The 57,042-nt window shown below is 69.6% G+C and carries 51 protein-coding genes and 1 pseudogene (1 of these 52 only partly in view); 28 read left to right on the top strand and 24 right to left on the bottom strand.

Annotation, left to right across the window (positions count from 1 at the left end):
- The 3 genes from ASG80_RS23440 to ASG80_RS06570 all read right to left on the bottom strand — a co-directional run.
- Positions 1 to 929, bottom strand: partial view of a hypothetical protein gene (locus ASG80_RS23440; RefSeq protein ID WP_156401692.1) — the 5' portion only. It extends 784 nt beyond the left edge of the window; the window shows 929 of its 1,713 coding nt (coding positions 1–929); the start codon lies at positions 927 to 929; the stop codon falls past the left edge of the window.
- Positions 930 to 983: 54 nt separating this feature from the next.
- The gene (locus ASG80_RS06575; protein WP_056729383.1) at positions 984 to 1,952 is read right to left on the bottom strand and encodes a 1,4-dihydroxy-2-naphthoate polyprenyltransferase; all 969 of its coding nucleotides are present in this window, start codon (positions 1,950 to 1,952) and stop codon (positions 984 to 986) included.
- Positions 1,953 to 2,053: 101 nt separating this feature from the next.
- Entirely contained in the window at positions 2,054 to 2,506 is a 453-nt protein-coding gene (locus ASG80_RS06570; protein ID WP_056729382.1) for a MarR family winged helix-turn-helix transcriptional regulator, read from the bottom strand.
- Positions 2,507 to 2,595: 89 nt separating this feature from the next.
- Between ASG80_RS06570 and ASG80_RS06565 the strand changes: the two genes are divergently transcribed.
- Complete coding sequence (locus tag ASG80_RS06565) at positions 2,596 to 4,080, top strand: MFS transporter (protein ID WP_056729381.1); 1,485 nt, start codon at positions 2,596 to 2,598, stop codon at positions 4,078 to 4,080.
- Positions 4,081 to 4,084: 4 nt separating this feature from the next.
- On the opposite strand, the gene ASG80_RS06560 is transcribed toward ASG80_RS06565, so the two are convergent.
- Genes ASG80_RS06560 through ASG80_RS06550 form a run of 3 tightly spaced genes read right to left on the bottom strand, consistent with a single transcriptional unit; the run spans position 4,085 to position 6,496 of the window.
- A complete protein-coding gene (locus ASG80_RS06560) occupies positions 4,085 to 5,248 on the bottom strand; it encodes an AMP-binding protein (RefSeq protein ID WP_235508212.1) in 1,164 nt (387 codons plus the stop codon).
- A 25-nt stretch (positions 5,249 to 5,273) separates the two neighbouring features.
- Complete coding sequence (locus ASG80_RS06555) at positions 5,274 to 6,233, bottom strand: 1,4-dihydroxy-2-naphthoyl-CoA synthase (protein ID WP_056729379.1); 960 nt, start codon at positions 6,231 to 6,233, stop codon at positions 5,274 to 5,276.
- Positions 6,234 to 6,280: 47 nt separating this feature from the next.
- Positions 6,281 to 6,496: a hypothetical protein gene (locus ASG80_RS06550; protein WP_156401691.1), complete on the bottom strand. Its 216-nt coding sequence runs from the start codon at positions 6,494 to 6,496 to the stop codon at positions 6,281 to 6,283.
- A gap of 198 nt (positions 6,497 to 6,694) precedes the next feature.
- Here ASG80_RS06550 and ASG80_RS06545 point away from each other — a divergent pair, with 198 nt between their 5' ends.
- Both ASG80_RS06545 and ASG80_RS06540 read left to right on the top strand, forming a co-directional pair.
- The gene (locus tag ASG80_RS06545; protein WP_056729377.1) at positions 6,695 to 7,738 is read left to right on the top strand and encodes an o-succinylbenzoate synthase; all 1,044 of its coding nucleotides are present in this window, start codon (positions 6,695 to 6,697) and stop codon (positions 7,736 to 7,738) included.
- Positions 7,739 to 7,866: 128 nt separating this feature from the next.
- Positions 7,867 to 8,298, top strand: coding sequence for a hypothetical protein (locus tag ASG80_RS06540; protein WP_156401690.1), 432 nt, complete (start codon positions 7,867 to 7,869; stop codon positions 8,296 to 8,298).
- Positions 8,299 to 8,416: 118 nt separating this feature from the next.
- Here the strand turns inward: ASG80_RS06540 and pulA are convergent, their stop codons facing one another.
- The gene (gene pulA / locus ASG80_RS06535) at positions 8,417 to 14,455 is read right to left on the bottom strand and encodes a pullulanase-type alpha-1,6-glucosidase (protein WP_082589822.1); all 6,039 of its coding nucleotides are present in this window, start codon (positions 14,453 to 14,455) and stop codon (positions 8,417 to 8,419) included.
- Between the two features lie 430 nt (positions 14,456 to 14,885).
- On the opposite strand from pulA, the gene ASG80_RS06530 reads away from it, so the two are divergent.
- Genes ASG80_RS06530 through ASG80_RS06490 form a run of 9 tightly spaced genes read left to right on the top strand, consistent with a single transcriptional unit; the run spans position 14,886 to position 24,727 of the window.
- On the top strand, positions 14,886 to 16,235 hold the full coding sequence (locus tag ASG80_RS06530) for an adenylate/guanylate cyclase domain-containing protein (RefSeq protein WP_056729375.1): 1,350 nt from the start codon (positions 14,886 to 14,888) through the stop codon (positions 16,233 to 16,235).
- Positions 16,232 to 16,957 carry an ABC transporter ATP-binding protein gene (locus ASG80_RS06525; RefSeq protein ID WP_056729374.1) on the top strand — a complete coding sequence of 242 codons (726 nt, stop codon included), beginning with the start codon at positions 16,232 to 16,234 and terminating at the stop codon, positions 16,955 to 16,957. The genes ASG80_RS06530 and ASG80_RS06525 overlap by 4 nt, the downstream gene beginning before the upstream one ends.
- Positions 16,958 to 16,960: 3 nt before the next feature.
- Positions 16,961 to 19,348, top strand: coding sequence for an ABC transporter permease (locus ASG80_RS06520; protein ID WP_056729373.1), 2,388 nt, complete (start codon positions 16,961 to 16,963; stop codon positions 19,346 to 19,348).
- Between the two features lie 2 nt (positions 19,349 to 19,350).
- Positions 19,351 to 20,958: a histidine kinase gene (locus tag ASG80_RS06515; protein WP_056729372.1), complete on the top strand. Its 1,608-nt coding sequence runs from the start codon at positions 19,351 to 19,353 to the stop codon at positions 20,956 to 20,958.
- Positions 20,959 to 20,975: 17 nt separating this feature from the next.
- Positions 20,976 to 21,632, top strand: a complete 657-nt coding sequence (locus ASG80_RS06510; protein ID WP_200952513.1) for a response regulator transcription factor — start codon at positions 20,976 to 20,978, stop codon at positions 21,630 to 21,632.
- Between the two features lie 31 nt (positions 21,633 to 21,663).
- Positions 21,664 to 22,008, top strand: coding sequence for a response regulator transcription factor (locus ASG80_RS06505; RefSeq protein ID WP_200952512.1), 345 nt, complete (start codon positions 21,664 to 21,666; stop codon positions 22,006 to 22,008).
- Positions 22,009 to 22,020: 12 nt separating this feature from the next.
- On the top strand, positions 22,021 to 23,040 hold the full coding sequence (locus ASG80_RS06500; protein WP_082589820.1) for a cyclic nucleotide-binding domain-containing protein: 1,020 nt from the start codon (positions 22,021 to 22,023) through the stop codon (positions 23,038 to 23,040).
- A complete protein-coding gene (locus ASG80_RS06495; protein ID WP_056729368.1) occupies positions 23,037 to 23,840 on the top strand; it encodes an MBL fold metallo-hydrolase in 804 nt (267 codons plus the stop codon). Before ASG80_RS06500 ends, ASG80_RS06495 begins: the two co-directional genes overlap by 4 nt.
- 11 nt (positions 23,841 to 23,851) lie before the next feature.
- Complete coding sequence (locus tag ASG80_RS06490) at positions 23,852 to 24,727, top strand: alpha/beta fold hydrolase (protein WP_156401689.1); 876 nt, start codon at positions 23,852 to 23,854, stop codon at positions 24,725 to 24,727.
- Positions 24,728 to 24,798: 71 nt separating this feature from the next.
- Here the strand turns inward: ASG80_RS06490 and ASG80_RS06485 are convergent, their stop codons facing one another.
- The 7 genes from ASG80_RS06485 to ASG80_RS06455 form a co-directional block, all read right to left on the bottom strand.
- Complete coding sequence (locus ASG80_RS06485) at positions 24,799 to 25,254, bottom strand: hypothetical protein (protein WP_056729366.1); 456 nt, start codon at positions 25,252 to 25,254, stop codon at positions 24,799 to 24,801.
- 186 nt (positions 25,255 to 25,440) lie between these two features.
- The gene (ccsB, locus tag ASG80_RS06480; RefSeq protein WP_056729424.1) at positions 25,441 to 26,541 is read right to left on the bottom strand and encodes a c-type cytochrome biogenesis protein CcsB; all 1,101 of its coding nucleotides are present in this window, start codon (positions 26,539 to 26,541) and stop codon (positions 25,441 to 25,443) included.
- Between the two features lie 51 nt (positions 26,542 to 26,592).
- Positions 26,593 to 28,275 (bottom strand): cytochrome c biogenesis protein ResB, encoded by a 1,683-nt coding sequence (locus tag ASG80_RS06475; RefSeq protein WP_056729423.1) that lies wholly within the window; start codon positions 28,273 to 28,275, stop codon positions 26,593 to 26,595.
- Positions 28,276 to 28,285: 10 nt separating this feature from the next.
- Positions 28,286 to 29,041, bottom strand: a complete 756-nt coding sequence (locus ASG80_RS06470; protein WP_056729365.1) for a cytochrome c biogenesis CcdA family protein — start codon at positions 29,039 to 29,041, stop codon at positions 28,286 to 28,288.
- Between the two features lie 15 nt (positions 29,042 to 29,056).
- Positions 29,057 to 29,650: a TlpA disulfide reductase family protein gene (locus ASG80_RS06465; protein ID WP_056729364.1), complete on the bottom strand. Its 594-nt coding sequence runs from the start codon at positions 29,648 to 29,650 to the stop codon at positions 29,057 to 29,059.
- Complete coding sequence (locus ASG80_RS06460) at positions 29,650 to 30,294, bottom strand: histidine phosphatase family protein (protein WP_056729363.1); 645 nt, start codon at positions 30,292 to 30,294, stop codon at positions 29,650 to 29,652. The genes ASG80_RS06465 and ASG80_RS06460 overlap by 1 nt, the downstream gene beginning before the upstream one ends.
- A 57-nt stretch (positions 30,295 to 30,351) precedes the next feature.
- Positions 30,352 to 31,308, bottom strand: coding sequence for a Dyp-type peroxidase (locus ASG80_RS06455; RefSeq protein WP_056729362.1), 957 nt, complete (start codon positions 31,306 to 31,308; stop codon positions 30,352 to 30,354).
- 91 nt (positions 31,309 to 31,399) lie between these two features.
- Between ASG80_RS06455 and aspS the strand changes: the two genes are divergently transcribed.
- Positions 31,400 to 32,743 (top strand): aspartate--tRNA(Asn) ligase, encoded by a 1,344-nt coding sequence (gene aspS, locus ASG80_RS06450; protein WP_056729361.1) that lies wholly within the window; start codon positions 31,400 to 31,402, stop codon positions 32,741 to 32,743.
- Positions 32,744 to 32,786: 43 nt separating this feature from the next.
- A complete protein-coding gene (locus tag ASG80_RS06445; RefSeq protein ID WP_056729360.1) occupies positions 32,787 to 33,689 on the top strand; it encodes a formylglycine-generating enzyme family protein in 903 nt (300 codons plus the stop codon).
- A 61-nt stretch (positions 33,690 to 33,750) separates the two neighbouring features.
- Here ASG80_RS06445 and ASG80_RS06440 read toward each other — a convergent pair whose 3' ends face one another.
- From ASG80_RS06440 to ASG80_RS22825, 3 genes are all read right to left on the bottom strand, one after another.
- Positions 33,751 to 35,307, bottom strand: coding sequence for an FAD-dependent oxidoreductase (locus ASG80_RS06440; RefSeq protein ID WP_056729359.1), 1,557 nt, complete (start codon positions 35,305 to 35,307; stop codon positions 33,751 to 33,753).
- Positions 35,308 to 35,379: 72 nt separating this feature from the next.
- Entirely contained in the window at positions 35,380 to 35,649 is a 270-nt protein-coding gene (locus ASG80_RS06435; RefSeq protein WP_056729358.1) for a glutaredoxin family protein, read from the bottom strand.
- Positions 35,650 to 35,787: 138 nt separating this feature from the next.
- Positions 35,788 to 35,886, bottom strand: coding sequence for a 30S ribosomal protein bS22 (locus tag ASG80_RS22825; RefSeq protein ID WP_003792170.1), 99 nt, complete (start codon positions 35,884 to 35,886; stop codon positions 35,788 to 35,790).
- A gap of 131 nt (positions 35,887 to 36,017) precedes the next feature.
- Between ASG80_RS22825 and ASG80_RS06430 the strand changes: the two genes are divergently transcribed.
- Together ASG80_RS06430 and ASG80_RS06425 are read left to right on the top strand one after the other, a co-directional pair.
- Positions 36,018 to 36,527, top strand: coding sequence for a GNAT family N-acetyltransferase (locus ASG80_RS06430; protein ID WP_056729357.1), 510 nt, complete (start codon positions 36,018 to 36,020; stop codon positions 36,525 to 36,527).
- A 25-nt stretch (positions 36,528 to 36,552) separates the two neighbouring features.
- A complete protein-coding gene (locus ASG80_RS06425; RefSeq protein ID WP_056729356.1) occupies positions 36,553 to 37,041 on the top strand; it encodes a DUF1772 domain-containing protein in 489 nt (162 codons plus the stop codon).
- Positions 37,042 to 37,090: 49 nt separating this feature from the next.
- Here the strand turns inward: ASG80_RS06425 and ASG80_RS06420 are convergent, their stop codons facing one another.
- A complete protein-coding gene (locus ASG80_RS06420) occupies positions 37,091 to 37,531 on the bottom strand; it encodes a helix-turn-helix transcriptional regulator (protein ID WP_056729355.1) in 441 nt (146 codons plus the stop codon).
- A gap of 73 nt (positions 37,532 to 37,604) precedes the next feature.
- Between ASG80_RS06420 and ASG80_RS06415 the strand changes: the two genes are divergently transcribed.
- From ASG80_RS06415 to ASG80_RS06395, 5 genes are all read left to right on the top strand, one after another.
- Entirely contained in the window at positions 37,605 to 39,047 is a 1,443-nt protein-coding gene (locus ASG80_RS06415; RefSeq protein WP_056729354.1) for a TrkH family potassium uptake protein, read from the top strand.
- Positions 39,040 to 39,708, top strand: coding sequence for a TrkA family potassium uptake protein (locus tag ASG80_RS06410; RefSeq protein ID WP_056729353.1), 669 nt, complete (start codon positions 39,040 to 39,042; stop codon positions 39,706 to 39,708). Before ASG80_RS06415 ends, ASG80_RS06410 begins: the two co-directional genes overlap by 8 nt.
- 65 nt (positions 39,709 to 39,773) lie before the next feature.
- On the top strand, positions 39,774 to 40,706 hold the full coding sequence (locus ASG80_RS06405; protein ID WP_200952511.1) for an ABC transporter ATP-binding protein: 933 nt from the start codon (positions 39,774 to 39,776) through the stop codon (positions 40,704 to 40,706).
- Positions 40,703 to 42,325: an ABC transporter permease gene (locus tag ASG80_RS06400; RefSeq protein ID WP_056729352.1), complete on the top strand. Its 1,623-nt coding sequence runs from the start codon at positions 40,703 to 40,705 to the stop codon at positions 42,323 to 42,325. Before ASG80_RS06405 ends, ASG80_RS06400 begins: the two co-directional genes overlap by 4 nt.
- Positions 42,326 to 42,337: 12 nt before the next feature.
- Positions 42,338 to 42,805 (top strand): GbsR/MarR family transcriptional regulator, encoded by a 468-nt coding sequence (locus tag ASG80_RS06395; protein ID WP_056729351.1) that lies wholly within the window; start codon positions 42,338 to 42,340, stop codon positions 42,803 to 42,805.
- On the opposite strand, the gene ASG80_RS06390 is transcribed toward ASG80_RS06395, so the two are convergent.
- Positions 42,806 to 43,201, bottom strand: coding sequence for a hypothetical protein (locus ASG80_RS06390; RefSeq protein ID WP_056729350.1), 396 nt, complete (start codon positions 43,199 to 43,201; stop codon positions 42,806 to 42,808).
- 74 nt (positions 43,202 to 43,275) lie between these two features.
- Between ASG80_RS06390 and ASG80_RS23435 the strand changes: the two genes are divergently transcribed.
- From ASG80_RS23435 to ASG80_RS06360, 7 genes are read left to right on the top strand one after another with little or no spacing between them, the layout of a single operon-like run.
- Positions 43,276 to 43,467 carry a hypothetical protein gene (locus ASG80_RS23435; protein WP_235508210.1) on the top strand — a complete coding sequence of 64 codons (192 nt, stop codon included), beginning with the start codon at positions 43,276 to 43,278 and terminating at the stop codon, positions 43,465 to 43,467.
- On the top strand, positions 43,464 to 43,553 hold the full coding sequence (gene kdpF / locus ASG80_RS23430; RefSeq protein WP_056729349.1) for a K(+)-transporting ATPase subunit F: 90 nt from the start codon (positions 43,464 to 43,466) through the stop codon (positions 43,551 to 43,553). The genes ASG80_RS23435 and kdpF overlap by 4 nt, the downstream gene beginning before the upstream one ends.
- A complete protein-coding gene (kdpA, locus tag ASG80_RS06380; RefSeq protein WP_056729348.1) occupies positions 43,553 to 45,226 on the top strand; it encodes a potassium-transporting ATPase subunit KdpA in 1,674 nt (557 codons plus the stop codon). The genes kdpF and kdpA overlap by 1 nt, the downstream gene beginning before the upstream one ends.
- 48 nt (positions 45,227 to 45,274) lie before the next feature.
- Positions 45,275 to 47,392: a potassium-transporting ATPase subunit KdpB gene (gene kdpB, locus ASG80_RS06375; protein ID WP_235508216.1), complete on the top strand. Its 2,118-nt coding sequence runs from the start codon at positions 45,275 to 45,277 to the stop codon at positions 47,390 to 47,392.
- A 27-nt stretch (positions 47,393 to 47,419) separates the two neighbouring features.
- On the top strand, positions 47,420 to 48,025 hold the full coding sequence (gene kdpC, locus ASG80_RS06370) for a potassium-transporting ATPase subunit KdpC (protein ID WP_056729346.1): 606 nt from the start codon (positions 47,420 to 47,422) through the stop codon (positions 48,023 to 48,025).
- 10 nt (positions 48,026 to 48,035) lie between these two features.
- Entirely contained in the window at positions 48,036 to 50,525 is a 2,490-nt protein-coding gene (locus tag ASG80_RS06365; RefSeq protein WP_056729345.1) for an ATP-binding protein, read from the top strand.
- Positions 50,522 to 51,226: a response regulator gene (locus tag ASG80_RS06360; RefSeq protein WP_056729344.1), complete on the top strand. Its 705-nt coding sequence runs from the start codon at positions 50,522 to 50,524 to the stop codon at positions 51,224 to 51,226. The genes ASG80_RS06365 and ASG80_RS06360 overlap by 4 nt, the downstream gene beginning before the upstream one ends.
- Before the next feature lie 154 nt (positions 51,227 to 51,380).
- Here ASG80_RS06360 and ASG80_RS06355 read toward each other — a convergent pair whose 3' ends face one another.
- The 5 genes and pseudogenes from ASG80_RS06355 to ASG80_RS24395 all read right to left on the bottom strand — a co-directional run.
- A complete protein-coding gene (locus tag ASG80_RS06355; RefSeq protein ID WP_235508209.1) occupies positions 51,381 to 53,633 on the bottom strand; it encodes an arylsulfatase in 2,253 nt (750 codons plus the stop codon).
- A 359-nt stretch (positions 53,634 to 53,992) separates the two neighbouring features.
- Positions 53,993 to 54,814, bottom strand: coding sequence for a hypothetical protein (locus tag ASG80_RS06350; RefSeq protein WP_056729342.1), 822 nt, complete (start codon positions 54,812 to 54,814; stop codon positions 53,993 to 53,995).
- A gap of 252 nt (positions 54,815 to 55,066) precedes the next feature.
- Positions 55,067 to 56,374: an ISL3 family transposase gene (locus tag ASG80_RS06345; protein ID WP_056729421.1), complete on the bottom strand. Its 1,308-nt coding sequence runs from the start codon at positions 56,372 to 56,374 to the stop codon at positions 55,067 to 55,069.
- Positions 56,375 to 56,498: 124 nt separating this feature from the next.
- Positions 56,499 to 56,702, bottom strand: a pseudogene (locus ASG80_RS24400) (dihydrofolate reductase family protein); the annotation flags it as partial.
- A 1-nt stretch (position 56,703) separates the two neighbouring features.
- Positions 56,704 to 57,042: dihydrofolate reductase family protein (locus tag ASG80_RS24395; protein ID WP_369816230.1), on the bottom strand; the 339-nt coding region annotated here is incomplete at both ends.

The raw sequence follows: 57,042 nt of genomic DNA, 5'->3' as shown, positions 1-57,042 counted from the left end.
ACCCACCGCCCGAGCTCCGCTGCATCGCCCGGAGCGGCCTGGAGCACGTCGCTGCCGGGAATATCCCATGCAACACCCGAGAGACGCCGGTACGGGACTGGCCGCCGAACGTCGAGGTTCACGTGCGTCCCGTCGCTGCCGGGCGTAAGCCCAACGGCATCCGCCAACGAGGAGTCGACCAAAGGTCTTTGCCCGATGTCCTCCGCGAATGTTATCCAGGTGGGCGCACGAGCTGTTTCTGACTCGAGGTCAGCCAAGACAGCTGAGAACTGCACGGCAGGCGCATAGGAAAGTGGCAGGCGCACCGCATCGAAGCCTGTTGGGCGGGCTGATCGCTGCTCCTCCGTCCACCTGAACCTGATATCCCAACCCGATGTGACGAACCGCGCGTTGTATCCGTCCTTCTCCGTTCCTTCGACAGGAGACAGCGGCGAACCTTCCGCCCGCAGGGCGCCTTCGATAAGCGCCAAATACCCTGGAGCCGGAGCTCCGAGTTGCAACCGACGTGCTGTGGTGAGCGTGTAAGCAGCCGATTCCTCGATGCCCGGCAAGCGAAGTAGCGCGTTGTACTTCCCTCTGAAGCCATCCGAGGATGGTGGCGTCGGAAGCGCGGTCCATTGGTCAACCTGTAGTGAATGGAGCTCATCAGAGAGATCTTCGGTCGAGCCATTCTCCTGACGCACGATGGCCGAGAGATCGCGTTCCTCGATGAGGTACGCCTTGCATCGCGTGTGGATCTCGGTATCCTGCGCCAGAGACAGGAATGCGACTGCTCCGCCCCACGTCTTCGAGGTGCCGGCGAAATATCTCTCATAGGGGACATCGACCCATTGATGCCGAAGGCGTCGCCGGTCCGAATCGGGCAGGTAATCACGAAATCGGGTCTCGTCCATGTTCGAGCCGTAACACACGTACCACAGCGAGGTCACGCCCTCAGAGTAAGACGACCCGTGCCCTTTACGTGGTAGGCAGCGAGACGGAATCTAGAGCGCGAACGCGAGCCCGAGCCCGACGCCGTAGGCGAGCGCCGTGAAGCTCGCGAGTTGCAGCGCGAGCAGGAGCTCCCGCGCCGTCCTCGACCACAGCACGATGACGCACGCCGGCAGCGCGAGCAGCAACGCGAACAGCACCAGCCAGGCCGTCGGGTACAGCAGGGCGAAGAACACGGCGATCGCGAACGGCACGAGCATGAACACCGCGAACAGGATGCGGCCCGCGAGCGGTCCGACGAGCACCGCGAGCGTGCGCTTGCCGGCCGCTTTATCCTGCGCGACGTCGCGGAGGTTGTTGGCCATGAGCACCGCGCAGGCGAGCAGGCCCACGCCGACACCGCCGAGCCACGCCTCGAGGTTCACGGTGAGCGCCTGCACGTACGCCGACCCGGCGGTGGCCACGAGCCCGAAGAACACGAAGACGAAGAGCTCGCCGAGTCCGTAGTAGCCGTACGGATGCTTCCCACCCGTGTAGAACCAGGCCGCGACGATGGCGGCTGCGCCGACCGCGAGCAGCCACCACTGCTGGGTCACGATCACGAGGGGGAGGCCGGCGAGTGCGGCGAGCACGAAGAAGCTGAGGGCCACCGCGAGCACGTGGCGCGGCTTCGCGGCGCCCGACCCGGTCAGCCTGGCCGGCCCGACCCGGTGGTCGTCGGTGCCGCGCACGCCGTCGGAGTAGTCGTTGGCGTAGTTCACCGCGATCTGCAGCGCCAGCGCCACGACCAGGGCGAGCAGGGCGCGGGCCGGATGCCACGGGCCGTCGGCGATCGCGACCACGCCCGCTCCCGTGCCGAGCGCGACCGGGGCGATCGCCAGCGGCAGGGTGCGCAACCGCGCCCCCGCCACCCAGTCGGCGGCGGTCGCAGGACCGCGCGCCGCGGTCGGTCCGTTCGCCGCCTTGGCAGGGTTGCCCGAGCGTCCATGCGTTCCGCGGTTCCGGACGTCGTCGGGGTTCATTCGCTGGGGTTTCGGGCGTGCCACATCGACATGCTAGTTCGCGACGCTATGACGGTGCGTTTCGAGATGCGCCCCGCGGCCGCTCCTCAACCCGCGAAGCGTCAGCGCACGTCCTTCATCGCGTCGAGGTAGCGCGCGACGATTTCGAGCTCGTCGACGGTGAACCCCTCGTGCACCCGCCGCATGCCGGCGAGGATGCTGGCGTACGGGTCGTCCTGCCCACCGCGACCCGCACCGGCCAGCATCTCGGGTCGCGCGCGCACGACCACCCGCCTGCGGTCGTTCGGATCCGTGGAGCGCTCGATGAACCCCAGCTTCTCGAGGCGGTCGAGCACGCGCGTGGTCGTGCTCGTCGGCAGCTCGGTCTGCTGGCTCACCTCCCCCGCCGTCATCGGTCCGCCGCGGGCGATGTAGCCGAGCGCCTGCATATCGACGACGTTCAGTCCGAGCGACCTGGCGATGCGCTCGTTGGTCATGACCGACGACGCGATCACGAGCTGCATCAGCCCGACGATGCGTCCGGTGACCTCGGCCTTGCTTGACATCTGCGACATGACTCCCTATTATTCCCGTTGTGGGATTATCCCACTCCGGGACTATCCCGTCTTGGAGACAATACTCAGCATACGAAAGGACGACGAGGATGACCACCATCCCGCGCCGAGGCCTCGCCATCGGTATTCTCCTGTTCGCCTCGTTCATGGACCTCCTCGACGTCACGATCGTGCAGGTCGCGTTGCCGTCGATCGGCGCCGACCTCGGGGCATCCGAGGCGCAGCTCGAGTGGATCGTGAGCGGCTACATGCTCGCGTTCGCGGTCGCGCTGATCACCGGCGGTCGATTGGGCGACCTGTTCGGGCGACGACGCGTGTTCCTCATCGGCATCGCGGGGTTCACCCTCGCGTCCGCCGCAGCCGCCGCCGCGTGGTCGGCCGAGGCGCTCGTGGCGACCCGCATCGCACAGGGGCTGTTCGCGGCGCTCATGGTGCCGCAGCTGCTCGCGTCGGTGCAGGCGCTGTTCAGTCCGCGCGAGCGTGCTCCGATGTACGGCCTCATCGGCGGCGTCACCGGGCTCGCCGCCGTGCTCGGGCCGGTGCTCGGCGGCTGGCTCATCGACGCCGACCTCTGGGGGCTCGGCTGGCGCACCGTCTTCCTCATCAACATCCCGGTGGGCATCGTCATCTTCGTGCTCGCCGCGCGATTCGTGCCCGAGACCCGATCCGAGCGGCCGCTGCGCCTCGACCTCGTGGGCGTCGTGCTGCTGAGCGCCATCGTGCTCGCGTTCATGGTGCCGCTCGTGGAGGGCCAGTCGCTCGGCTGGCCGGCCTGGCTGTGGATCCCCGTGGCGATCGGGGCGGTGCTGCTCGGGGTGTTCATCGCCTACTCGCGCCGGCGGATGCGCCGCGACGGCTCGGCCCTGCTGCCCATGCCGCTCTTCGCCGACCGCGGCTTCTCGGCCGGCATCGTGACCCAGGCCACGTTCCAAGGGTCGCTCAACGCGTTCACGCTGCCGTTCATCATCTACCTGCAGGTGGGACTCGGCTTCGACGCGCTCACCGCCGGCCTCAACCTGCTCGCCTTCAGCCTCGGCGCGCTGGTCGGCACGGGAGTCGTCATCCCGCTCGTGGCCCGTGTCGGGAAGTACCTCGTCACCCTGGGCGCGGCGCTCCTCGGCGCCGGCCTGCTGTGGGTGTTCGCGATCGTCGCCGAGACCGGTGCCGAGTTCAGCGGCTGGGCGGCGGTCTGGCCGATGCTGGTCTCGGGCGTGGGCCTCGCGCTGCTCGTCATCCCGCTCGTGGACGTCGCGCTCGCGACCGTGCCGGTCGCCGATGCGGGTGCGGCATCCGGCGCCTACAGCACGTTCCAACAGCTCGGTGCGGCAGCCGGCGTCGCGATCTCGACGACCGTGTTCTTCTCGGTCATCGGCGACGACTGGAGCCGCGAGCATCTGGTCACCGCCCTCCAGGCCTCGGTGTGGGTTGCCGTCGCCGGATTCGCGATCGCCGCGCTCGCGAGCCTCCTTCTGCCGAGCCGCGGCAAGGTGCAGGCACACCTCGAGGAGGCCCGCCGGATCGCCGAGGCCGACGCGGAGGTGCTTGCCGACGCCGCCCCGGCGCCCGTGCCCTGACCCGCTACGCCGTCCCGCCGCCGAGCACTCGCGCCTCGAGTGCTCGGCGGTCGGGCTTGCCCGACGCGAGCAGCGGCATCCGGTCGACGACCTCGAGGCGCACGGGCCGGGCGGCGGGCATGAGCCCCGCAGCGTCGGTCGCCGCGGCGAGGGTCGCGAGGGCAGCGGATGCCGCGGCGGCATCCGTGCGCGGTGCCACCACCGCAGCCCGCTCGCCCCATTCGGGATCGGGCATGCGCACGACGACGGCCTCGGCGAAGCCGGGCATCTTCCGGATCGCCCGTTCGACCTCGCCGAGCTGGACCTTCACGCCGCCGGAGATGATGACGTCGTCGGCCCTGCCGGTGATGCGCAGCGTGCCGTCGTGAGCGAGTGCGCCGCGGTCGCCCGTGCGGTACCAGCGCGTGCCGTCGGCGTCGGTCGGGAAGGCTGCGGCAGTGCGCTCGGGGTCGTCGAGGTAGCCGTCGGCGAGCATGGGACCCGACAGCTCGACGACGCCGTCGGCGATGCGCACGCGCACCCCGTCGAGCGCGCGACCGTCGTAGACGCAGCCGCCGGCGGTCTCGCTGGAGCCGTACGTGCGCGTGATGCGCGCGCCGAGCGCGTCGGCGGCGACGATGAGCGACGGCGCCGCTGCCTGGCCGCCGAGCAGGATCCGATCGAACCGGTGCAGCGCCTCGGCGACGCGAGGGTCGGTGCGCGCGGCCTCCACGAGTCGGGCGAGTTGCACGGGCACGAGCGACGTGTAGCGCGGCCGCAACCGATCGAGCCGAGCGGATGCCTCGGCGAACGCCACGGGATCGAAGCCGTCCCCGTCGAGCACCACGGGCTCGGTGCCCGCGACGATCGACCGCACGAGCACCTGCGCGCCGGCGATGTAGTGCGTCGGCAGCGCGAGGAGCCACTGCCCGGGCCCGCTGAGCGCGGCGGCGGTCGCCTCGGCGCTCGCGCGAAGGGCGGCGGCCGAGAGCAGCACGCGCTTCGGGGCATCCGTCGACCCGCTCGTCTCGACGACGAGCGCGATGTCGTCGCCGACCTCTGCCGGCGCCTCCGCGGGGGTGACGAAACCCGGCGCTTCGGCGGCGGTCGGCCACACGGCGGGCCCGCCGCCGAGCGCGCGGCGGAGGGCGAACGTGAGGCCCGCGACATCCGCCGTCGAAACCCGCATGAGCGGTTTCATCGCGCGTCCCGGCTCAGTAGTGCCACGGGTACGGGCCCCAGTCGGGATCGCGCTTCTCGAGGAACGCGTCGCGACCCTCGACGGCTTCGTCGGTGCCGTACGCGAGCCGAGTCGCCTCGCCTGCGAACACCTGCTGGCCCACCATGCCATCGTCGACGGCGTTGAACGCGAACTTCAGCATGCGGATCGCCGTCGGCGACTTCGTGAGGATCGTGCGCGCCATGCCGATCGCCTCGCGCTCGAGGTCGGCGTGCGGCACGACCCGGTTGACGGCACCCATCTCGTAGGCGCGCTCGGCCGAGTACTCCTCGGCGAGGAAGAACACCTCACGAGCGAACTTCTGCCCGATCTGGCGGGCGAAGTACGCGGAGCCGTAGCCGGCGTCGAACGAGCCGACGTCGGCATCGGTCTGCTTGAAGCGGCCGTGCTCCCGACTCGCGATGGTGAGGTCGCAGACGACGTGCAGCGAATGGCCGCCGCCCGCAGCCCAGCCAGGCACGACCGCGATGACGACCTTCGGCATGAACCGGATGAGTCGCTGCACCTCGAGGATGTGCAGGCGCCCGACCGCCGCGTGACCGCCGTGCGCGCCGGCCGCGCCATCGATGAGCCCGGTCTCGGCGTCGGAGTACTTGTATCCATCGCGGCCTCGGATGCGCTGGTCGCCGCCCGAGCAGAACGCCCAGCCGCCGTCCTTCTCACTCGGACCGTTGCCGGTGAGCAGGACCACGCCGATGCGCGGGTTCGTTCGTGCGTCCTCGAGGGCCCGGTAGAGCTCGTCGACGGTGTGCGGGCGGAACGCGTTGCGCACCTCGGGCCGGTCGAACGCGATGCGCGCGATGCGGCCGTCGAGCGAGTGGTGGTACGTGATGTCGGTGAAACCGCCGATGCCGGTTCCGCCAGGTCGGGAGGCGCCGGATGCGGCATCCGTCCACTCGCTCGCATCGAACAGCTCCGAGACCTCGCGCGACATGCCCCCAGCCTATTCCCGGGGACGGCACGGGCTCACGGCACCGCGGCTCAGGTGACGGGCGGCTCGGGCGCCGGCCCGCCGGTGAGGAACGACACGAGACCCGCGTACACCATCGAGCCGACCCAGATCGCACCGTACGTGAGCGGGATCAGCGCCGCCACCACGAGCACGAGCCCGATCACGGCGATGGTCACGTTGCGTCCGGGCGAGTCGCGTCGCACTTCCGTGGCCTCGACGCCCAGCGAGTCGAGATCATCCGGCATGCGCACCTCCAGGTCGGCCCACACTAACAGAGCGCGTCTCACGAGGGCCCGTACGCCACTGCCCGTCGTTCAGCGGCGAGACTCGCGCGGCCATGGCACGCGGCATCCGATTCCGCATGATCATCCGCGCCTTGCCGTCCCCACGGCACCCATCGGCCGGATCTTCATGCATTCTGCGACGACTCGGGCCACGACCGGATGCTGCGGGCCCGTCGATGCCACGATGGGAGGGTGACCGACGACGCCGCGCCCCTGCCGACCCTCGACGACCTGCTGTCCACGGCACGAGTGGTGGTGCTCCCCCTCGTGACGCGGTTCCGCGGGATCGACGTGCGCGAGGCGATGCTCCTCGAGGGGCCGGAGGGATGGACGGAGTTCTCGCCCTTCGTCGAGTACGACGACCACGAGGCATCCGCCTGGCTGGCCGCGGCGATCGACTTCGGCTGGAACGCGCCGCCGCCCGCGCTCCGCGACCGGATCCCCGTGAACGCCACGGTGCCGGCGGTCGACCCCGACAGCGTGCGCGCGGTGCTCGCGCGGTTCCCCGGTTGCCGCACCGCGAAGGTGAAGGTCGCGGGCGGCGACGAGACCCTCTCCGCAGATGTCGCGCGCGTGCGCGCCGTGCGCGAGGCGCTCGGCCCAGAGGGGCGCATCCGAGTCGACGCCAACGGCGGGTGGAACGTCGACGAGGCCGAGCACGCGATCCACGCGCTCGCGCCGTTCGACCTCGAGTACGTGGAGCAGCCCTGCGCCTCGATCGAGGAGCTTGCCGAGATCCGGCGGCGCACGAAGTACATGGGCATCCCGATCGCCGCCGACGAGAGCGTGCGACGGGCCGAGGACCCGCTCGCCGTGGCGGAGGCGGGCGCCGCCGACCTGCTCGTGATCAAGGCGCAACCGCTCGGCGGCATCCGGCGCGCGTTGGGCATCATCGCGGACGCCGGCCTGCCCGTCGTGGTCTCGAGTGCCCTCGACACGAGCGTCGGCCTCGCGATGGGCGCCATGCTCGCGGCGTCCGTGCCCGAGCTCGACTACGACTGCGGCCTCGGCACCGCCGCGCTGCTTGCGGCGGATGTCACGCACGCGCCGCTCGTGCCCGAAGACGGCGCGATCCCGGTTCGCCGGGTGCTGCCCGATCCGGAGCTGCTCGACCGGTACGCCGCCGATGCCGATCGGACCGACTGGTGGTTCGAGCGCCTCGGGCGGGTGCACGCCGCCCTCTCCGAGGCTTCTGCGGGTTGAGGAGCGGCGAAGCCCGTGTTCTCGAATGAGGGCCAGCACGGATGTGGCGAGATCCTGAACCCGGGCAGGGTGGGGCACGTGTGTCGGATCCCCGGCCCACGTCGAACCCGATCGAGGAGGAGAAGAACATGCTCTCAAGGAAACTGACCAACGTGGGCGCGGGGGTTGCGCTCGCTGCCGCGCTCGCTCTCGGCACGGGCGCCGCCGCGTACGCGCACGAGTGTTACAACCCGAGCCGTTCGGAGCAGGGGGACGCGAGCGCCGGCGCGAACTCGCAGGCGTGGTTCACGCTCGTCGTCGCGGACGCGATCCAAGGCGACGCCGACGGCGGCCTCATCACCCAGGAGCAGGCCGACTGCATCAAGGCGGCGTACGCCGCTACGGGAGCGCCCGCCTCGTTCACGCTCATGGCGAAAGGCGCCGTCGGCCAGGGCGGCGTCATCGCCGAGAACAACCCGAACGACTGGCATGCGATCGACGGCAAGGGCATCGACCACGCGTTCGACGCGTACGGCGACGCGATCTTCGGCAGCTTCGCCGCGTGCGGCGTGGCCTTCTGAGCTCGCGCACACGATCGAGGAGCGCGAACGCCCCGGCCGAGGTTCGGTCGGGGCGTTCGCTCGTGAGCGGGATACGGCGGTCTCGATACGGTCGCTCGCGACCTACTCGACCGGGGCGCTACCAGAGCACGATCACGATGGGCACCGACTGCGAATCGGCGTAGCCCTCGCCGCCGTCGAACGCGACCGTGAGCACGTGGATCCCGACGCCCAGCTTGGGCAGCTTCACGTCGAAGCGACCCGCGTCACCGGCCGCCACCTGGGTCGTCGCGATGGCGTCGCCGCCGTCCAGGATGGTGAGCGTGCCGACCGCGTCCGTCCCGTCGGCGGCGACCACGTGACCACCCAGCTTCATCCCTGACCCGGCCTTGGCGAAGACCTTGTTCGGCACCGCCGTCACCGAGGTGCCGATCGCCGGCGGCTCCTGCTCGTCGACGAGGACCGCCGCCGTACGAGCCGGGATCGTGAGAGCGCCGGTCGCGGCATCCCACGCCGTCGTCTTCACGACCGCATCGGAGCCGTTCGCCTGCGCCTCGGTCAGCGCGAAGTCGCGCCCGGCGAGCCCGTCGACCTGCTCGGTGATCGGCTCGGGCGAGGCGTTGAACACCACCAGCGCGCCGTCGAGCTCGGGGTCGACGTCCTCGCCCACGAGGTCGTCGATCTGCATCACGATGAGGCCCGGCGCGGCATCCGGCCCGCTGTTCGGGAAGGTCACCTTCTCGTCGATGAGCTCAGCCGAGCCGAGCTGCAGCAGGTCGACCTCTTCACGTACGCGGAGCACGTCGAGGGCGGATGCCTCGGCGGCGGCGATGTCCGCCGCACCCGGCTTGAGCGCCGGGTTCGCGAGCAGCGGCGCCATGATCGACCACTTGCCCTCGTTGTCGGCCGCCGGCGGCAGGCCCGAGCCGAAGGTCGACTCCTGGCCGGTCCAGTCGATGCGGTTGAACCAGTCGCCGGAGTTGTAGCTGTTGCGGTCGAGCGACTTCGAACGCAGCAGCTCCGTGCCGGCGTGCCAGAACGAGGGCGACTGCGAGAGCGTCACGGTCGCGAGCGACAGCGTGTTCATGCGCACGCGGTCGGCCATCGGGGTGTCCGTCGGCAGCTTGAACACCGAGAGGTCGTAGAGCGTCTCGTTGTCGTGGGCGTCGACGTAGTTGATCACCTCGTCGGGCTGGTCGGCGTAGCCGGCCGGCGACCCGCGGTAGTCGAGCTGGTCGCCGCGCACGGTCGCGCCCGTGGCATCCGTCAGCTCGTACGCGCGGAGGTTGCCCGCGAGGCCGAGCTTGACCAGGTCGGTCTGGTGCGCGAGGTCGGCGAGCGCCTCCTCGGGCGTGCCGTTGATCGGGTCGCCGTTCGCGTCGGTGCCGAGACCCGTGCCGTAGCCCTGCACGAACGTCGACGATCCGTCGACAGGGCTGCCGCCGTGCACGGCGTCGCGCAGCCGGTCGTTGAAGGTGCCGATGCCGATGCCGCCGAGCTGGCCCTGCGTGGCCTGTTCGAACAGGGCGTTGTTCGCGACCTCGCCGAAGTTCCAGCCCTCGCCGTAGAGGTACACAGCCGAACCGTCGACGCCATCCTCGGCGAGGGTCAGCTCGTCGAGGGCGCCGCGCACCGCGAGCATGTTCTGCTTCGAGTGGTGGCCCATGAGGTCGAAGCGGAAGCCGTCGACCTTGTACTCCTTGGCCCACAGCACGACTGAGTCGACCATGAGCTTCTCGGCGACCTCGTGCTCGGTGGCGACGTTCTGGCAGCACGTCGAGGTCTCGACGCTGCCGGCCTTGTTCAGGCGCTGGTAGTAGCCGGGCACGATCTTGTCGAGCACCGACTTCTCACCCTGGCCGGATGCCGCGGTGTGGTTGTACACCTCGTCGAGCACCACCTGCAGGCCCGTGGCGTGCAGCGCGCCCACCATCTCGCGGAACTCGGCGACGCGGGCGCCGCCGTTCGGGTCCACCGCGTAGGAGCCCTCGGGCGCCTGGAAGTGGAACGGGTCGTAGCCCCAGTTGAAGCCGTCGAGGTCGCGGATCGACTCGAGGCACGCCTGCTGCTCGCTCGACGCCGGGAGGTAGCTCGCGAGGTCGCACGCCGGGGTCGCCTGCGCGGCCCGGTGCTCTTCGATCGTGGCGATGTCGAACGTGGGCAGCAGGTGCACCGTGTTGATGCCCGCCTCTGCGAGCTGCTTCAGCTGGGCCGTGCCCGCCGAGTCGCGCGTGAACGCCCGGTACGTGCCGCGCTCGGCCTCGGGCACCGTCTCGTCGGTGATCGAGAAGTCACGCACGTGCAACTCGTAGATCGCCCGGTCGACGGGCCGTTCCACCACGGGCGCGGGCGTCTCGGCCCATTGCTCGGGGGCGAGCGACGGGTCGTCGAGATTCACGACGACCGACCGGGCGGAGTTCGTCGTGAGGGCTACGGAGTACGGGTCCGTCACCGAGCTCGTCTCGATCTCGCGTGTCGCCGGCGCGTAGACCTGGACCGACCAGCGGTACTCGTCGCCGACGGAGGGACCGTCGACGCTCCACGTGCCGTCGGCCGCGTCGAACTCAGCCGCGATCACCGCCGGGTCGCCGGTCGCGCCGGAGTCCCACACTTCGAGCGCTACGGACTTCGCCGTCGGCGCCCACAGCCGGATCGTCGAGTCCATGCCGGTCACGGTCGCGCCGAGCGGGGTCGAGGCGAGCGCGTCGGCGTAGAGGTCGTCGAGCACGCCGGGCACCTGCACGCCGGTGAACGCGCTGAGCGCGCCATCCGTCGACTGGGCCACCGCGAGCTGCTCGGTGAGGAGCTGCTGCACCTCGACGCGGTCGAGGCCCACCGGGTGCAGGGCGAGGTAGCCCTCGAGCGCCGGGAACTTCGCCAGCTGCGCGTCGCTGAGACCGGCTGGGTCGAGTTCGAGCGAGACCGGCTCGTCGCCGCCGATGACGGCACCGTCGGACACGTCGAGCGACGCGTCCGCCGAGTGCTCGAGCGTCCAGGTCGCCGAGTCGGCGGATGCCCCGCCGAGGTACTCCACCGGCCACGCGAGCGTGTCGGCGCTCACCCAGTGCGCCCGCGACTCGCCCGTGCCCGCGAGCGGCGGGTCGGTCACGACGATCTCGAGCACGTGCGTCGCGATCGTGTAGCGGAACTCGACGAGCTTGCCGTCGGCGGCGGTGAACGTGTAGTTCGCGCCGCCCGGCACGCCGCCGTCGCCGTAGTTCTCGTTCCACGACATGCCGTGCGCGACCTTCACCTGGTAGGCGCCGCCCGGGATCTCGTCGGTCGCGAACGTGTAGACGCCGTCCTTGTCGCCGTCCTGCATGAGCGACGCGAGGCATTCGGGCTGCCAGTCGCCGGGGCATCCGACCTCGGACTGGAAGCTGCCGGGCAGCGTCACCACGGGACCCTCGGCGGTGGAGGAGACGACCTTGGTGTCCGGGTTCCAGTAGAACGTGATGGATCCGCCGTCGTGGTGGTACCCGACGTTCGGGCCGTTCTGCTCGCCGTTCGCGCCGTAGTTGAGGTCCCAGCTGCCGTTGAGCGCGACCTTGTACTCGTAGACGCCTGCGGGAAGGTCGAACGTGCCGGCGTAGATGCCGTCGGCGCGGAGCGTGAGCTTCGCGACCTCGCAGCCGGGCGTCCAGTCGCCCGGGCAGCCCATCTCGTCGTTGTGGTTGCCGGGCACGGTGACGAGGTCGATCGGCGGTTCGGGCTCCTCCTCGACGACGAGGTTCACGGCGTTGCCGACCGACGCGTAGGTCGAGGCGGCGGCGCGGTGGCCCGCGGCATCCGTGGATACCGCGCGGTACTCGAGGAGCGTGCCGTTCGCGAGGCCCGCCGTGTCGTGGAAGACGCGGGGGCTCGTGTCCTCGGCGGTGCCGAGCGCGTGCCACTCGTCGGAGCCGGCGACGCGCCAGGCGAAGCTCGCCTCCTGCCAGGTGGCGTCGTCGACGTCGGCGGCGACCGGGGTCACGCCGGTGACGCCCGCACCGGCGACCGGGGTCGCGACCGAGATGGCGGATGCGGCGTCGGGCGCCGACACCGTGCGGTCGGCCTTCAGCACCACGGTGCCGAGCGACGGCACGGTGACGGATGCCACGCCTGCGGCATTCGCGGTGACGGGGGTGCCGTCGCCGTAGAGCACCTCGAAGACGCCGTCGTGCGTGAGCGTCGACACGTCGACGGTCTTCGCGGCGTTCGAGTTGTTCGCGGCGACGAGGTACTCGACCTTCTCGATGCGGTCGACGCGAGAGAAGGCGTAGACGCCCGCGCCGTTGTCGACGTAGCGCTCGACCTGCGCGCCAGTGGCGAGCGCCGGGTGGGCTGCGCGCAGGGCGGCGAGGTCGGCGATGTGCCCGTAGAGGGGCACATCGGTCGCGAAGTGCTCGCCCGTGCCGAAGGTGTCACCGGTAACGAGCGGCTGGTTCTGGTACTCCGCCACCTGGCTGGCGAAGAGGGTCTGGCGGGCGCTCTGGTCGCCGCCGATGCCCGCGAAGCCCTGCTCGTCGCCGTAGTAGACGACCGGCTGGCCGCGCGTGAGGAAGAGCAGGTCGTGTGCGAGCTCGTCACGTGCGAGCGGGGCATCCGTCGACTGCAGCATGTAACCGACGCGTCCCATGTCGTGGTTGCCGAGGAAGGTCGGCAGCGCTGTCGCCGACGAGTCGGGCGTCGTGTAGTAGTCGTCGCCCGCGAAGAGCGACTGCAGGTTCTTCGCCGAGTTGCCCGCCGCGAAGCTCACGGCCTGCGACTGGAAGGTGAAGTCGAGCACCGAGTTCATGTCGCTGTTGCGCACGTAGGGCGAGAGCTTCGCCGGGTCGGCGTCGTAGACCTCGCCGAACATGAAGAAGTCGGGCTTGCCGGCGGCGTGCGCGTAGTCGAGCACCTCCGTCGACCACTGCTCCCAGAACTCGAAGTTGACGTGCTTGGCAGTGTCGATGCGGAACCCGTCGATGCCGAGGTCGATCCAGTTGTCGTACACGTCGACGAAGCCGTTCACCACTGTGGGGTGCTCGGTCATGAGGTCGTCGAGGCCGACGAAGTCGCCGTACGTGACGGACTCGCCCTCCCACGTCGAGTCGCCGCGGTTGTGGTACAGCGTCGGGTCGTTGAGCCAGGCGGGCACCTTGAGGTCGGTCTCGTCGGCCTCGAGCACCGGCGTGTAGGGGAAGCTCGTGGCGGGGTCGAGGGCCGGGAAGGGCTGGCTGCCGTCGGCGTAGGTCGCCGGGTCGAAGGAATTGCCCGTGGCATCCGTGTAGGGGCTCGTCTTCTTGTCGATGTAGGCGTACTGGCCCTCGGCGTAATCGATGACGTCGGCCGTGTGGTTCGTGATGATGTCGAAGTAGACCTTGATGCCCTTGGCGTGCGCCTCGGCGATGAGCGCCTCGAGCTCGGCGTTCGTGCCGAGGTGCGGGTCGATCTGGGTGAAGTCGGTGACCCAGTAGCCGTGGTAGCCGGCGCTGGCGTTCGCGCCCTCGCCCTGGACCGCGCGGTTCTTGAAGCTCGGCGTGAGCCAGATCGCCGTGGTGCCGAGCCCGTCGATGTAGTCGAGCTGCGAACGCAGTCCCGCGAGGTCGCCGCCGTTGTAGAAGCCCTTGGCGGTGGGGTCGTAGCCGGTCGCGAGGCGGTCGCCGGTGAGGCCGCCCTCGTCGTTCGCGGAGTCGCCGTTCTCGAACCGGTCGGTCATCACGAAGTAGAAGACCTCGTCGCTGCCGGGCTGGCGCACCGGGTCGGCCACGAGTGCGGCATCGGATGCCTCGTCGTAGGCGCCGCGCAGGCCGGTCGCCTCGAGGCCGACGCGCTTCAGGGTGTCGTCGAACACGACGCGCACCGGGGTGTCCCCCGCGACCGTGAGCGGGATGTTGGCGTCACCGCCGTTGAGGCCGATCGCCCCAGCCCACGCGTTGTTCACGGCGACCTTGTACTCCCAGGTGCCTGCGGGGATCGTGAACTCCGCCGCGTAGACGCCGGGCGTGCCAGTGGCGATGAGGTCGGTCGCGTCGCAGTCGGGCTGCCAGTCGCCGGGGCATCCGAGCTCCGACTGCAGGTCGCCGACGAGGGCGAACGTGCGAGGCTCCTCGGCCGCGGCCGCGAGGCCCGGGACGACGGCGATCGCGGATGCCGCGAGAGCCCCCGACACCACGAGTGCGAACCAGCTGCGTGCGCGAGCGCGTTGCGTCATCCTTGACTCCCGATTCTCGGCACGACCGCGTGCCACCGACAATGCTGCGACGCTAGCAGCGGGGCTCCGGTGAATGCAAGCGCTTACAGCAATCTGGTCGCCGAGATGACATCGTATTCGGATGCCGCGTGATCACGGCGCTCTCAGCGCACGTCGCGCTGGAAACGTTCTCACAACCCGCCCCTCGTTCGCGGGGATGCCACTGCGGGTTGGGGAGGCGCGCAGCGCCGCCCCGAAACCCGCTCCCAACTGAGCGACTATCACCTCCGCGACATCCCAGCCCTCTGGGCCCCGACAGTTGCCGTTTCGGACGAGTGCGCCTGCAGCGTCGGCAACATCTGTCCCGAACGGGAACAGTGGGAGCCAGCACGCAGCGGAGAGTGGTGACCGCACGCTTGCCGCCGCCTCTGATGCGGGCCTGAATGGTCACATGGATCGCATCACGGTGCTGCTCGCCGATGACAACCTCATCGTCCGCTCCGGGGTGCGCGCCCTGCTGTCCCGCGATGAGGGCCTCGAAGTGGTCGGCGAGGCGGGAGATCTCGAGTCTCTGATCGCCCTGGCCGAAGAGCTCGCACCCCAGGTCATCGTGACCGACATCCGGATGCCTCCCACCTTCAACGACGAAGGCATCGAGGGTGCCAAGATCGTTCGCAAGCGCTCGCCCGGGACGGGAGTGGTCGTTCTGTCGCAGTATGACGATCCGGAGTACGCGGTCGGGCTGCTCACCGAGGGCGCCTCGGGCTATGCCTACCTGCTGAAGGAGCGCATCGGCGACGGCGGCCAACTCTCCCGCGCCATCCGCGAGGTCGCGGGAGGAGGCTCGATGCTGGATCCCGAGATCGTCTCCGCCCTGGTCTCGCCTGCGAAGGATTCGAGTGGACTCAATGCCGAGCAGCAACGCCTGCTTCTGCAGGTCGGCGAGGGGAAGGCGGTGAAAGCGATCGCAGCCGTGACGGGTCAGACCCCCGGAGCCGTGGATCGCGCCATCGGCGAACTGTTCCTCGTGCTCGCGCGGGATGCCAGTGTCGGAGGCAAGGACGCCCTGCGACGGCTGCGGTCCCTTCACACCGCGATCCTGGAGCGGGAGGAGCAGGGCGAGACCCTCTCGCGCATGCTGCCCTCCAAGCTCGCCGCGAAGCTGCGCGCCGACCCCACCGCCTCGTCGCGAACGGAGCGGCTGACGGTGACCGTGGTCATGAGCGACGTTCGCGGATACTCCGGCATCGCCGAGCGGTCTGATCCCGGCGCGCTCGCACAGCAGCTCAACGCGCATCGACAGCAGATGAACGCGGCGGTACTGAGCGAGGACGGCACCGTGATGCAGTACGTCGGCGACGCCGTCATGGCGGTGTTCGGGGCGCCGGATCCGCAGCCGGATCACGCGGAGCGCGCCGTGCGCACGTCGCTCAGGATGCACGAGCTCCAGCGAGCGCTCGATGCAGAGTGGCAGAAGGAGGGACTCGAGCCCTTCGGGATGGGGATCGGGCTCTCCACCGGTCTGGTCGCAGCCGCGCTGCTCGGCAGTGCCGAACGGGTCGAATACACCCTCGTAGGCGATACCGTGAACCTCAGCCAGCGCCTTCAGGATCTGGCGCGACCAGCTGGTACCACGGTGGCATCCGAATCCACGGTGACCGCGGCTGGTGACCGATGGCAATGGGAGGCACTCGGCGACCACCTGGTGAAGGGGCGGGACACTCCGGTCGCCGCCTACCGCCTGACCACGGACACGACTCGAACCGAACCGACTCCATCACGAGAAGAGGCTACGAGATGACGACGATTGTTTCCGACCAGCCGCAAGCCTCATCGGCCGAGATCGCGGCACCGTTGGTCGCGGTCGAGTCGTTGCGCCGCACCTACGAGCAGGAGCTCGCCCCGGTCCGCGCACTCCGCGGGGTGAGTCTCAGCATCGAGCGCGGCGAGTTCGTCGCGATCATGGGTCCGTCGGGCTGCGGCAAGTCGACCCTCCTGAACGTCGTCGCGGGGCTGGAGACCGTCGACGAGGGCCGGGTCCGGATCGACGGGGAGGAGATCACGGGACGCGATGAGAAATGGCTCGCCCGCTTCCGCAGGCACAACGTCGGCATCGTCTTCCAATTCTTCAACCTGCTCGACGGCATCTCGGCCCTCGACAACATCGCGATGGCAGCCCAGATCGGGGGGCTCTCCCGTGCCGCGGCAGTCTCCAGGGCGCGCGATCTGCTCGACCTCCTCGGCCTCGGGGACCGTCCGGGGCAGTTGCCAGCGGTGCTCTCCGGAGGCCAGCGTCAGCGCCTGGCGATCGCGCGCGCCCTGGTCAACGAGCCGCTCGTGTTGCTCGCCGACGAGCCGACCGGCGCGCTCGACAGTGACGGCGGCGCCGAGATCATCGAGCTGTTCAAGCGGTTGCATGGCGACGGCCAGACCATCGTGATGGTGACGCACTCGGCGGATGTCGCATCCGGCGCCGATCGCGTGATCCGCATGCGCGACGGCAGCCTGGTCGGGGCGGAGTAGCAGATGGAACGCCTCTGGCTGAGCTGGGAAGTGCGGCGCCACTGGCGTTCGCTGTTGGCGCTGGCGCTGCTCGCGGCCATCGCGGTCACGGGGATCGGCGCTGCCGCCGCCGGCGCACTGCGCGCGTTGACCGCGCAGGAGCGGTTGGACGCGCAGAGCCTCCCGGCGACGATCGTCGTGCTGCCGAACACACCCGGCTTCGACTGGGATGTGGTGGAGCGGATCCCGCAGGTGGCCGGAATCAGTCGCTTCGTCGTCTCCGCCGTCTTCATCGACGATGAGTACTCGATGTTCCCCGTGGTTGGAGACGATGTCTACACGGCCGTAGAGAAACCGGTCGTGCTCGATGGCCGGATGCTCGACCCGACCCGCCTCGATGAGGTCGTGGTCACTGCGAACTTTCTCACCAGCATCGGCAAGCAGGTCGGCGACACCGTGACGATCGGCATCTACCAGCCGGCGACCATGACGGAGGCCTACGCGGGAGGGGTCGCTCCCGAGCCCGACGGCCCCGCCATCGTCGCGACGATCGTGGGCGTCATCCGCTCCGAGTGGTACAACGACACCCAGAGCCCGGACGGCGGAGTGCTCGTGAGCCCCGAGCTCTACGCGCAGTATCCCGCGAGCTTCCTCGGCGATCCCGAGGTCGGGTACATCAATGCCCTGGTGCGACTCGAGGGCGGAGAGGCCGACATCCCGGCGTTCGCGGCCGCACTGACCCAGGCGACCGGTCGCACCGACATCGACATCTGGAACCAGGTGGAGGTGAACCGCTCGGTCGCCGGCTTCATCAACTTCGAGGCGTGGTCGCTGCTCGCGCTCGCCGGTGCTGCGGCGGTCGCGGCCGTCTTCCTGATCGGCCAGGCGTTCGCCCGCTATGCGACGACCGCGACGGGGGAGCTGGAGCCGTTGCGGGCCATCGGCCTCCCCCTCGACCGATCGATCCGGACGACCACGCTGCCGCTGCTGATCGTGGCGGTGACGGGCGCCGTCGTCGGCGTCGCGGGTGCGATCGGCCTGTCCGCGCTGTTCCCCATCGGCACCGCGGCCTTCTACGAGCCGGCGCCGGGCATCGCCTTCCAGTGGGACGTTCTGATCGCCACAGCGGTGAGCGCGATCGTGCTGCTCCCAGCGGTCGCCGCCGTCGCCTCATGGCTTGTGGTGCGCCGCCGGCAGCAGACCACGCGCGGCTCGATCGTCGCCGCTGCGGCGACCCGCGCCGGCCTGCCGGTGCAGCTCGTCATGGGCACGCGCTTCGCGCTGGAGCCGGGCCGGGGGCCACGAGCCATCCCGGTGCGGCCCGCGCTCGTCGGCGCCGTCATCGGCGTGACCGGGGTGGTCGCCGCCCTCACCTTCGCCCAGGGAATCACCGATGCCTACTCGAACCCGCTCCGCTCGGGGCACAGCTACCAGCTGGAGGGCTTCGTGGGCTTCGCCGACGTCGACTTCACCGACCCGGCGGCGCTCACCACGACAATGCTCGAAGATGCGGACGTGGTGGGTGTCAACCAGGCGTACTTCTCGGTGGCCGACGTGACGAGTCACGACGACAAGAAGGTCACCTTCGGAACGTTCGATCCCTCGGGTGACGCCGGATTCGTCGTGACCGAGGGCCGGCTTCCGGAGTCCGCCAGCGAGGTGGCTCTCGGCCCGACCGCAGCCAGCGACCTCGGGGTCGGCGTGGGCGATCAGCTGACCCTGCACGGGTCGAAGGGGACGCTGGACGCGAAGGTGGTCGGCATCGCGTTCACCCCGGACTCGCCGCACAGCGGCTATGACGATGGCGGCTTCATCACCCAGAACGCCTACGACGCCCTGTGGGGCGTGGCGGCCTTCAAGTTCCATTCAGTGCAGATCTGGCTGGCCTCGGGCGCGGACGTCGAAGAGGCGGCCGCGCGGATCGCGGACGAGACCGCGAGCCTGGGCGACGCGGGACCGCTCCAGTTCGGGCCGCCGACGGTGCCCTCGAAGGTGCAGGTGTTGCGCCAACTCGGGCTGCTTCCCCAAGTGCTTGCCGGCTTCCTGTTGATCCTCGCGGTCGGCTCGCTCGGGCATGCCCTCGTCACGGCGATGCGTCGTCGGCGCCACGACGTCGCGGTCATTCGAGTGCTCGGTCAGACGCCCGGTCAGGCCCGGACGGTCTCGGTCACCCAGGCAAGCGTCGTCGCGCTCGTCGGTCTGGTCGTCGGCGTGCCGCTGGGGATCGCGCTCGGCCGCACCCTCTGGCGTGGCGTCGCCGAGTCGACCCCGGTCGCGTTCGCCGATCCGACCAGCGTCACGCTGATCCTGGCCGCCGTGGTCGCGGCGCTGCTGATCGCGAACCTGCTCGCGGTGTGGCCCGGCCATCGAGCGGCGAGTCTCCGCGTCGCCAGCGTGCTGAGGACGGAGTGACCATGGCCGAGAGCACGGTCCGCCTTCCCCGTCCCCTGCGGGCGCCGCGGGGCAATCGGCGGTTCTGGCTGGCCGCGGGCGCGACGCTCGCGGGCGGGGCCGCGCTGGTGCTCGTTGCGCTGAACCTGCTCCTGGGAGCGCCGGAGCCGCTGGCGGCCTGGCTCTGGGTCGCGCTCGCTCCGCTGGCGATCGCCGGGGGCTGCGTCCTCGTGCCCGCACTCGAACAGGCCGGCCCCGCTGTCCTGCGTTCGTCGGTCCTCGCCGCGAGCATCGGTGTGCTCGTGGTCGCGGTCTACGTGATCGTCGTCATCGGGCTGGGTCAGCCGGTCGCTCCCGCCGATCACGGTCTGCTCGGGCTGTCGATGATCGCTGCGGCGGTCGTCGCCGTGCTGGTGCTTCCCCTCCGCAGCAGCCTCGCGGACTTCTCCCGAAGGATCACCGCAAAGGCGAAGGGCCAGCCCGCCGACATCTTCGGCCGGCTGCAGGCCCGGATGACCCGAGCCGTTCCGATGGACGAGTTGCTGTTGTCGCTCGCCGAGCAGCTTCGCGAGGGGCTCGGTTGCGAGTCCGTCGAGATCTATACCGGGGCCTCAGGGGAGCTCAGCCTCGCGGTGGCGGTGCCGGACGTGAGCAGGCCGGCGCTCTCCCTGAGCGTCGACGAGCGATCGGTGATCGGCCGTACCCGGATGGGTGCCGCGAAATGGGCGGCGGTCTGGCTGCCCGACCTCGTCACGGGTGAACAGACCCTCCGGATCGCCCCGCTCACGCACCAGGGCGAGGTGCTCGGGCTGATCGTCGTGCGCCGGGCGCCGGAGTCCGCGTTCACCGAGGAGGAGGAGCGCCTGCTCGCCGAGCTGGCACGGCAGTTCGGGCTCGCACTCCACCACGTCCACCTCGACTCGGCGTTGCAGCGGTCGCTCGTCGAACTCGAAGAGCGGAACAGCGAACTGCGCGCATCGCGGCTGCGGATCGTGGCATCCGGCAATGAGACCCGGCGGACGATCGAGCGCAACCTGCATGACGGCGCTCAGCAGCACCTGGTGGCGCTCGCCGTGAAGATCGGGCTGGTCGAGCAGATCTACTCCTCAGGCGACGTGGATGCCGCTACGAAGATGCTCGGCGAGTTGCGTGGCGATGTGCAGGCCGCCGTGCAAGAGGTGCGCGAGCTCGCCCACGGGATCTACCCGCCGCTCCTCCGGGACAAGGGCCTGCCCGAGGCGCTCCGTGCCGCAGCAACGCGCTCGCCCCTCGAGGTGGGTGTCGTCGCAGAGGTGTCGCGGCACACCCCGGACATCGAGGCCGCGGTCTACTTCTGCTGCGTCGAAGCCCTGCAGAACGCCGGCAAGTACGCCGGACCGGGTGCCGAGGTGACGGTGAAGGTCACCGAGCAGGACGGCCGGCTGCTCTTCGACGTGCGCGACACGGGCACCGGCTTCGACGCCGCCGATGAGACGATCGCGCGCGGGCACGGGTTCACCAACATGCTGGACCGGCTCGGCGCTCTGGGCGGGACGCTGACGGTGACGTCGCGACTCGGGGATGGAACCTCGGTGGTGGGAAGCATCCCGCTCCCGGACACCGAGGACGCAGAACTGGAGAGTGGACGATGACCGACGAGCAGATCACCGTGATCGTCGCCGAGGACTCGTTGCTCGTTCGGCAGGGGATCGTAAGTGTCCTCGAGTTCGCCGCCGACATCACGGTCCTCGACCAGTGCGAGAACGTCACCGAGCTGTACGACGCGGTCGCCCGCCGGGGGCCCAAAGTGGTCGTCACCGACGTGCGCATGCCACCGCTGTACAGCGACGAGGGCATTCAGGCGGCCACCGACTTCCACACCACGCATCCAGAGCTCGGTGTCGTCGTGCTGTCCCAGTACGCCGAACCTGCCTACGCGTCCGCGCTGCTGGCTGACGGTTCAGCGCGGCGTGCCTATCTGCTCAAGGAAGGCGTCAGCCAGCCGGGCCAGCTCGCCGCCGCCGTGCGCACCGTCGCGTCCGGCGGTTCGCTCGTGGACCCGGCTGTGGTGGAGGCGCTCGTGAGGGATCGCCGCAAGCACATCTCGTCGCCGCTGAACGACCTCACCTTGGCGGAGCGCGCCGTGCTCGACGAGATCGCGCTCGGCAAGTCGAATTCTGCGATCGCCCGGAGCATGTACCTCTCGGAGCGCACCGTCGAGAAACACATCAACAGCCTGTTCTCGAAGCTCGGACTGGGCACCGAACCGGATATCAACCGCCGGGTCATGGCGGTGCTGGTGAGACTGCGGGCCGAGCATGACTGAACGGGCCAGGTCGGAACGTCGGGTGCTGATCGTGGACGACCAGCCGCTGTTCCGTGCTGTCGCCCGCAGCGTGGTGTCGTTGCTCGATGGCTGGGAGGTGGTGGCCGAGTCGGACAGCGGTGAGGCCGCGATCGTCGCGGCGCAACGTCTCCGGCCCGACACCGTCGTGATGGACATCAACCTGCCCGGGATCTCGGGGATCGATGCAACTCGGCAGATCCTCGCTGCCCTCCCCGAGGCGCGGGTCGTGCTGGTCTCGACGTATGCGCCCGACGATCTGCCCGCGGACGCGCTCAGCAGCGGCGCGCGCGGATACCTCCGCAAAGAAGAGATGACCCCGCGTGCCCTGCACGATGCGGTATTCGCGAGTGCCTGAAAGGAAACGATCATGAGCAGAGTGGAAGCGCACGTCACCTCGGTGTCGTGGATTCCTTCAGAGTCCATCACCTCGGGGATGCGTTCGGCGTTCGACCGGGGGATGACCCACTACGACGCGCCGCCTCCCGATGTGCTCGGCTCGCTCGAAGACCTTCGGGTGCGCGATCGCTTCCGTTTCGCCAATCGGCACGAAGCCTGGGCCGAGTTCGCCGACGACGGCACGGTCGTCGACCACGGGTACGCAGGACAGCTCGTGATGGGGTCGAGCACGGTGCGGCTGGGTCCGTACTCGTTCACCGCCGCCGGAGTGTCGATGCCGACACTGCGGCCCGATCCGGTGGTCGGCGACGGCACGATCACGTTCCTGCAGACCGCCGGCGGACGCACCGGCATGCCGTTGCCGCGGGCCAACGCGCACCCTCCGTTCATCCATCTCACCCCGCCGCTGGTGTGGACCACGCTGAGCCTCACCCTCAGCGCGGACGGCAGCTCGCACTTCGAGCTCTCCGGTGCGAGCGATTTTCCGCGGCACTGGGTCTACGACGAGCAGGACCGCCTCGCGCTCAAGGCCGGTGTCGCTACCTGGGACCACTGGCTCGGACAGGGGTCGTGGCGAGACACGCCGTGGGGAGATGCGGATTCGGCCGTCGTCGTGACCGCGGCGGAGACGGAGCTGGAGCGTGCGCTCTCGGGCGTCATCATGCGCGGCGCGGAGCCGCCCCACATCCGTTCGCTCGAGGCTGGCGAGGTGCTGTTCGCGCAGGGAACGCCGGGCGACACGCTTTCGTTGGTTCTCGACGGGGTCGTCGCCATCGACGTGGACGGAGTCGGCTGCGGTGAGCTCGGTCCGGGGGCGGTGCTCGGGGAGCGCGCCATCCTCACCGACGGCATGCGGACCGCGACGGTGACCGCCCTCACCGGCGTCCGCGTCGCCGAGGTGCCCGCCTCCGCGGTCGACCGGGCGGCACTCGAGGAGTTGACGCAGATCCACCATCGTGAGGAGAGCGCCAGCCAGGCGCCGGTGGCATGAGGGTCTTCTTTCTCGGCGTCCGCGGGTCGACGCCGGCCCCCGGGGATCAGTACCTGCGCTACGGCGGTCACACCAGTTGCCTCGCGGTCGCCGGCGGCGACGGGGTGCCGACCCTGATTTTGGATGCCGGGACCGGCCTCCGCGATCTGGCTGGGCTGCTCGACGGCCAGCCGTTCGCCGGCGCGATCGTGCTCAGCCACCTGCACTGGGATCACGTGCAGGGTCTTCCTTTCAGCGCCGCCGTGAATCGCATCGACGCCCGCGTGACGGTGTACTTGCCAGCAGACGGCGACCCTGTGGCCGAGCTGCGTCGCGGTTTCTCACCGCCGAGCTTTCCGATCACGCCCGATCAGCTCGAGGGTGACTGGTCGTTCTCGGTGCTGCCCGACGAACTGACGCTCGGGGAGTTCGAGCTGCAGACCGCGCGCGTGCGGCACAAGGGCGGCCAGACCGTCGGCGTGCGTGTGACCCACCACGGCACTTCGTTCGTCTATCTTCCGGACCACGATCTCGGCGAACCCGACCCGGCGGCCCGCGCGCTGAGCGAGGGCGCCGAGCTGCTCATCCACGATGGCCAGTTCCTGCTCAGCGAGATCCGTCCCTTCGCCGAATACGGCCACTCGAGTGTCGAGCGGGCGCTCGCGTTCGCCGACGAGGCGGGGGTCGGCGAACTCATCCTCACCCATCACAGCCCGGGCCGTTCCGACGACGAGCTGGATGCCCTGTCCGCCGCCCTGACGCGCACCCCCGGTGGGCGGCCGGTGAGCTTCGCGGCGCAGGGCCGCACGGTGACCTTGTGAACTTCAGTTCCATGGCGACGATCGCAACCCGGCTGAGCGATCTCAGCGTCGAGACCGTCGGAGCCGGCCCTCCCTGCGTGCTCTGGCACGGCCTGTTCGTCGACTCCCGCATCTGGGATCGGGTGCGCGATGAGCTCGCCGGGCGACGCACGCTGGTGATCATCGACGGCCCGTCAGCGGGGCGGAGCGACCCGCTGACTCGCCGGGCGAGCGTCGCCGAATGTGCGATGGCCGCAATCGAGGTGCTCGACGGCCTGGGGATCGAAGGCCCGGTCGACTGGATCGGACTCACCTGGGGCGGGCACGTCGGCATCGCGCTCGCCGCCGATCATCCCGGCCGGATCCGGAGTCCGGCGGCGATCGGCTCGCCGACCCACCGGCTCGGAACACGCGGCGGATCGGAGCGGTGGAAGGTGCAGCTGCTGTGCCTGCTGTACGGCGTACTCGGACCGATTCCACCGGTCACCGGGGCACTGCTCGGCTCGCTTCTGACGGATCACACCCGCGCAACCGACGAGGAGGCGTGCACGATCGTCAGGGAGGGCTTCACTGGTCCGCCGCGACGGGCGACGGTGCTTGCGGCGCGTTCCTTCGCGCTCGACCGCCCGGACCTCACCGGGGCCGCGGAGCGTATCGCCGCACCGGTCCTCTTTCTGGCGACGACCGAGCGCGGCGAGTGGACACCGCAGCTGGCGCAGCTCGTTGCAGACGAGATGCTCGACGCACGCGTGCAGGCGGTCGCGGGTTTGGGGATCCCGCCGCTCGAGTCGCCTGACGAGACCGTGGATGCGGTCACCTCGTTCTGGAGCGCGCTGCCGGACGCCTGGGCGATCGGGGCAGGTCAGGCCGCGACGAGGGTGTGCGCGTCGAGGATCGTGTACGAGTAGCCGCGCGGGAGCGCACTTCGCACGAGCCCCCGTGCGGCAGCATCGCCGCACGGGTCTCCGAGCGCTCGGGATCAGTCCACCGAGTGGACGCAGGTGAGGTCGGCGTCCACGACGCGAATGTCGCCGGTCGAGGGGTTCGCCACGAAGATGACGCTCGCCATGATGCGATTCCCGGCGGGGTCGCTCAGGATGTCGACTCCCCGGAACACGAAGGCGCCTTCCGTCTCGACGACGGTGGTCGTGCCGCTACCGGAGAACCCGGTCGGCTCCGTGGTGATCGTCGTCCTACCGGTCCCGATGAAGTTGTCACCGTGGAAGTGCTGGGACTCCGTCAACTCGATCGTGACCGTGTGCATCTCACCGGTGCACGGGTTCACGTCGGGGAACGTGTTGGAGAAGTACTCGACCGTGGGAGGATCGGCGGCGGCCGGCGATGCCAGGCCGACCACGATCAGGCCGGCCGCGCCGAGGGCGGCGGCCGCCCCCTTCAGCAGACGAAAGCCGGGGCGTGCAGTTCGTCCATTCATTTCAGCGCTCCACTCGACAGGCAGCAGCGACACGGCCGGAGACGGCGTCGACATCGGCACGCGCTCCCGGCATCGGCGTCGGAGTACCCGTCTGCCTGCTGGCAGCCCCAGTATTCTCCGACCGACGCGTCGCCACCACGGAAGAGCTGAGCAATCCTCACCCGCCCTGACCTCAGTTGCGGGGATTCAGAGCCCTGAGTACGCGTGCAGTCCCTTGAAGAACAGGTTCACCACGGTGAAGCTGAAGAGCACCGTCGAGAAGCCGATGATCGCCAGCCATGCCGATCGCGAGCCGCGCCAGCCGCGCGTCGCACGCGCGTGGATGTACCCGGCGTAGACCACCCAGATGATGAAGGTCCACACCTCCTTGGTGTCCCAGCCCCAGTAGCGGCCCCACGCCGCCTCGGCCCAGATCGCGCCGGCCATGAGCGTGAACGTCCAGAGGATGAACCCGACGATGATCACGCGGTAGGCCAGGTTCTCGAGCGCGGCCGAGTCGGGCAGGGTCGCGAGGAAGTTCTGCTTCACCGCCTTCGCGGATGCCGCGAGCGACTCGCGGCGCGACTGCATGAGCTGCACGACCGAGAGCGCGAAGCCGAGCGCGAGGAAGCCCGTCGCGGAGGTCGCGACGAACACGTGAATCACGAGCCACGCCGATTGCAGCGCAGGCGGAAGCGGCACGACGCTCACGTAGAAGTTGACGGTGGCGACGCCGAGCAGCACGAGCACGAGGCCGGTCACGAACGTGCCGAGGAACCGCAGGTCGTATTTTGCGACCACGAGCACGACCAGGTAGACGGTCGTGATGACGAGCGTGCCGGTGAGCGCGAACTCGTACATGTTGGCCCACGGCACGCGGCCGGCGGCGAGACCACGCGTGACGTCGGCCGAGAGGTGCAGCACCCACGCGATCACCGTCATCGCGACGCCGACACGCAGCGCCGGCGAGCGGCCGTACGCGACGGATGCGACGGTTGCCCCGGATGCGACTGATGCCCCGAGCTTGCGGGGTGCGGCCGGGGTGGCTGGACCGGTACCAGTGACCTCCGCCTCGCCGGCAGATGGGACTGCACGCTCGATGGCGACCGTTCCCGACGACTCTGGCACTGATGCGGTTGTGGCATCAGTGGCGGAGCCGACCGAGGTGGCCGCACGCCCTCCCGCGACGACGGCGGGTGCACTCACGGAGGGCGCGACCCCGACCAGGTCGGCCGCCCTCGTCGCAGCCGCGGAGCGACGCGCGAGGTCGATCGCGTACGCGATGAACGCGATCGCGTAGACGGCCATGGCCGAGTACACGAGGATGATGGAGATCTCGTCGAGCGTCACGGTTCCACCTTACGTCGCAGGATTCGCGTGCCGGTCGGCGAATGCCGCCACGGCCTCCTCGAGACCCGGATCCTCACCGCGGGCGAGGCCGGCGTACTCGAGCACCACGGTGCCGTCGGGCCGGCGCGCGGCCTTCACCCACATGCGGCGGCGGGGCACGAACAGCGAGACGAGCAGTCCGGCCACGATGAGCACGGCGAAGGCGAGTACCCAACCCTGCGACGGGTCGTCGTGGATGTCGAAGCTCGCGAAGCGCGAGACGCTCTGCGAGTAGTCGCCCTCCGCGGCATCCGGATCGCCGGCATCCGGCGACACGTCCTCGAAGCTGACGGAGCCGAGGCCGTTCGGCAGCTCGACCGTCTCGCCGGGCATGAGCTCGATCGACTCGACGCCAGTCGATCCCCCGGTGAGCTGCTCCATGCTCGACGGGTCGAGCGTGTACACGGACGTCGGGGTGCCCTCGTTGATGCCGAGGTCGCCTTGATACACGTTGAGCGTGAGCACCGGGTAGACGAGGTCGGGGTAGCTCGACGTGTAGGCGCCCGAGCCGAGGGTCGTCTGGGTCGGGTAGAAGAACCCGACCATGCCGAGCTGCTCCTCGAGTCCGTCGGGCACCTTCACGACGCCGATCGAGGTGAGGTTCGCGTCCTGGGGCAGGAACGGCACGGCGTCGGTGAACACGACCTCGCCGTCGGGGTTCCGCACCGTGATGGTCGGCGCGTAGCCGTTGCCGAGCAGGTACACGTCGGTGCCGTGCACACGCAGCGGTGCGTTCACCTTCACCACGCCCGGCTCGGAATCGCCGCCCTTGGCCTGCACCGACACGTGCGCGGTGAAGTCGATCGGCTGCCCGATCGCCTCCTGGTTGCGCGTCTCGTACACGGCGTCGAGCTCCCCGAGCGAGAGCCGGTACGGGTCGAGCGTCGTGTCGTCGAAGAAGCGGCCCGGGTTGAACGAGTCGTAGGCGGCGAGCGTGTTCACGAACGACTGGCCCTCCACCACGACGCGCTGGCCCGAGAAGCCGAACCCTCCCCCGATGCCCACCGCGACGAGCACTCCGAGGAGTGCCGTGTGGAACACGAGGTTGCCGGTCTCGCGCAGGTAGCCGCGCTCCGCCGATACGGATGCCTCGCCGCGCATGTCATAGCGCTCGACCCGGTAGCCCGCACGCCTGAGCTCGGCGGCGGCGCGGTCGATCGCGGCATCCGCCGCACTGCTGGTTGAGGAGGCGCCATGCGCCGTCTCGAAACCAGCCAGCGGCCTCTCGGTGTACCCGGCAAGTCGAGACAGCCGCACGGGCGTGCGCGGCGGCCGCGCCCGAAGCGCGTCGAAGTGGTGCTTCGTGCGCGGGATGACACAGCCGATGAGCGAGACGAACAGCAGCAGGTAGATCGCCGAGAACCACGCCGACGTATAGACGTCGAACATCTGGAAGCCGTCGAGCACGGGCGCGAGGTCGGGGTTGTCGGCGAAGTACTGCGTGACGCCGTTCGGGTCGCTCGAGCGCTGCGGCACGAGCGAGCCCGGCACCGCCGCGATCGCGAGCAGCAGGAGCAGCAGCAGCGCCGTGCGCATGCTCGTGAGCTGGCGCCACGCGAAGCGCAGCCATCCGACCACTCCCAGCTTCGGCTGCGTGACGGATGCGTCGGGCTTGCGCTCGGGCGCATAGATGTGGTCGTCGGGGCGAGACAGCGCGTCGGGGTCAGATCGCGGGGACAAAGCCGGTGATCACCGCCTGCAGTTCGTACATCCAGATCGTCCAGAGACCTGACACCATGAGCACGCCGATCGCGACGAGCAACGAGCCGCCGATGAGGTTGATCGTGCGGATGTGCCGGCGGAAGAATGCGAGCGAGCCCGTGACCCAGCCGAAGCCGAGCGCCACGAGCAGGAACGGGATGCCGAGGCCGACGCAGTACGCGAGGCCGAGCAGCACGGCGCGGCCGGCCGACGCCGAGTCGGCGCTCAGCGCGAGCACCACCGCGAGGGTGGGCCCGATGCACGGGGTCCACCCGAGGCCGAACACGATGCCGAGGAGCGGCGCGCCCGCGAGCCCGGTCGCCGGGCGCCACGACGGCTTGATCGTGCGCTGCAGGAACGTGAACTGGCCGATGAACACGAGCCCCATCACGATGAGCACGACGCCGAGCGCCCGGGTGATGACCTCGCCGTACGCGTTGAACCACGCGCCCGCCACGCCCGCGACCAGGTTGAAGGTGACGAACACGACCGTGAACCCGGCGATGAACAGCAGCACGCCGAACACCAGTCGCCGACGGTTGCGTCGTTCCTCGGATGCCTCGGCCGAGGCATCCGTGAACCCGCCCAGGTATCCGAGGTACCCGGGCACGAGCGGAAGCACGCACGGTGAGAGGAACGAGACGAGTCCCGCGGCGAGCGCGATCGGCACGGCTGCGAGCAGCTGCCCGTTCAGCACGATGTCGCCGATGCCGCCCACGATGTCGTCGGCCTCCTAGGCCTGCTGCTCGGCGAGGAGGCCGTCGATGATCGACTCGAGGATCGACGCGTCGGTGAGCTGGCCGAGCACGCGCGCCGCGACGCGGCCCTCCTGGTCGAGCACGATCGTCGTCGGCACGGCGGCGGCGGGCACCGGGCCCGCGAATGCGAGCTGCGCGGTGCCCGACTCGACGTCGAGGATCGACGGGTAGGTGACGCCGTACGTCTCTTCGAAGGAAGCGGCGGTGCCGGCCTGGTCGCGCACGTTCACCCCGACGAAGCTCACGCCCTCGTCGCCGAACTGCTGCGACACGTCCTCGAGGATCGGCGCCTCGACACGGCAGGGCGCGCACCCGGCGTACCAGAAGTTCACGATGGTGACGTCGCCGAGCGTGTCGGCGGAGTCGAAGGTGCCGCCGTCGACGGTCTCACCCGAGAACTCGATGGGCTCGCCGCGCTGCGGCTCGGCGAACTCCGAGATGGTGCCGTCGCCCGCGATGTAGTTCTTGCCACTGCCCTCGCGGTACTGCTCGGCGAGCGGGTCGCTGGCGCAGCCGGTGAGGAGGAGAGCGGATGCCGCGGCGAGCGCCGCGATCGAACGCAGGACCATCACACCGCCCCCACGTCGGTCGCATGCACGCCGAGGCCCGCCGCGGGGTCGCGGTAGCCGACCTCGACGAACTGCGCGCCGCGACGCTCGAACGTCGTGATGCTCGACAGGGCGCAGCGACGGCGGCGCGGGTCGTGCGCGAGCGACCTGCCGGCGAGGCGTCGGTGCACCGTCCAGATGGGCAGCTGGTGGCTCACGATCACGGCATCGCCGGCGTCGGTCGAATTCCACGCGTCGTCCATGGCGTGCAGCATCCGGGTCACGATCGAACGGAACGGCTCGCCCCAGCTCGGCTCCCACGGGTTCACGAGGTAGGTCCAGTTCCGCACGTCGCGCAGCGCGCCGTCGCGCCCCCGCATGCGCTTGCCCTCGAAGTGGTTCTCGGGCTCGATCACGCGGTCGTCGAGGGAGGCCTCGAGGCCGAAGGCGGCGGCGATCGGCTCGGCCGACTGCTGCGTGCGCTGCAGCGGCGACGAGACGAGCGCACCGATCTCGCGCTTCCGCGAGACCAGGTCGTCGGCGGCGGCCCGCGCCATCCGTCGACCGAGGTCGGACAGGCCGTACCCGGGGAGTCGGCCATAGAGCACGCCCTGGGGGTTGAACACCTCGCCATGGCGCACGAGATGGATCTGCTCGGCCGGCACGATCTCCAGTCTAGAGAGCGGTTCCCTTTGAATCCGCCGAGGGTCGGGCCGCCTCGATCACTCGCCGTCGGCCAGCGCCTCGAGCAGGTGGAGCGGCGGAACGAAGAACGTCGCGCCGGTCACGGCGGTCGACACGTCGAGGATGCGGTCGTGGAGGCCGGGAGGGTCGCCGAGGAACATCCGCTGCAGCATCCGCTCGATCACCCACAGGCGGCGGGAGTAGCCGATGAAGTACGTGCCGAACTCCCCGGACGCGGGGCTGCCGAACGGCATGTTGTCGCGGAGGATCTCGAACTCGACGCCGTGCTCGTCGGTGATCGTGGCCAACGTCTTGTGGGCCCGTTGCGGCTCGGTGTCGTCGAGCTCGACGTTGTCCGCCTTCCGGCGACCGATGACGGCCTCTTGCTCCTCGGTGGTCATCGCGTTCCACGCGGCGAGATCGTGGAGGTACTTCTGCACGACGACGTAGCTGCCGCCCGCGAATGCGGGATCCTCATCGCCGATGAGCGTCGCCTCGGCCATCCCGATGCCGCTCGGGTTCGCGGTGCCGTCGACGAAGCCGAGCAGGTCGCGGGCGTCGAAGTACCGGAAGCCGTTCACCTCGTCGACGACGTCGACGGCGCCGTCCAGGTCGTCGAGGAGCAGCCGCTCGAACTCGAAGCAGAGGTCGGCACGGTCGGAGCGGATGTGGAAGAGCAGGTCGCCGGGCGTCGCCGGCGCGGTGTGCGCGCCGCCGGCGATCGCGACGAACGGGCGCAGCTCCGCTGGACGCCCGGCCTGGCCGAACCGTTCCCACGCCGCCGCGCCGATGCCGACGACGCACGACAAGTTGGCCGCCATGTCGCGGAAGCCGACGGTCTTGGCCAGGTCGTCGAGGCCGGCGACGACCTCGCGCACGGTGTCGAGGGCGGAGGGTTCCTGACGCACGACGACCGTGAGGAAGACGGCGAACTGCGAGAGCGGGGCGTCGACCTGCTGTGCGTCGATCGGCACCCGGCGGTCCGTCTGCTCCATACGCCCGCTCCCTCCCCTGCGCCCCCACAAGCCGCACTGCTCGCGATCGTACCGGCAGGCGCGCGAGGGCGCGCCGGTAGGATGGTCGATCGTGAACAACCGCACCCTCGTCAAGCAGCTCGCCGCGCTCCCCGACGGTCCCGTCACCGTCGCAGGATGGGTCGAGACCGTGCGCGATCAGAAGAAGGTGCAGTTCGTCATCCTGCGCGACGAGTCCGGCGCGGTGCAGCTCGTGAACCCCGCGACCCGCGAGCTCGACCCCGAGGGCGTCAGCGTCGGAGCCGCCGAAGCGCTGGCCATGACCGAGTCCATCTCGGCGCTCACGCACGGCACGTTCATCAGCGTGACCGGCGAACTGAAGCACGACGAGCGCGTCAAGCTCGGCGGCCTCGAGGTGAAGATCGGCTCGCTCGACGTCGTCTCCGAGGCACTCGAGATCCCGATCGCAGCCGACTCGAGCCTCGACAAGCGCATGGACTGGCGCTTCCTCGACCTGCGGCATCCGAAGCAGAACCTGATCTTCCGCATCCAGACCACGTTCCTGCACGCGTTGCGTACGTACTGGGTCGAACGCGACTTCGTCGAGATCCAGACCCCGAAGCTCATGGCGAGCGCCTCCGAGTCTCGCGCCGAGCTGTTCGAGGTCGGCTATTTCGAGGGCACGGCGTACCTCGCCCAGAGCCCGCAGTTCTTCAAGCAGATGGCGCAGCCCGCCGGCTTCGGCAAGATCTTCGAGGTCGGCCCCGCGTTCCGCGCCGACCCCTCGTTCACCTCTCGGCACGCGACGGAGTTCACGTCGATCGACGCCGAGATCAGCTGGGTCGACTCGCACGAAGACGTCATGAAGATGCACGAGGAGCTCCTCGTCGCGGGCTTCACCGCGGTGAAGGAGAAGCACGGCGCCGAGATCGCCGAGCTCTTCGGCATCGAGCTCCAGGTGCCGACGCTGCCGTTCCCGCGCATCCCGCTCGAAGAGGCCAAGCAGATCGTCGCCGTCCGCGGCTACGTCATCCCGCGCGACGACGCGGACATCGACCCCGAGGGCGAGCGTCAGATCTCCGCATACGTGCGCGAGACCTACGGTCACGACTTCGTGTTCCTCACGGACTGGGACATCAACCTGCGGCCGTTCTACCACATGCGCCACCCCGAGGACCCGACCCTCACCAACAGCTACGACCTCATCTACAACGGCGTCGAGATCTCGACGGGCGCCCAGCGCGAGCACCGCATCGACGTGCTCGTCGAGCAGGCGAAGGAGAAGGGGCTCGACCCCGAGGAGCTCGAGTTCTACCTCGACTTCTTCCGCTACGGCGTGCCGCCCCACGGCGGCTTCGGCATGGGCCTCGCCCGCGTGCTCATGCTCATGCTCGACGAGCACTCCATCCGCGAGACGACCTACCTGTTCCGCGGCCCGACGCGCCTCCTCCCGTAGCCGCCCAGCCGCGTAGGCTCGGAGCGTGACGGGAACCACACGCATGGTGCGCCTCGACGGCGGCACGTTCCGCATGGGTTCGAGCGAGTTCTACCCCGACGAGACGCCCGTGCACGAGCGCACCGTCGGCGCGTTCGAGATCGACATGCACCCCGTCACCAATGAGCAGTTCGCCGCGTTCGTCGAGGCCACGGGGTACGCGACGGTGGCAGAGCGCCCCCTCGATCCGACGGATTTCCCCGGAGTGGATCCGTCCGACCTGGTGCCAGGCGGCCTGGTGTTCACGCCGACGGCCGGCCCCGTCGACCTGCGCGACTGGCGGCAGTGGTGGCGGTGGGGCGCCGGCGCGAGCTGGCGGCATCCGTTCGGGCCCGAGTCTTCGATCGACGACAAGCCGGGGCATCCGGTGGTGCAGGTCAGCCTCGAGGATGCCTCGGCGTACGCGGCCTGGGTCGGCAAGCGGCTCCCGACCGAGGCCGAGTTCGAGTACGCCGCGCGCGGGGGCCTCGACGGGGCGCGGTTCGCCTGGGGCGACGAGGAGCGGCCCGGCGGCCGGCTCATGGTGAACCAGTGGCAGGGGCGGTTCCCGTACGACAACACCGGCGCCGAGGGCTGGGTCGGCACGTCGCCCGTCATGACGTTCCCACCGAACGGCTACGGCCTCTACGACGTCACCGGGAACGTGTGGGAGTGGACCACCGACTTCTACACGCCGCGGCACGAGGTGCCCGGCCAGGTGGCGGTCGACGCGGGCGCCCGCGAGAACCTGCTCGCTGCGGCGTCCGCAGAGCCCGGCTCCCGCATCCCGCGGCGGGTGCTCAAGGGCGGGTCGCACCTCTGCTCCCCCGAGTACTGCCTGCGCTACCGACCGTCGGCCCGTTCGCCGCAGGCCGACGACACGGCGACCACGCACATCGGGTTCCGCTGCGTGGGCGACGTCGGCTGAGTCGGAGCGGGTCTCGATACGCCGGCTGCGCCTGCTACTGACCGACGGGCGGTCCGGCTGGCTACTCGACCGACGGGCCATCGGGGACCCGCGGCTCCTGCGGCAGGTCGTGCACCGCGGGGCCTTCGATGCGGTGCCCGGATGCCTCGAACCGGGAACCGTGCAGCGGGCAGTCCCACGTCTTCTCGCCGTCGTTCCAGCGCACCACCCCGCCGAGGTGCGTGCACACCGCGCGAACGGCGCAGGTCCGTCCGTCCACCGTGGACACGCCGTACGGCACGCCGCCGCGGGACACCACGACGCCCTGCCCCTCCGCCGGGGCCTTCGCGGGGGCCGGATGCGCCTGCGCCGACGCCCACCCGACCGCCAACGTCCGGGCCACCCGCGCCCCCTCGGCGGCGCCGCGCGCAAGGTCGGCGGGCATCGTCGACCGAGTGCCGAGCACGCGGACCCACTCACGCTGGTCGCGCCACGGCACGCCGAGGATCTCGTCCGAGATGCGCAAGGCCGCGGCCACGCCGTTCGTGAGCCCCCACTTCGCATAGCCGGTCGCGATCCACACCCGGCCGAGACCGCGCGGCATCCGGCCGACGAAGGGCACGAGATTCACCGACTCGTAGTCCTGCGCAGCCCAGCGATGCGTGAGCTCGGCGCCGGGGAAGTACCGTTCCGTCCATCCGATGAGGTCGCGCACCCTCGCCTCGGTCGACGGGGCTCCGCCGACCGGGTGCCCGTTGCCGCCGACGAGCAGCAACGGCGGCACGTCCGCATCGGGGTCGGGGGTCGTCCGCAGCGAACGGGTCGGCATGTCGACGGTGATGAACAGGCCGGGCGGCGGAGCGTCCTCGACCCTGAACGACGTGAGGTGGGAGCGCAGCGCTCGGGTCTTGGCGAAGTACAGGCCGCGCAGCAGCATCGGCGCGGCGGTCGCGACGACCACGGCGTCCGCCCGGATGGTTCCGTTCGGCGTTCGGAGTCCGACGGGGAGTGACGCCTGCACGTCCTCGACGCGCATGCCCTCGAGGAGCACCCCGCCCTCGTCGACGAACGCGCGGGCCATCGCCAGGGCGAGCCGATAGGGGTCGAGCCCGAGCTGGCCGGGCAAGGCGACGGCGCCGGCGAACGGGAACGACACCGGCATCCGGTCGACCCACTCGACGGGAAGCCCGGCCTCGCGCGCCGCGTCGAACTCGCGCTCGACGAGCTGCAGGCCGGCATCGGACGCGGCGTAGCTGTAAGCCGTCTCCTCCGACACGGGCACGCCGTGCTGCCGGGCGAACTCGGCGATCCAGCGGAGTCCCTCGAGGTTCGCGTCGACATAGCCCTGCACGACCCGAGCCGAGTGGCTTCGGCGGATGCGCTGCAGCATCGCCCCCTGCAGTACGGTCGCCTTGCCCGTGTTCAGGCCGGTGGCGAGGGCGGCGACCCGCTCCGCCTCGACGACCACGACGCGGAGCCCGTCGCGAACGAGGATGAGCGCGGTCGCGAGTCCCGTGATGCCGGCGCCGACGACGGCGACGTCGAAGCGTTCGCCGGGGAGCGCGGCGGCGGCTGCGCCGGGCGCGCTCGGTGCGGTTGCGGACTCGTCGACGGTCATGGCCGCCCAGAGCGAGGTCATGCGCACAGTCAACGCCTGGATGCCGCGTGCGGCAACAGGGTGATTCCGTTCGAAGCCCCGCGGACGCGCGGGTCAGCCGGCGAGCAGCGCCGTCTTCAGCCGCACCGGGTCGATGCGCCAGTAGTTGTGCACGCGCCCGTCGATGAGCAGCACGGGGATCTCCTCGGCGTACCGTGCGGCGAGCGCCTCGTCGTCGAGGATCGAGCGCTCATCGAACAGGATGCGCGGTGCGGCATCCATCGCCTCGACATCGGCGACCACGGCCTGCACCACCTCACGTGCATCGTCGCAGAGGTGGCAGCCGGGCTTTCCGACGAGGGTCAGGCGGATGTCGCGGGTCACGTGTTCCAGCCTACGCACGTGGCGCAAACCGGCGGCCCGCCCGACGGCGCCGGCGCGACCGCCCGGACGCCGAACTGCGGACACAGCGAAAAGCGCCAGGCCACCAGGGCCTGACGCTCTGCCGGTCGTGCGGGACGACTACTTCTTGTTGCGACGCTGGTGACGCGTCTTGCGAAGCAGCTTGCGGTGCTTCTTCTTCGCCATGCGCTTGCGGCGCTTCTTGATGACGGAACCCATCGAAACCTCACAGAAAAGATCGAGTCGGCCGCGCGTGCCGCAGCCAGAGGCCGGAAAGCCTCGGGATAGTCTAGCGGATCCGCCGGGGGCGCCCATGCGATCGGATCGCGCCGATGCGTTACGGTCGAGGGATGCGCCCGCACGACCTCGTCATCCGCACCACGACCGAGGACGACTGGCCGTCGGTGCGCACGCTCCGGCTCGAGATGCTGCGCGACTATCCGCTCGCCTACGCCGAGACCCTCGAGCATGCCCTGCGCGTCGACGAGGCGGGCTGGCGCCTCCGTGCCGCGCGCGGCACGACCCCGGGCCAGGCCTCGATCGTGGCGATCGACGGCGACCGCTGGGTGGGGCACATGGGAGGGTACCTCCCGGATGCCGCGACGGGCCCACTGCTCGTCGGCGTCTACGTCGCACCCGACTACCGGGGCGACGCGGCCGGCGTCACGCGCCTCCTGCTGGAGGCCGTGGAGGACTGGGCGCGCGCGTACGGCGACACGCTGCGCCTCGAGGTGCACGAGGACAATCCGCGCGCCCGCCGCTTCTACGAGAAGCTCGGATTCACGCTCACCGGGCGCAGCCGCGAGTACGAGCTGGAGCCGGGCGGACTCGAACTCGAGATGATCAAACCCCTCCGCTGACGGCGGGGCACGGCAGACTGGCCGCATGAGCCTGTTCATCGACATCCTGCTCGTGGCAGCGATCCTCGGCACCGGCATCGTGGCCGGGGTCTTCTATGCCTTCTCCGGGTTCGTCACCCAGGGCCTCGACCGCCTGCCGGCAGCGGATGCCGCGCGGGCCATGCGCGAGATCAACGTCACGGCGGTGCGCCCTCCGCTCATGCTGGCGCTGTTCGGCACCGGGCTCGTGGCCGCGGTGCTCTTCGTGCTGGCGCTGCTCGGCCCGCTCGGCGGCGGCGCATGGTGGGCGGTCGCGGCATCCGTCGTCTACCTCGTCGGGGCCATCGGCGTCACGGGCGGGGCGAACGTGCCCCGCAACAACCGGCTCGCCGCCACGTCGGAGACGGATGCCGACGCCCTTGCCGCCGCATGGACGGCGTTCCGCCCGGGCTGGCAGGCATGGAACCACGTTCGCACGCTGACGTCGGCGCTCGCGTGCGTGGGATTCGTGCTCGCCCTCGTGGCGAGTCACTGAGCGGGTCGAGGAGCGCCGGAGGCGCGTCTCGAAACCCGCGTAGCGCCCGTTACTTGCGCTTCTTCGGCCCGACGGCCGCCGACATCTGGTGCGCCGTCTCGGCGAACGCCTTGCCGATCGCGGATGCCAGCGCGAGCTGCTCCTCCTTCAGCACGGGCTCGGAGGCCGCCTCGGCGCCGGCGAGGGTCGCGGCATCCGCTGCAGCCTCCGACGACACGAAGGGGATGAGCCAGTCCTCGAGCACCTCCAGGGGCCCGCGGTCGAGGTGGTAGTAGCGGTGCTGCCCCTCCTCGCGCACGCCGACGAGGCCCGCCTCGCGCAGCACCTTGAGGTGCTTGGAGACGGTGGGCTGGCTGAGGCCGAGGATCGAGACGATCTCGGAGACGCTGATCTCGCCTTGGGACTCGGGCGCGGAACTCTCACGCTCGAGGAGGACCCCGAGGATGTCGCGCCGGGTCGTGTCCGCCACCACGTCGAAGATGTCCGCCATGCGTCAAGGGTAGTCATTCCCGGCGAGGAGTACCATGACTCACGCGTTGGCGGGGGCACGTTGAGGGGGTCAGATGGCGGCACAACCGGTGCGACAGCGCGGGATGTCGCCGCGTTCATGGATCGCCCGGCTCCGCGACGCGCTCGACGGGCTGGTGCGCAGCTCGCCCTCCCGATTCGCGATCCTCGTCTTCGCCGGCCTCGTGCTGCTCTTCACGCTGCTGTTCTCGCTGCCGATCTCGCGAGCCGGTGAGGGCTCGGGCACCCCGCTGTACGACGCGCTGTTCACCGCGGTGTCTGTCATCTGCGTGACCGGCCTCGCCACCGTCGACATGGCGACGCACTGGTCGCCGTTCGGAAACGCCCTCGTGTTCATCGGCGTGAACATCGGCGGCATCGGCGTGCTCACGCTCGCGTCGATCCTGGGCCTCGTGATCTCGCGACGTCTCGGACTGCGCGCGAGGCTGCTCGCCGCGAGCGACACGAACCCGTCGCGCATCCATGTCGGACCGGTGGCGGAACGGCAGGCGGTACGGCTCGGCGAGGTGGGCGGCCTACTGGTCACGGTCGCGATCAGCGCGCTCGTCATCGAGGTCGTGATCGCGGTGGCGATGATCCCGAGCTTCCTCGCCGCCGGGTACGACCCGCTCCTCTCGGTCTGGTACAGCTTCTACTACTCGGCGATGGCCTTCACGAACACGGGGTTCAGCCCGAATCCCGGTGGCCTGGAGCCGTTCCAGACGGACTTCTGGATGCTGACCATGATGATGATCGGCGTCTTCCTCGGAAGCCTGGGCTTCCCGGTGATCTTCACGCTCGCCCGCTCGTGGCGGCATCCGCGCCGTTGGAGCGTGCACGTGAAGCTCACGCTCGCGACGACGACCATCCTCTTGGTCCTGGGCGCTGCCGCCTTCCTGCTCCTCGAGTTCAACAATCCGAAGACCTACGGGCAGCTGGATGCCGGCAGGACGATATTCGAGTCCATGTTCATGTCGGTGATGACCCGTTCGGGCGGCTTCGCGACCGTCGACATGGCCGACCTCAACGGGTCGAGCCTTCTCGTCACCGACATGCTCATGTTCGTCGGCGGCGGATCGGCGTCGACCGCGGGCGGCATCAAGGTGACCACGCTCGCCGTGCTGTTCCTCGCCGCGTTCGCCGAGGCTCGGGGCGCTCCTGCGATGGAGGCGTTCGGCCGCCGGATCCCGCGCGACATCCTTCGCCTCGCGGTCAGCGTCGTGCTGTGGGGGGCGACTATCGTCGCGGTCTCCTCCATCGCGATCACGCAGATCACGAAGCAGCCGCTCGACTTCGTGCTGTTCGACGTCATCTCCGCCTTCGCCACCTGCGGACTCTCGACCGGGCTCACGGCAGAGCTCCCGCCCCCGGCGGTCTACGTCATGGCGGCCACCATGTTGATGGGCCGCGTCGGCACCGTCACGCTCGCGGCAGCCCTCGCCGCAGCGCAACGCCGCCAACTGTTCAGACGACCGGAAGAGAGGCCCATCGTTGGTTGATCGAATCAGGCACGACGCCCCGGTGCTGGTGATCGGCCTCGGCCGGTTCGGCGCCGCCACCGCGGGCCAGCTCGACCGGCTGGGCCGCGAAGTGCTCGCCGTCGACGACGACGAGAACCTCGTGCAGAAGTGGGCCGAGCGGGTGACCCATGCGGTCGTCGCGGATGCGCGCAACATCGACGCCCTGCGCCAGATCGGCGCCCAGGACTTCTCGATCGCGGTCTGCGCGGTCGGGTCGTCGGTCGAGGCATCCGTCCTCATCACCGCGAACCTCGTCGACCTCAAGGTCCCGCAGATCTGGGCGAAGGCGATCTCGACGTCGCACGGCAAGATCCTCGAGCGCATCGGCGCCAACCACGTGATCTACCCCGAGCGGGAGGCGGGCGAGCGCACAGCCCACCTGGTGAGCGGCCGCATGCTCGACTTCATCGAGTTCGACGACGACTTCGCGCTGGTGAAGATGTACCCGCCGAGGCCGATCCGCGGCAAGAACCTCACCGAGTCGGGCGTGCGCTCGCGGCATAACGTCACCGTCGTGGGCGTGAAGAGCCCGGGCAAGCCGTTCACCTACGCCACCGAGAAGACCGTGGTGTCGAACCACGACCTCATCATCGTCTCGGGCACCGAGGGCGACATCGAGAAGTTCGCGGCGCTCGAGTAGGCGGCGCGTTAGGGATCCGTTAATGTAGATTCACAAGATTGTGAATCAGGCGTACCATCACGCCCATGACCACCGTGATCAGTACCCGAGGCCTGCAGAAGCACTTCGGGCGCACCATCGCCCTCGACGGGCTCGACCTCACGGTCGAGTCCGGTGAGATCCACGGCTTCCTGGGCCCGAACGGCGCCGGGAAGACCACAACCCTGCGCATCCTCCTCGGCCTCGCCCGGGCATCCGGCGGCGAGGCGACGATCTTCGGGCGCGACCCGTGGACCGAGGCCGCCGACCTGCACCGCCGCATCGCGTACGTGCCGGGTGACGTCTCGATCTGGCCGAACCTCACCGGCGGCGAGGCGATCGACCTGCTCAGCCGACTGCGCGGCGGAACGACGGACAAGGCCGCCTATCGCAAGCAGAAGGAACGGCTCTGCCAGGTGTTCCAGTTCGACCCGCGCAAGAAGGGGCGCGCGTACTCGAAGGGCAACCGGCAGAAGGTGGCGCTCATCGCCGCCTTCGCGACGCCGGCCGAGCTGTACCTGCTCGACGAGCCGACCAGCGGCATCGACCCGCTCATGGAGCAGATGTTCAACCGGGAGATCGACCAGATCGCCGGCGATGGCTCGACCGTGCTGTTGTCCAGCCACATCCTCTCCGAGGTCGAGGAGCTCTGCGACCGCGTCAGCATCATCCGCGCCGGGAGGACGGTCGAGAGCGGCACCCTCGCCGAACTCCGCCACCTCACCCGCACCGAGATCGCGTTCGTGCACGACCCGGCGAGGGAGGCGGCAGTCACCGCGATCCCCGACACCCATGACCTCGTCATCGACAGCGGCCGAGTGCGGTTCACGGTCGACAGCGACCGCGTGGCCGGCGTGCTGCCCGAGCTCGCACGTCTCGAAGTGCGGGGCCTGACCGTCGCGCCGCCCTCGCTCGAGGACCTCTTCCTGCGCCACTACGGCGACGAGCTCGCCCCGGTCGAAGTGGAGGTGCGGGCGTGACCAGGCTCGTCGTGCTGCTCCGGCAGCGCATCCGCCGTGACCGGCTGCAGCTCGCGCTGTGGATCGTCGGCACCGCGTTGCTGGCGTACGCCTCCATCACCGCGGTATACGACACCTACGGCGAGGAGCAGGATCGGCGTGAGATCCTCGGCGTCGCGATCGCGACCCGGACCATCCTCGTGTTCCGCGGCACGCCGAACGGCGTGGACGACGGCGCGTTCGCGTTCTTCCTGCTGTTCGCCTGGCTGGCCCTCATGGGCGGCCTGATGAGCACGTTCCTCGCAGTGCGCCACACCCGCGCCGAGGAGGAGCAGGGTCGCGCCGAGTCGATCGCCGCGACGCCCGCGGGTCGGATCCTGCCGACGACGGCGACCGTCGTCCACGGCGTGCTCGCCAACGTCGCGCTCGGCCTGCTCATCGCGCTCGCGCTGATCGCGAACGGCCTCGACGCCACCGGATCGTTCGTCTGGGGCGCGGCGATCATGGTCTCCGGCATCGCGTTCCTCGCCTTCGGCCTGTTCGCCGCCCAGCTGTTCCGAACGTCGCGGGGGGCGAACGGGATTTCGGTCGCGTTCGTCCTCGCCGCGTACCTGCTGCGCGGCATCGGCGACGCCGCGGGAACCCCGTCGGACGACCTGCTCCAGGTGACGCCGGCCTGGCCGAGCTGGCTGTCGCCGATCGGGTACGGGCAGTTCACCGGCGCCTTCGTCGAGAACGACCTGACGCCGCTCCTCATCCCGCTCGCGTTCGCGGCCGCGCTCATCGCGCTCGTGTTCGGCCTGCAGGCGGTGCGCGACCAGGGCGCGAGCCTCATCGCCGGCCGCGCCGGCCGCGCGACGGCAGGGCCGGTGCTCTCGAGCTCGTTCGGCCTGGTCTGGCGGCTGAACACGTCGATCCTGCTGTCGTGGACGGCGGGCGCCGTCGCGACGGGGCTGCTGGCGACCTCGCTCTCGTCGGTGGTCGACCAGGCCGCCACCGACGCACCCCAGGTGCTCGAGACGCTGCGCCGGGCGATCGGCAGCGAGGCCTCCATCGAGGAGGCGTTCGTGGCCGTGTTCTACGGCATCGTCGGCGTGCTCGCCGCATGCTGCGCGATCCAGGTGGGCATACGCGCCCGGCAGGAGGAGGCCCACGGCACCGCCGAGCTCGTGCTCGGCACTCCCGTGCCGCGCGTGCGCTGGCTGCTCGAGTACTGGATCGTCGGCACGATCGTGATCGTCATCGTGCTCGCCGCCGCTGCCCTCGCAGGCATCGCCGGTGCGGGCAGTGCCTCGGACCCCGAGTCGCTCATCCCGAACGTGTTCGAGGCCGCGGCGGCGCAGCTGCCGGCGTGCCTGGTCTTCCTCGGGCTCACGCTGCTCGTCTTCGCGTTCCTGCCGCGCGCGACCATCCCCGTCGGCTGGACGGCCGTCGGCGTGGCCGCGATCCTCGGCACGTGGGGCCCGATCCTGCAGTTCCCCGAGTGGCTCGTCGACCTCTCCCCGTTCGCGCACTCCCCGGTGCCGGCGGGTGGGGAGACCGACTGGACCGGCGGGTTCTGGATGCTCGCGATCGGCCTCGCCGCCGGCGCGGCCGCCGTGTGGTCGATGCGACGCCGGGAGCTCGCGAGCGGCGGATGAGAGACTGAGCGGATGCCACGCGACGAGCAGGGCCTGAAGGCCGCGGTCGAGCAGTCGGCCGCGGTCCTCACCGCGGCCGGGTTCCCGCGGATGCCGGCGCGGGTGCTCATGGCCCTGCTCGTCGCCGAGGCGGGGGGACTCACCGCGAGCGAGCTCGCCGAGCGGCTCGGCGTCAGCGCCGCGGCGATCTCGGGTGCGGTGCGCTACCTGGAGCAGATCGGCATCCTGCACCGGGTGCCGCAGGCGGGCAGTCGCCGCGACCGCTGGGAGTTCCTCGACGACGCCTGGTACACCGCGGTCACCGCGAAGAGCCCGGTCTATGGCATCATCGCCGATCTCGGCGACCGCGCCGCGGACGCCATCGGAGACGAGGCCGCCGCTGGCGCACGCCGCGCCAGAGAGATGGCGCGGTTCTACCGGTTCGTCGATTCGCGCCTGCCCGAGCTCATGCGCGAATGGGAGGAGCTCCGCTCGCCGTGATCAGCCGACGAGCATGAGCACGAGCCCGATGAACCCCGCGAGGGCGGCGATCCCGAGGAGCACGAGCCCCAGCATCCGGATGACCCTCCGCCCATGCGGCGGGTCGTGCAGTCGCAGCCGGTCGGGCTCGCGCTGCCGGTAGTACGCGAGCTCCTCGTCGAGCCGCAGGACGTGCGCGCGTTCGTCGTCGCCCAGGCGTCGTTGGTGGAAGGCGCCCTCGGCGAACCAGCGCACGGTCGAACCGTGCTCCTGGTCGATGACCACCGCCTGGGTGCGGACCCAGCGGCCGTCGGCGATGCGGATCAGCAGGGCGAGCAGGAGGCATCCGAGGCTGCCCGCGAGGGCGATCCAGCCGATCACCTCGGCGACGACCGAGACGACCTCCGACGCTTCCATGAGCACACGGTAGCGGACCGCCCGGTCATGCGTGAGCGCGACGTTCGGATCCCCGCGCGGCCCGTTAGGGAACCGTGAGGATCACCGCCGGGGCATCCGCCCGGGTGTTGCATCGGATGCGCAGTCGAACACTGCCCGCCCGCTGCGCCCGCGGCCGGCGGACCTGTATCCCTGGAGTCCTCGTGCTCGACCTGATCTACGTCGCCGCCATCATCGCGGTGTTCGTCGTCGTGGGCATCATCGCGAAGGGAGTCGAGAAGCTGTGATCTTCTTCGATCTCCTCACTGCCGCGTTGGGTGTCGCAATCGTGGTGTACCTCGTGTACGCCCTCGTGAAGCCTGAGCGGTTCTGATGGACGTACTCCTCGGCCTCTTGCAGGCTGCCACCCTCGTCCTGATCCTCGCCCTCCTCTACCGCCCCCTCGGCGACTACATGGCGCACATCTACACCTCGACGAAGGACTGGGGGGTCGAACGCGGCCTCTATCGTCTCGTCGGGGTCGACCCCCGTTCCGAGCAGTCATGGCCGGCCTACCTTCGCGGCGTGCTCGCGTTCTCGGTCGTCGGCGTGATCTTCGTGTACGTCCTGCAGCGCGCGCAGGCGGTGCTGCCGTACTCGCTCGGACTCCCGGCGATTCCCGAGGGGCTGTCGTTCAACACGGCGGCCTCGTTCGTGACGAACACGAACTGGCAGTCGTACTCGCCCGACATCACCATGGGCTACACCGTGCAGCTCGCCGGCCTCGCCGTGCAGAACTTCGTGTCGGCCGCGGTCGGCATCGCGGTGGCCGTCGCCCTCGTGCGCGGCTTCGCGCGGCGCAGGTCGGGCACGATCGGCAACTTCTGGGTCGACCTGTTCCGCGGGTCGTTCCGGTTGCTGCTGCCGGTCGCGATCGTCGGCGCGATCATCCTGATCGCGGGTGGAGTGGTGCAGAACTTCAACGGCTTCACCGAGATCACGACGCTCGCCGGCAACACGCAGAACCTGCCAGGCGGACCGGTGGCCTCGCAGGAGGTCATCAAGGAGTTCGGCACGAACGGCGGCGGGTTCTTCAACGCGAACTCCGCCCACCCGTTCGAGAACCCGACGGGCTGGACGAACCTCTTCGAGATCGTGCTCCTCCTCGCGATCCCGTTCGCGCTCCCCCGGACCTTCGGCAAGATGGTGGGCAGCAACAAGCAGGGCTACGCGATCCTCGCCACCATGGCGACGCTCTTCGTCGTCTCGCTCGTCACGCTCAGCGCGATCGAGCTGAACGGCGCGGGCACCGCGCCCGAGCTCGCCGGCGGCGCCATGGAGGGCAAGGAGCAGCGCTACGGGATCCTCACCTCGACGCTCTTCGCCACTTCGACCACGCTCACGTCGACCGGCGCCGTCAACTCGATGCACGACTCGTTCACCGCGCTCGGCGGCACGATGCCGATGCTCAACATGATGCTCGGCGAGGTCGCCCCGGGCGGCACCGGATCCGGCCTCTACGGCATGCTGGTGCTCGCGGTCATCGCGGTGTTCATCGCCGGCCTCCTGGTGGGCCGCACGCCCGAGTACCTCGGCAAGAAGATCGGCCCGCGCGAGATCAAGCTCGCGAGCCTCTACATCCTCGTCACGCCGACGCTCGTGCTCGCCGGTACCGCCCTGAGCTTCGCAATCCCGGGCGTCCGCGAGGACGTCGAGGCGGTGTCGATCTGGAACCCCGGCGTCCACGGCATGTCCGAGGTGCTCTACGCCTTCACCTCGGCGGCGAACAACAACGGCTCGGCCTTCGCGGGACTCACGGCGAACACGCCGTGGCTCAACACGGCGCTCGGCATCGCGATGCTGCTCGGCCGGTTCGTGCCGATCGTGCTCGTGCTCGCCCTCGCGGGCAGCCTCGCCGCGCAGGACAAGGTGCCCGCGACCGCCGGCACCCTCCCCACCTACCGGCCGCAGTTCGTCGGCCTCCTCGTCGGCGTGACGGTCCTCGTCACCGCCCTCACCTATTTCCCCGTTCTCACGCTGGGTCCCCTGGCAGAAGGGCTGAGCTGATCCATGTCCACCACCATCTCCGAAATGACCGGCCACACCCCACGCCCGATGGGCTCGCCATCGAAGCGCCCGATGGGCGGCTTCGGTCCGGCGCAACTCCTCCAAGCGCTCCCCAGCGCCCTCCGCAAGCTCGACCCTCGACAGATGTGGCACAACCCCGTCATGTTCATCGTCGAGATCGGGGCGGCGCTCACCACCGTGATCGCGATCGCCGAGCCGTTCCTCGGCGGTCCTGAGACGTCGGGCGGCACGACCGTGCCCGTCGCGTTCACCTGGGGCATCGCGATCTGGCTCTGGCTGACGGTCGTCTTCGCGAACCTCGCGGAGGCCGTGGCCGAGGGTCGCGGCAAGGCGCAGGCCGACACGCTGCGACAGACCCGCACCTCGACGGTCGCGCACCTCGTGACGCGCTACGACGAGGTGTCGGATGCCGCAGCCGAGCGAACGCCGATCACCGAGGTCTCCTCGGGCGATCTCCGGCTCGGCGACATCGTCGTGGTGTCGGCCGGCGAGTCGATCCCCGGCGATGGAGACATCGTCCAGGGCATCGCGTCGGTGGACGAGTCCGCCATCACCGGCGAGTCCGCCCCCGTCGTGCGCGAGTCGGGCGGCGACCGCTCGGCGGTCACCGGCGGCACGCGGGTGCTCTCGGACCGGATCGTGGTGCGCATCACTTCGAAGCCCGGCGAGACCTTCGTCGACCGCATGATCGCGCTCGTCGAGGGCGCGTCGCGCCAGAAGACGCCGAACGAGATCGCGCTGAACATCCTGCTCGTGAGCCTCTCGATCATCTTCGTGGTGGTCGTGCTCACGCTGAACCCGATCGCATCCTATGCGGCGGCCCCGGCGAGCATCCCGGTGCTCATCGCGCTCCTCGTCTGCCTCATCCCGACGACGATCGGCGCGCTCCTCTCGGCCATCGGCATCGCCGGCATGGACCGCCTCGTGCAGCGCAACGTGCTCGCGATGTCGGGCCGAGCAGTTGAGGCGGCGGGCGACGTCACGACGCTGCTCCTCGACAAGACCGGAACGATCACGCACGGCAACCGCCGCGCGAGCGAGTTCGTGCCGATGCCCGGCGTCGACGTCACCGAGCTCGAGCGGGCCGCGGCGCTCGCCTCGCTCGCCGACCCGACGCCCGAGGGCTCGTCGATCGTGACCCTCGCCGCGGAACGCGGCATCAGCTACGAGACGGCGCCGGCCGGCGACATCGTGCCGTTCACCGCGCAGACCCGCATGTCGGGTCTCGACCTCGCCGATGGGTCGATCGTCCGCAAGGGCGCCGGCTCGGCGGTCATCGCCTGGGTCGAGGAGAGCGGCACGATACCGTCGAGCGAGCACGAGGAGCTCGACCAGCGTGTGGACGCGATCTCGGTCAGCGGCGGCACGCCGCTCGTCGTGGCGCAGAAGTCCGCCGATGGCACGGCACGCATCCTCGGCGTCGTCCACCTGAAGGACATCGTCAAGGACGGGCTCGTCGATCGCTTCCGCGAGCTCCGCCAGATGGGCATCCGCACCGTGATGATCACGGGCGACAACCCGCTCACCGCGAAGGCCATCGCGGCCGAGGCGGGCGTCGACGACTACCTCGCCGAGTCCACGCCCGAGGACAAGATCGCGCTCATCCGGCGGGAGCAGGAGGGCGGCAACCTCGTCGCGATGACCGGCGACGGCACGAACGACGCCCCGGCACTCGCGCAGGCGGACGTCGGTGTGGCGATGAACTCGGGCACGTCGGCCGCGAAGGAGGCCGGCAACATGGTCGACCTCGACTCCGACCCGACGAAGCTCATCGAGATCGTCGCCATCGGCAAGCAGCTGCTCATCACCCGCGGCGCGCTCACGACGTTCTCGATCGCCAACGATGTCGCGAAGTACTTCGCGATCATCCCGGCGATGTTCGCGGGGATCTTCCCAGGGCTCGCGGCGCTGAACATCATGCAGTTGAGCTCGCCCGCCTCGGCGGTCATGTCGGCGATCATCTTCAACGCGATCATCATCGTGATCCTGATCCCGCTGGCGCTGCGCGGCGTGAAGTACCGGCCGCTCGGAGCGTCCGCGATCCTCAACCGCAACCTGCTGATCTACGGCATCGGCGGCATCATCGCCCCGTTCATCGGCATCAAGCTGATCGACCTCGTCATCAGCCTCATCCCCGGGTTCTGAGCCCGGACGCGAAAGGAATCGAAAGACATGAGTACGACTCGCACAGCGGTACGCACCCACTGGGTGGCGATCCGCGCGATGCTGCTCTTCACCCTGGTGCTCGGCGTCGGCTACACGCTCGTGGTCACCGGCATCGGGCAGCTGGCGCTGCCGGCCCAGGCGAACGGTTCGGTCGTGCGCTCGGGCAATGAGGTCGTGGGTTCCGCGCTCATCGGCCAGTCGTTCACGGATGCCGACGGCAACCCGCTCCCCGAGTGGTTCCAGTCCCGGCCGTCCGCGGCCGGCGACGGCTACGACGCGGGTGCGTCGAGCGGCAGCAACTGGGGTCCCGAGAACTCCGACCTCATCGCGGCGATCGAGGAGCGCCAGGCGCAGATCGCCGAGCTCGAGGGCGTCTCCGTCGACGAGATCCCGGCCGATGCGGTGACGGCGTCGGCATCGGGCCTCGACCCGCACATCAGCCCCGAGTACGCGCTGCTGCAGGTCGCGCGCGTCGCCGAGGCGCGGGGTCTCGAGGAATCGGAGGTCCGCGAACTCGTGGAGTCTAGGATTCAGGCACGGGACCTCGGGTACCTGGGCGAACCCACCGTGAACGTGCTGCAGTTGAATCTCGCCCTCGCGGAACTCGGCTAGGAGCAGGCGGATGAGAAGGGGGCGGCTGCGGGTGTTCCTCGGCGCCGCCCCCGGCGTCGGCAAGACCTACACCATGCTCGAGGAGGGCAGGCGCCTCGCCGGCGAAGGCCATGACGTGGTCGCGGCCTTCATCGAGACGCATGGCCGGGCTGCCACCGCGGCCATGATCGCCGGGCTCGAGGTCGTGCCCCGCCGCACCGAGGTGCACCGCGGCATGACCCTCGAGGAGATGGACGTCGACGCCGTGCTGGCCCGGAAGCCCGAGATCGCCCTCGTCGACGAGCTCGCGCACACGAATGCGCCCGGCTCGCGGCATCCGAAGCGCTGGCAGGACGTCGAGGACCTGCTCGCCGCCGGCATCGACGTGCTCTCGACGGTGAACACCCAGCACATCGAGTCGCTCGGCGACGTGGTGCTGCAGATCACGGGTGTGCCGCAACGCGAGACGATCCCCGACTCGGTGCTGCGCTCCGCCGACCAGATCGAAGTGATCGACCTCGCCCCGCAGGCGCTGCGGGATCGGCTCGCGAGCGGACTCGTCTACCCCGCCGAGCGCATCGACGCCGCGCTGTCGAATTACTTCCGGCTCGGCAACCTCACCGCCCTGCGCGAGCTCGCACTCCTCTGGCTCGCCGACGAGGTCGACACCGCGCTCAAGGCCTATCGCGCCGAGCACGGCATCCGGGGCACCTGGGAGGCACGCGAACGCGTCGTCGTCGCCCTCACCGGAGGCCCCGAGGGTGAGACGCTGCTCCGACGGGGCGCCCGCATCGCGTCGCGCGCCTCGGGCGGCGAGCTCATCGCGGTGCACGTGACCAGTCCCGACGGCCTGCAGGCGCGGCATCCGGGAGCCCTCGACCGCCAGCGCACGCTGGTGGAGCAGCTCGGCGGCACCTTCCACTCGGTCGTCGGCGAGGACGTGCCGCGTGCGCTCGTCGACTTCGCGAGGGCGTCGGATGCCACGCAGCTCGTGATCGGCGTCAGCCGCCGTTCGCGACTCGCGGCGGCGTTCACGGGGCCCGGCATCGGCGCGACCGTCGTCCGGGAGTCCGGCGACATCGACGTGCATATCGTCACGCACTCGGCCGCAGGGTCGGCGTTCTCGCTGCCGAAGCTCGGAGGCTCGCTCAGCCGGAAGCGCCTCATCTACGGGTTCGCGCTCGCACTCGTCGCAGGACCGTTGCTCAGCTGGCTGCTCGCGACCTTCCGCACCGATTCGTCGATCACCAGCGACGTGCTCGCCTACCAACTGCTCGTCATCGTCGTCGCGCTGATCGGCGGGATCTGGCCGGGACTGTTCGCGGCGGTGCTGTCGGGACTCACGCTCAACTTCCTGTTCGTGGAGCCGCGGTACACCCTCACGATCGACGACCCCCGTCAACTGCTCGCGCTCGTGCTCTACGTCACCAACGTGCTGCTCGTGAGCTACGTCGTAGACCAGGCCGCGCGGCGTTCGCGCCAGGCGCGGCGCGCCGTGGCGGAGTCGCAGCTGCTCGCCTCGCTCGCGAGCAGCGTGCTGCGTGGCGAAGACGCGCTGCAGGCGATGGTCACCCGCACGAGGGAGGCGTTCGGACTCACCGGAGTACGCCTGCTCGTCGACGGGGAGCCGCACGTCGCCGACGGCGAGCCCACGCGCGATGACCGGATCACGAACGTGCCGATCGGCGCGCACGGCGTGCTCGAGCTGCACGGGCACGACCTCGCTGCATCCGAGCAACGGCTGCTGCAGGTCATCGCCGCCCAGATCGACCAGGCCATCGAACACGGCGCGCTCGCCCGGGCCGCGTCGGCGGCGGGCGAGCTCGCCGAGACCGATCGCGTGCGCTCGGCGCTGCTCGCCGCCGTCGGACACGACCTGCGGCGCCCGCTCACGTCGGCGTCGGCCGCGATCAGTGCGCTGCAGTCGCCGGAACTGAGGCTGCCTGCGGCCGAGCGCGAGGAGTTGCTCGACACCGCGGCCGAGAGCCTCGCCGCGCTCGCCGAGCTCGTGACGAACCTGCTCGACGTGAGTCGCGTGCAGGCGGGCGCCCTCGCGGTGAAACTCGCGCCCACCGACGTCGCCGACGTCGTGTTCCCCGCGCTCGACGAGCTAGGCCTCGGACCGGGCGCCGTCGAACTCGACCTCGCCGACGACCTTCGGCCCATGCAGGCAGATGCCGTGCTCCTGCAGCGCGTCGTCGTCAACCTGCTCGCGAACGCGGTTCGGCACAACCCGCCGGGCGAGCGAGTCCGGCTGGCGGCAAGCGCATTCCGCGACCAGGTCGAGCTCCGCGTCGTCGACCGCGGCGCCGGGATCCCGCCTGAGCGTCGCGACGAGGTGTTCACGCCCTTCCAGCGGCTGGGCGACACCGACAACGACGCAGGCCTCGGCCTCGGCCTCGCCCTCTCGAAGGGATTCGTCGAGGGGATGGATGGCCTACTCGAGGTCGAGGACACCCCGGGCGGCGGCCTCACGATGGTCGTCACCCTTCCGGCAGCGAGCGCCGAGGAGGTGCGATGAAGATCCTCCTCGCCGACGACGACGAGCAGTTGCAGCGCGCCCTGCGCATCACCCTCGGGGCGCGCGGCTACGAGGTGATCGCGGCGCGCGACGGCGCCGAGGCCATCGACCTCGCCGCGACCACGCACCCCGACCTCATCCTGCTCGACCTGGGCATGCCGAAGGTAGAGGGTGTCGACGTGATCCGCGCCGTGCGGGCATGGTCGAAGGTGCCGATCCTCGTGCTTTCGGGGCGCACGGACTCCGCAGAGAAGGTCGACGCCCTCGACGCCGGCGCCGACGACTACGTGACCAAGCCGTTCGCCATGGACGAGCTGCTCGCCCGCATCCGGGCACGGGCGCGTGCGGCCCCCGGTGACGAGGGGGATGCCGCAGAAGTGGCGATCGGCGACCTCACCGTGGACCTCGTGGCGAAGACCATCCGCAGCTCGGCCGGCGGCGGTTCGAAAGGCCGGGCCGCCGCGGCATCCGTGCGCCTGACGCCCACGGAGTGGCGCCTGCTGGAGCTGTTCCTCAAGAACCCGGGCAAGCTGCTCACCAGGCAGATGCTGCTCGGCGAGGTGTGGGGGCCGTACCACGCGAACGACGCCGGCTACCTGCGCCTGTACGTCGCCCAGCTGCGGCGCAAGCTCGAGCCGACGCCGTCGGAGCCGCGCTACTTCCTCACCGAGCCGGGCATGGGCTACCGCTTCGAACCCTGACGTAGGATCCGCGCGGAGATGGCAAATTCCGCGACACTTGGCATGTAAATGGCAAATTTGCCATTTACGGTGGATTTCTACCCTCGACCAACATGACGCGTTTCTTTTGCGACAGTGGCGGCCGTCCACCCGTAGGGCTGGAACGGCAGTGGGTTCAGGCGCGAGTCGGTGGCAGGTAGGAGACGTGGACGCGCTCAATCGTGCCGGTGAACGGGAACGGCATCCGGTCGGCGTACGCGCGGGAGACGCCGCCGCCATAGGCGCGTCCGATGTCGAGGCAGTCGTTCGCTGAGAAGAGAAGCGGGGCGCTGACCGGGACGATTCCTTCGGCAACCCGGTTCCCGTCCACGCGCAGCACGACCCGGAGCGGTCCGGCTGGCCGGGGCTCGACGTACGTCGTCTCGACTTCGAGCCGGGCGCGGCCGGCGGGTATTGCGGAATCCGAGCGGATGATGGTCCGGCGCAGCAGGAAGAGGTTGTACTCGTAGGTGAGCACGCCGTCCTCGAGATAGCAGGTGAGACCGCCCCCGGCGCCGCCGAGCTTGTAGAGGACGCCGTTGGCCCTCTCGGGAAGATCGAGTTCGATGGTGACGAGATTGGGGCGGTTGCCGAGCGCGGGGGCGTTGAACTCGGGGATCCGGGCGGTGTCGCCGGTCAGCTCCCATTCGGTGTATGGCGGCGCGATCCGCAGCTCGGGGTGGAGCATTGGGATCCACAGGCCGCCGCCGATCGGGAACACCTTGTTGCGCGCCGCCTCCTCCTCGAAGAGCTGCTTGAGCTGCGCGACCTTCTCCGAATGCTCCGCCGCGATGTTGCGGGCTTGGCTCCAGTCGTGGTCGAGGTCGTACAGTTCCCACTCGTCGTCGTCTGGCGACCATGTTGCGATGCCCGGGGGGAGTCCGGGCACCCAGGGCAGCCTGGGCCCGATGGCTGAGGCCATCCACCCGTCGGAGTAGATCGCACGGCTTCCCATGACCTCGAAGTACTGTGTCGTGCGTCGCCCGGGAGTGGCGGCGTCGTCGAGAGAGTAGGCGAAGCTCATGCCGTCGATGGTGTCCTGGGGGATACCGTTGACGACCTCGGGTGGTGTGATCCCGAGGATCTCGTAGATCGTCGGCACGACATCGATGACGTGATGGAACTGTGCCCGGGGCTCGGAGTCGGGCTGCAGCTTGGCGGGCCAGCGCACCAGGAGCGGGTTGCGAGTGCCGCCGAGGTGCGATGCCAGCAACTTCATACCCTGGTACGGCGTCGACCCGGCCCACGCCCATGCCGCGTGGTATTGGTTCTCGACGGCACGGGTGCCGAGCGCGTCGAGGCCGCCGAGCTCGTCGAGCGCGGCGACATGGTCGGACACCTGGCTCGGGATGCCGTTCTGGGCCAGCAGCTCGCTGATCGTGCCGCTCTGCCCTTCCCCTGAGGAGCCGTTGTCGCCCCAGATGTACATCACGATCGTGTTCTCGGCGTAGCCCAGCCGGTCCAGCTCGTCGAGGATTCGTCCGACCTGCACGTCGACGTGCTCGCTGAACCCCGCCGCGACCTCCATGAGTCGCCGTTGGAACGGCTTCTCGTCCTCGGGGATGTCGCCCCAGCCGGCCAACGACGGATGCCGCGGAGTGAGCTCGGCGTCGTCGGGTATCCAGCCGAGTTCCCTGGCACGGCCGTGCACACGCTCACGGTAGGCGTCCCACCCGTCGTCGAATGCCCCGGCGTACTTGTCCGACCACTCCTTCCCCACGTGATGTGGGGCATGGATGGCACCGCTTGCCCAGTACATGAGGAACGGCTGGTCGGGTGCCAGCGCTTTGTGTGTCCGCAACCACTTCATTGCGTCGTCGGCGAGATCCTCGCTGAGGTGGTAGCCCTCCTCGGGGGTCGCTGGCGGCCTGACCGGAGTCGTGTTCCGCACCAGGTTCGGCTCATAGTGCGATGCCTCGCCTGCGAGGAATCCGTAGAAGTAGTCGAAGCCGTACCCGGTGGGCCAATGATTGAACGGGCCCGCTACTGTCGTCTCCTCCGCCGGGGTGTTGTGCCACTTGCCCCATGCGCCGGTGGCGTATCCGTAATCGCGGAGCACCTCGGCAACGGTCGCCGAGCTCTCGGGGATCGTGCCGGAGTATCCGTCCCAGTCGTTCGCGAGCTCGGCGATCTGCCCATTGCCCACGCGATGATGATTCCGGCCGGTGAGCAGGGAAGCGCGCGTCGGCGAGCACATGGCCGTCGTGTGGAATCGGTTGTACGCCACGCCCTCAGCCCGCAACCGGTCCAGGGTGGGTGTGGCTACTTCGCCGCCGAATGTCGTCGGAAGCCCCGGACCGGCGTCGTCGATCAGCACGATAACAACGTTCGGCGCGTCGGCGGGAAGCCGATGCTCGACCGGCAGCGGCGAGTAGGTCGACTCCTGCATCGTGCGTCCAGCGACGCTCCCGGACCGCCGTGGTGGGAACGGCAGATGCGGGGCCGAGGGCAGCGGTTCTGCAGCAAGAGAAGGTCGATCAGCGTTCGCCATGTCAGGTCCTCACCCCCGCCGCGGTCGCCCCGAACCCCCCGGGAACCCAAGACCGCGGGCTTGGCTCACGTTACAACCAACAGGCTCGCCGTCACACCGCTGTTCACGAGTGCATCCAGATGAGCCGGTGGAACGGTTGCGCGCCGTCAATGGTCCAGCGCGAATACCGTCAAGAGGATCGGGACCAACCGATGCCTCACTGAGCTGCTCAGCGGCCATCGTGTGATCCTCGGGTGCAAAGGCGGGTCCGAAGGTCCCTAGTTGGTCGGCGGCCGCACCCGGAAACGGAAGTAGGCGCGATGATCCCAACTGCCGAAACGGTGGTAAATGGCGCCGCTGGTCTTCATATATATCGATGCGTCTGTCGCTTCGCTGACGTCGCCATCAGTGACAACCCACTGGAGTTGGGTCGGTTGGCCGGATGGTCCCACCGCATGCGCGTCCGTTGGTCCGAACCACTCCAGATCTCGCCCCTGCGGATCTACGCCAACGCACGAAAACGTCACGACTTCGCCAGGGTGCAGTGTCACGTCGAGAGCGGTGACGCTTCCTGCAAGCTCGTCTTCAACGGTCGCGGACTCAATGCGCCGGCCGAAGGAGTCAGTCACCGACTCGATGCGTGGGTAGATGTCACCGGCCTCGTCCTGTTTGCTCATGTAGAGGGTCACCTGATTCCGTACCATGCCTGCGATCCCAGACATTAGATCCTGCTCGAACGGCAGGAGCAGGCGGCTGTGGCCGATGGTATTGCGCAGCGAATCGAATTGCTCGAGGAGCGGGAGCATGCGCTGTTTCTTCCCGAGCGGCGCTGCCAGCGGTTCCCAGTGCCTTTCGACGATCGCAACGAGGTCATAGAAGTTGGCGTAGGCGAGACCAACGTTCGGTACCTGCGCCACACCCTTCGGAACGCGCGCTCGCTGTTCGACCTCAGCCCGTACGCCCCAGGCTTCCCGCTGCTTCGCAGTGGTCACCCGCTCAAGCCAGTCTGCTCCGAACACCCGTTCATAGGCGTACGTCATTAGCTCGCGCAGGGCGGTCTCACACGTCGAGAGCGCGATGGTCGGGTCAAGTGTGCTCATTTGCTCGTCGCGCAGTGGTTGTTTGGCATGCCCCTATCCTCGCTGTCCGGAACGATGCTGATCTTTCAGGAACGCATACAGTTGTCCCATCCGACGTGAGGCACGGCGGCGCAGGACAGTCCGACGCAGTGCAGGTTCGCACCGCGTTGGCGGCCTGAACACTCGTGCGCTGGCGGCACGGGCTCAGGCCTGTAGGAATATGCCAGTTGCCGGGGAATCCGGCTCCCTGAATCGATGACATTTACCGGCTCTTCACGATCGAGGGTGTAGTTGCGGCCTGAAGCCTCCGGTCTCGAGCAGCGATCTGGCGATGTAGTTCGTGAGGTTGCGGAACCCGAGTGCGGAACCGCGCAGGTGCTCGAGCCGGCCGTTGATCGCCTCGGTGGGGCCGTTGCTGATGCCGGGACGGTCGAAGTAGGCCAGCACGTCGGCTGCGCGTTTCTCCAACGTGCGGCCGAGCGTGGTGACCTCGACCAGTGCGTTCGGGACACCGGTGCCGATCGTGTCGATCAGCTTGACCATCAGCTCGCGGCCACGGCGCCGGTCCTCGTGTCGGTAGGCGGCGATCATTCGCTGGTAGATGCCCCAGGTCGCCTCGACCTCGACATGCGCGTCGTCGGCGAACAGCGCGGTGAGCCGAGCGGCCTGCTTGTCGGTGAGCAGCCCGGCACCTGTGTGCAGGGTCCTGCGCGCGGGGTAGAGCGGGTCGTTCTTCATGCCGCGGTGGCCGTGGATCGCCAACTGGACCCGGCGGCGGCACCGGTCCAGCGCATCGCCGGCCAGGCGCACGACATGGAAGGGATCCATGACCGCTGTCGCGTCGGGGAGCTCTTCGGCGGCGGCGGTCTTGAAGCCGGTGAAGCCGTCCATCGCGACCACGTCCACGGCGTCGCGCCAGGTCTCGTCGCGGTCGGCGAGCCAGGACTTGAACGCCTGCTTGGAGCGGCCCTCGACCATGTCGAGCAGCCGGGCGGGACCGGTGCCATCACGGACGGCGGTGAGATCGATGATCACGGTGACGAACTTGTCGCCGCGGCGGGTGTGGCGCCACACGTGCTCGTCTACCCCGATCGCGGTGACACCGTCGAGGCGGTTCTCGTCGTTGATCAGCACCCGCTTGCCTTCGGCCAGGACAGCGTCGTTGGCGGTGTTCCACGCGACCCCGAGTCCCTCGGCGACCCGGGCCACGGTCAGGTGCTGGCACACGATCGCCTCGAGTGCCCACCGCAGCCCGCGACGCGACAGCTTCGCTCGCGGCTCAGCCGCGAGGCTGGCGTCCTGGCGCCACACGTGACCGCAATCGGTACACCGGTAGCGGCGCACGGTCACCACGAGCGTCGTCGGCCGCCAGCCCAGCGGCTCGTGGGCCAGCTCCCGGGTCACGGTGTCGCGCGGTACGCCTTCGCAACCACAGCGACGGCACCACTGGTCCGGCTCGGGGACCTGGCATGCCAGCACCGCACGGTCGGGCCTGAGTCGTTGGCCGGTGACGGCCAGGCCGAGCTCATCGAGCCGGCAGAACTTGGTCAGGTCAGGGCAGGCGAAGGTAGCGTCAGACAAGTCGAGGTCTGCCAATCTGGAAGACCTCGACTTCCATCCCGGGACAGCGATGCACAAACGCAGCCGGAGGCCCCATCTCGTGTCACCGTCGCAGTGGACTTCTTCGCGCACCCGCTCAGATCGGTCAACGGCGCACCCGATAGCGCAGGTGAAGCACCCGGTTGCCCTGAACAACTACGTCTGGGTCTTCCAGCAGGTGCTGCGCGTCGACGGAGCCGAAGTAGCGCTTGCCGGACCCGAGCACGACGGGTGCGACGTCCATGCGTACCTCGTCGACCAAACCTGCGGCGAGCATCTGGCCGCCGACGTCGCCAGCGGCGACCTCGACNCCGGACCCGAGCACGACGGGTGCGACGTCCATGCGTACCTCGTCGACCAAACCTGCGGCGAGCATCTGGCCGCCGACGTCGCCAGCGGCGACCTCGACAGTGCGGTCACCCGCGAGCTCTTGCGCCTTGGTCACGGCCGCCTCGATGCCGTGGACGAAGTGAAACGGCGCGTTGGGGTCCCAGCCCTCGGGTGCCGGCCGGTGTGTCACGACGACTACGTGGTCGATCCCGCTCGGAGGCTTCCCGTCCCAGCCGTCCGTGATGTCGAAGACGTGGCGGCCGGCGATGGTCACCCCGATCTGGTCCCAGTACGGCCGGATGTGGTCGTAGGACGCTTGC

The sequence above is a fragment of the Agromyces sp. Soil535 genome (assembly GCF_001428255.1).
Lineage (GTDB): Bacteria > Actinomycetota > Actinomycetes > Actinomycetales > Microbacteriaceae > Agromyces.
The sequence above is the reverse complement of the archived record's forward strand: the minus strand, read 5'-3'. Positions and strand labels throughout refer to the sequence as shown.

Excerpts from the sequence above, each read along its gene's own strand:
- ASG80_RS06575 (WP_056729383.1), bottom strand. The coding sequence starts at position 1,952 with ATGAACCCCGACGACGTCCGGAACCGCGGAACGCATGGACGCTCGGGC.
- ASG80_RS06570 (WP_056729382.1), bottom strand. The coding sequence starts at position 2,506 with ATGTCGCAGATGTCAAGCAAGGCCGAGGTCACCGGACGCATCGTCGGG.
- ASG80_RS06565 (WP_056729381.1), top strand. The coding sequence starts at position 2,596 with ATGACCACCATCCCGCGCCGAGGCCTCGCCATCGGTATTCTCCTGTTC.
- ASG80_RS06560 (WP_235508212.1), bottom strand. The coding sequence starts at position 5,248 with ATGCGGGTTTCGACGGCGGATGTCGCGGGCCTCACGTTCGCCCTCCGC.
- ASG80_RS06555 (WP_056729379.1), bottom strand. The coding sequence starts at position 6,233 with ATGTCGCGCGAGGTCTCGGAGCTGTTCGATGCGAGCGAGTGGACGGAT.
- ASG80_RS06550 (WP_156401691.1), bottom strand. The coding sequence starts at position 6,496 with ATGCCGGATGATCTCGACTCGCTGGGCGTCGAGGCCACGGAAGTGCGA.
- ASG80_RS06545 (WP_056729377.1), top strand. The coding sequence starts at position 6,695 with ATGCTGCGGGCCCGTCGATGCCACGATGGGAGGGTGACCGACGACGCC.
- ASG80_RS06540 (WP_156401690.1), top strand. The coding sequence starts at position 7,867 with ATGCTCTCAAGGAAACTGACCAACGTGGGCGCGGGGGTTGCGCTCGCT.
- pulA (WP_082589822.1), bottom strand. The coding sequence starts at position 14,455 with ATGACGCAACGCGCTCGCGCACGCAGCTGGTTCGCACTCGTGGTGTCG.
- ASG80_RS06530 (WP_056729375.1), top strand. The coding sequence starts at position 14,886 with ATGGATCGCATCACGGTGCTGCTCGCCGATGACAACCTCATCGTCCGC.
- ASG80_RS06525 (WP_056729374.1), top strand. The coding sequence starts at position 16,232 with ATGACGACGATTGTTTCCGACCAGCCGCAAGCCTCATCGGCCGAGATC.
- ASG80_RS06520 (WP_056729373.1), top strand. The coding sequence starts at position 16,961 with ATGGAACGCCTCTGGCTGAGCTGGGAAGTGCGGCGCCACTGGCGTTCG.
- ASG80_RS06515 (WP_056729372.1), top strand. The coding sequence starts at position 19,351 with ATGGCCGAGAGCACGGTCCGCCTTCCCCGTCCCCTGCGGGCGCCGCGG.
- ASG80_RS06500 (WP_082589820.1), top strand. The coding sequence starts at position 22,021 with ATGAGCAGAGTGGAAGCGCACGTCACCTCGGTGTCGTGGATTCCTTCA.
- ASG80_RS06495 (WP_056729368.1), top strand. The coding sequence starts at position 23,037 with ATGAGGGTCTTCTTTCTCGGCGTCCGCGGGTCGACGCCGGCCCCCGGG.
- ASG80_RS06490 (WP_156401689.1), top strand. The coding sequence starts at position 23,852 with ATGGCGACGATCGCAACCCGGCTGAGCGATCTCAGCGTCGAGACCGTC.
- ASG80_RS06485 (WP_056729366.1), bottom strand. The coding sequence starts at position 25,254 with ATGAATGGACGAACTGCACGCCCCGGCTTTCGTCTGCTGAAGGGGGCG.
- ccsB (WP_056729424.1), bottom strand. The coding sequence starts at position 26,541 with ATGGCCGTCTACGCGATCGCGTTCATCGCGTACGCGATCGACCTCGCG.
- ASG80_RS06465 (WP_056729364.1), bottom strand. The coding sequence starts at position 29,650 with ATGGTCCTGCGTTCGATCGCGGCGCTCGCCGCGGCATCCGCTCTCCTC.
- ASG80_RS06455 (WP_056729362.1), bottom strand. The coding sequence starts at position 31,308 with ATGGAGCAGACGGACCGCCGGGTGCCGATCGACGCACAGCAGGTCGAC.
- ASG80_RS06445 (WP_056729360.1), top strand. The coding sequence starts at position 32,787 with ATGGTGCGCCTCGACGGCGGCACGTTCCGCATGGGTTCGAGCGAGTTC.
- ASG80_RS06440 (WP_056729359.1), bottom strand. The coding sequence starts at position 35,307 with ATGACCTCGCTCTGGGCGGCCATGACCGTCGACGAGTCCGCAACCGCA.
- ASG80_RS22825 (WP_003792170.1), bottom strand. The coding sequence starts at position 35,886 with ATGGGTTCCGTCATCAAGAAGCGCCGCAAGCGCATGGCGAAGAAGAAG.
- ASG80_RS06430 (WP_056729357.1), top strand. The coding sequence starts at position 36,018 with ATGCGCCCGCACGACCTCGTCATCCGCACCACGACCGAGGACGACTGG.
- ASG80_RS06425 (WP_056729356.1), top strand. The coding sequence starts at position 36,553 with ATGAGCCTGTTCATCGACATCCTGCTCGTGGCAGCGATCCTCGGCACC.
- ASG80_RS06420 (WP_056729355.1), bottom strand. The coding sequence starts at position 37,531 with ATGGCGGACATCTTCGACGTGGTGGCGGACACGACCCGGCGCGACATC.
- ASG80_RS06415 (WP_056729354.1), top strand. The coding sequence starts at position 37,605 with ATGGCGGCACAACCGGTGCGACAGCGCGGGATGTCGCCGCGTTCATGG.
- ASG80_RS06405 (WP_200952511.1), top strand. The coding sequence starts at position 39,774 with ATGACCACCGTGATCAGTACCCGAGGCCTGCAGAAGCACTTCGGGCGC.
- ASG80_RS06395 (WP_056729351.1), top strand. The coding sequence starts at position 42,338 with ATGCCACGCGACGAGCAGGGCCTGAAGGCCGCGGTCGAGCAGTCGGCC.
- ASG80_RS06390 (WP_056729350.1), bottom strand. The coding sequence starts at position 43,201 with ATGGAAGCGTCGGAGGTCGTCTCGGTCGTCGCCGAGGTGATCGGCTGG.
- kdpA (WP_056729348.1), top strand. The coding sequence starts at position 43,553 with ATGGACGTACTCCTCGGCCTCTTGCAGGCTGCCACCCTCGTCCTGATC.
- kdpB (WP_235508216.1), top strand. The coding sequence starts at position 45,275 with ATGGGCTCGCCATCGAAGCGCCCGATGGGCGGCTTCGGTCCGGCGCAA.
- kdpC (WP_056729346.1), top strand. The coding sequence starts at position 47,420 with ATGAGTACGACTCGCACAGCGGTACGCACCCACTGGGTGGCGATCCGC.
- ASG80_RS06365 (WP_056729345.1), top strand. The coding sequence starts at position 48,036 with ATGAGAAGGGGGCGGCTGCGGGTGTTCCTCGGCGCCGCCCCCGGCGTC.
- ASG80_RS06360 (WP_056729344.1), top strand. The coding sequence starts at position 50,522 with ATGAAGATCCTCCTCGCCGACGACGACGAGCAGTTGCAGCGCGCCCTG.
- ASG80_RS06355 (WP_235508209.1), bottom strand. The coding sequence starts at position 53,633 with ATGCAGGAGTCGACCTACTCGCCGCTGCCGGTCGAGCATCGGCTTCCC.
- ASG80_RS06350 (WP_056729342.1), bottom strand. The coding sequence starts at position 54,814 with ATGAGCACACTTGACCCGACCATCGCGCTCTCGACGTGTGAGACCGCC.